Origin of the sequence: Pseudomonas sp. 11/12A (assembly GCF_000800055.1) — a bacterium.
Classification (GTDB): Bacteria; Pseudomonadota; Gammaproteobacteria; order Pseudomonadales; family Pseudomonadaceae; genus Aquipseudomonas; species Aquipseudomonas mohnii.
In genome coordinates this window covers 2675516-2730493 of record NZ_JUGV01000001.1, presented here as the reverse complement: position 1 = coordinate 2730493, position 54978 = coordinate 2675516, and the positions used below count along the sequence as shown (strand labels likewise).

55 protein-coding genes and 1 pseudogene (2 of these 56 only partly in view) are annotated in these 54978 nt (G+C 62.9%); 24 read left to right on the top strand and 32 right to left on the bottom strand.

The annotated features are described in order from the left end of the window. The 10 genes and pseudogenes from GQ39_RS12525 to GQ39_RS33325 form a co-directional block, all read left to right on the top strand. Nucleotides 1–590: the 3' portion of an ABC transporter permease gene (locus tag GQ39_RS12525; RefSeq protein WP_052193571.1), read on the top strand. The gene continues 271 nt to the left of window position 1, outside the view; the window shows 590 of its 861 coding nt (coding positions 272–861); its start codon lies off the left edge, out of view; its stop codon occupies nucleotides 588–590. Further along, nucleotides 587–1393: an ABC transporter permease gene (locus GQ39_RS12520; RefSeq protein ID WP_047530223.1), complete on the top strand. Its 807-nt coding sequence runs from the start codon at nucleotides 587–589 to the stop codon at nucleotides 1391–1393. The genes GQ39_RS12525 and GQ39_RS12520 overlap by 4 nt, the downstream gene beginning before the upstream one ends. After that, nucleotides 1386–2465, top strand: coding sequence for an ABC transporter ATP-binding protein (locus GQ39_RS12515; protein WP_047530221.1), 1080 nt, complete (start codon nucleotides 1386–1388; stop codon nucleotides 2463–2465). Before GQ39_RS12520 ends, GQ39_RS12515 begins: the two co-directional genes overlap by 8 nt. 31 nt (nucleotides 2466–2496) lie before the next feature. Beyond that, entirely contained in the window at nucleotides 2497–3780 is a 1284-nt protein-coding gene (locus GQ39_RS12510; RefSeq protein ID WP_047530220.1) for a nucleotide disphospho-sugar-binding domain-containing protein, read from the top strand. After that, a complete protein-coding gene (locus GQ39_RS12505) occupies nucleotides 3773–4141 on the top strand; it encodes a cupin domain-containing protein (protein WP_047530218.1) in 369 nt (122 codons plus the stop codon). Before GQ39_RS12510 ends, GQ39_RS12505 begins: the two co-directional genes overlap by 8 nt. Nucleotides 4142–4291: 150 nt before the next feature. Continuing rightward, a complete protein-coding gene (locus tag GQ39_RS12500; RefSeq protein WP_047530216.1) occupies nucleotides 4292–4636 on the top strand; it encodes a cupin domain-containing protein in 345 nt (114 codons plus the stop codon). A 5-nt stretch (nucleotides 4637–4641) separates the two neighbouring features. Continuing rightward, nucleotides 4642–5715, top strand: a complete 1074-nt coding sequence (locus tag GQ39_RS12495; RefSeq protein ID WP_047530215.1) for an aminoglycoside phosphotransferase family protein — start codon at nucleotides 4642–4644, stop codon at nucleotides 5713–5715. After that, complete coding sequence (locus GQ39_RS12490) at nucleotides 5696–7204, top strand: aldehyde dehydrogenase family protein (protein WP_047530214.1); 1509 nt, start codon at nucleotides 5696–5698, stop codon at nucleotides 7202–7204. The genes GQ39_RS12495 and GQ39_RS12490 overlap by 20 nt, the downstream gene beginning before the upstream one ends. 28 nt (nucleotides 7205–7232) lie before the next feature. Continuing rightward, a complete protein-coding gene (locus GQ39_RS12485; RefSeq protein WP_047538813.1) occupies nucleotides 7233–7994 on the top strand; it encodes an NTP transferase domain-containing protein in 762 nt (253 codons plus the stop codon). A gap of 2 nt (nucleotides 7995–7996) precedes the next feature. Beyond that, a pseudogene (locus tag GQ39_RS33325) lies at nucleotides 7997–8158 on the top strand (RES domain-containing protein); the annotation flags it as partial. 2 nt (nucleotides 8159–8160) lie between these two features. On the opposite strand, the gene phnE reads toward GQ39_RS33325, so the two are convergent. From phnE to GQ39_RS12450, 7 genes are all read right to left on the bottom strand, one after another. Continuing rightward, on the bottom strand, nucleotides 8161–8928 hold the full coding sequence (phnE, locus tag GQ39_RS12480) for a phosphonate ABC transporter, permease protein PhnE (RefSeq protein ID WP_047530213.1): 768 nt from the start codon (nucleotides 8926–8928) through the stop codon (nucleotides 8161–8163). Further along, on the bottom strand, nucleotides 8925–9752 hold the full coding sequence (locus GQ39_RS12475; RefSeq protein ID WP_047530212.1) for a PhnE/PtxC family ABC transporter permease: 828 nt from the start codon (nucleotides 9750–9752) through the stop codon (nucleotides 8925–8927). The genes phnE and GQ39_RS12475 overlap by 4 nt, the downstream gene beginning before the upstream one ends. After that, on the bottom strand, nucleotides 9746–10543 hold the full coding sequence (locus tag GQ39_RS12470; protein WP_047530211.1) for a phosphonate ABC transporter ATP-binding protein: 798 nt from the start codon (nucleotides 10541–10543) through the stop codon (nucleotides 9746–9748). Before GQ39_RS12470 ends, GQ39_RS12475 begins: the two co-directional genes overlap by 7 nt. Next, a complete protein-coding gene (locus GQ39_RS12465; RefSeq protein ID WP_047530210.1) occupies nucleotides 10540–11391 on the bottom strand; it encodes a putative selenate ABC transporter substrate-binding protein in 852 nt (283 codons plus the stop codon). Before GQ39_RS12465 ends, GQ39_RS12470 begins: the two co-directional genes overlap by 4 nt. A 293-nt stretch (nucleotides 11392–11684) precedes the next feature. Next, nucleotides 11685–12845 (bottom strand): iron-containing alcohol dehydrogenase, encoded by a 1161-nt coding sequence (locus GQ39_RS12460; RefSeq protein ID WP_047530208.1) that lies wholly within the window; start codon nucleotides 12843–12845, stop codon nucleotides 11685–11687. A 3-nt stretch (nucleotides 12846–12848) separates the two neighbouring features. Beyond that, nucleotides 12849–14240 (bottom strand): aldehyde dehydrogenase family protein, encoded by a 1392-nt coding sequence (locus GQ39_RS12455; RefSeq protein WP_047530206.1) that lies wholly within the window; start codon nucleotides 14238–14240, stop codon nucleotides 12849–12851. 7 nt (nucleotides 14241–14247) lie between these two features. Further along, entirely contained in the window at nucleotides 14248–15621 is a 1374-nt protein-coding gene (locus GQ39_RS12450) for a glutamine synthetase family protein (protein ID WP_047530205.1), read from the bottom strand. 234 nt (nucleotides 15622–15855) lie between these two features. Here GQ39_RS12450 and GQ39_RS12445 point away from each other — a divergent pair, with 234 nt between their 5' ends. The 3 genes from GQ39_RS12445 to GQ39_RS12435 all read left to right on the top strand — a co-directional run bounded on the left by GQ39_RS12445 (nucleotide 15856) and on the right by GQ39_RS12435 (nucleotide 18403). Further along, nucleotides 15856–16182, top strand: coding sequence for a carboxymuconolactone decarboxylase family protein (locus GQ39_RS12445; RefSeq protein WP_047538810.1), 327 nt, complete (start codon nucleotides 15856–15858; stop codon nucleotides 16180–16182). 103 nt (nucleotides 16183–16285) lie between these two features. After that, nucleotides 16286–17266, top strand: coding sequence for a GlxA family transcriptional regulator (locus tag GQ39_RS12440; protein ID WP_052193724.1), 981 nt, complete (start codon nucleotides 16286–16288; stop codon nucleotides 17264–17266). 129 nt (nucleotides 17267–17395) lie between these two features. Next, the gene (locus GQ39_RS12435; RefSeq protein ID WP_047538808.1) at nucleotides 17396–18403 is read left to right on the top strand and encodes an Ldh family oxidoreductase; all 1008 of its coding nucleotides are present in this window, start codon (nucleotides 17396–17398) and stop codon (nucleotides 18401–18403) included. 181 nt (nucleotides 18404–18584) lie between these two features. On the opposite strand, the gene GQ39_RS12430 is transcribed toward GQ39_RS12435, so the two are convergent. From GQ39_RS12430 to GQ39_RS12340, 19 genes are all read right to left on the bottom strand, one after another. Next, complete coding sequence (locus GQ39_RS12430; RefSeq protein ID WP_047530201.1) at nucleotides 18585–20165, bottom strand: aldehyde dehydrogenase (NADP(+)); 1581 nt, start codon at nucleotides 20163–20165, stop codon at nucleotides 18585–18587. A gap of 145 nt (nucleotides 20166–20310) precedes the next feature. Next, entirely contained in the window at nucleotides 20311–21705 is a 1395-nt protein-coding gene (gene abaF / locus GQ39_RS12425; RefSeq protein ID WP_047530200.1) for a fosfomycin efflux MFS transporter AbaF, read from the bottom strand. A 73-nt stretch (nucleotides 21706–21778) separates the two neighbouring features. Beyond that, nucleotides 21779–22696 carry a dihydrodipicolinate synthase family protein gene (locus tag GQ39_RS12420; RefSeq protein ID WP_034150208.1) on the bottom strand — a complete coding sequence of 306 codons (918 nt, stop codon included), beginning with the start codon at nucleotides 22694–22696 and terminating at the stop codon, nucleotides 21779–21781. Between the two features lie 163 nt (nucleotides 22697–22859). After that, nucleotides 22860–23888: a trans-3-hydroxy-L-proline dehydratase gene (locus tag GQ39_RS12415; protein ID WP_047530197.1), complete on the bottom strand. Its 1029-nt coding sequence runs from the start codon at nucleotides 23886–23888 to the stop codon at nucleotides 22860–22862. Between the two features lie 187 nt (nucleotides 23889–24075). Further along, the gene (locus GQ39_RS12410; RefSeq protein WP_047530195.1) at nucleotides 24076–24798 is read right to left on the bottom strand and encodes an amino acid ABC transporter ATP-binding protein; all 723 of its coding nucleotides are present in this window, start codon (nucleotides 24796–24798) and stop codon (nucleotides 24076–24078) included. Next, complete coding sequence (locus GQ39_RS12405; RefSeq protein ID WP_047530192.1) at nucleotides 24791–25441, bottom strand: amino acid ABC transporter permease; 651 nt, start codon at nucleotides 25439–25441, stop codon at nucleotides 24791–24793. The genes GQ39_RS12410 and GQ39_RS12405 overlap by 8 nt, the downstream gene beginning before the upstream one ends. 10 nt (nucleotides 25442–25451) lie before the next feature. Further along, nucleotides 25452–26117: an amino acid ABC transporter permease gene (locus GQ39_RS12400; protein ID WP_047530190.1), complete on the bottom strand. Its 666-nt coding sequence runs from the start codon at nucleotides 26115–26117 to the stop codon at nucleotides 25452–25454. Beyond that, nucleotides 26110–27888 carry a cis-3-hydroxy-L-proline dehydratase gene (gene lhpI / locus GQ39_RS12395; RefSeq protein WP_047530188.1) on the bottom strand — a complete coding sequence of 593 codons (1779 nt, stop codon included), beginning with the start codon at nucleotides 27886–27888 and terminating at the stop codon, nucleotides 26110–26112. Before lhpI ends, GQ39_RS12400 begins: the two co-directional genes overlap by 8 nt. A gap of 10 nt (nucleotides 27889–27898) precedes the next feature. Further along, a complete protein-coding gene (locus GQ39_RS12390; RefSeq protein ID WP_047530186.1) occupies nucleotides 27899–28717 on the bottom strand; it encodes an ABC transporter substrate-binding protein in 819 nt (272 codons plus the stop codon). Nucleotides 28718–29148: 431 nt separating this feature from the next. After that, on the bottom strand, nucleotides 29149–29898 hold the full coding sequence (locus tag GQ39_RS12385) for a helix-turn-helix domain-containing protein (RefSeq protein ID WP_047530184.1): 750 nt from the start codon (nucleotides 29896–29898) through the stop codon (nucleotides 29149–29151). Nucleotides 29899–29969: 71 nt separating this feature from the next. Then, entirely contained in the window at nucleotides 29970–31226 is a 1257-nt protein-coding gene (locus GQ39_RS12380; RefSeq protein ID WP_047530183.1) for an NAD(P)/FAD-dependent oxidoreductase, read from the bottom strand. Continuing rightward, nucleotides 31223–31459: a (2Fe-2S)-binding protein gene (locus tag GQ39_RS12375; RefSeq protein WP_047530182.1), complete on the bottom strand. Its 237-nt coding sequence runs from the start codon at nucleotides 31457–31459 to the stop codon at nucleotides 31223–31225. Before GQ39_RS12375 ends, GQ39_RS12380 begins: the two co-directional genes overlap by 4 nt. Further along, entirely contained in the window at nucleotides 31452–32567 is a 1116-nt protein-coding gene (locus GQ39_RS12370) for an NAD(P)/FAD-dependent oxidoreductase (RefSeq protein ID WP_047530181.1), read from the bottom strand. Before GQ39_RS12370 ends, GQ39_RS12375 begins: the two co-directional genes overlap by 8 nt. Then, nucleotides 32564–33496 carry a 4-hydroxyproline epimerase gene (locus GQ39_RS12365; protein ID WP_047530179.1) on the bottom strand — a complete coding sequence of 311 codons (933 nt, stop codon included), beginning with the start codon at nucleotides 33494–33496 and terminating at the stop codon, nucleotides 32564–32566. The genes GQ39_RS12370 and GQ39_RS12365 overlap by 4 nt, the downstream gene beginning before the upstream one ends. A 114-nt stretch (nucleotides 33497–33610) precedes the next feature. Beyond that, nucleotides 33611–34282 (bottom strand): GntR family transcriptional regulator, encoded by a 672-nt coding sequence (locus GQ39_RS12360; protein WP_047530178.1) that lies wholly within the window; start codon nucleotides 34280–34282, stop codon nucleotides 33611–33613. Nucleotides 34283–34435: 153 nt separating this feature from the next. Next, nucleotides 34436–35842 carry an aldehyde dehydrogenase family protein gene (locus GQ39_RS12355; RefSeq protein ID WP_047530176.1) on the bottom strand — a complete coding sequence of 469 codons (1407 nt, stop codon included), beginning with the start codon at nucleotides 35840–35842 and terminating at the stop codon, nucleotides 34436–34438. A 232-nt stretch (nucleotides 35843–36074) separates the two neighbouring features. Further along, entirely contained in the window at nucleotides 36075–36791 is a 717-nt protein-coding gene (locus tag GQ39_RS12350) for a glycosyltransferase family 25 protein (protein WP_052193569.1), read from the bottom strand. Nucleotides 36792–37056: 265 nt separating this feature from the next. Next, nucleotides 37057–37635 (bottom strand): hypothetical protein, encoded by a 579-nt coding sequence (locus GQ39_RS32865; RefSeq protein ID WP_330218080.1) that lies wholly within the window; start codon nucleotides 37633–37635, stop codon nucleotides 37057–37059. Nucleotides 37636–37749: 114 nt separating this feature from the next. Continuing rightward, nucleotides 37750–38667, bottom strand: a complete 918-nt coding sequence (locus GQ39_RS12340) for a LysR family transcriptional regulator (RefSeq protein WP_047530171.1) — start codon at nucleotides 38665–38667, stop codon at nucleotides 37750–37752. A gap of 142 nt (nucleotides 38668–38809) precedes the next feature. Here GQ39_RS12340 and GQ39_RS12335 point away from each other — a divergent pair, with 142 nt between their 5' ends. The 7 genes from GQ39_RS12335 to GQ39_RS12305 all read left to right on the top strand — a co-directional run bounded on the left by GQ39_RS12335 (nucleotide 38810) and on the right by GQ39_RS12305 (nucleotide 45345). Then, nucleotides 38810–39568 carry a 5-oxoprolinase subunit PxpA gene (locus GQ39_RS12335; protein WP_047530169.1) on the top strand — a complete coding sequence of 253 codons (759 nt, stop codon included), beginning with the start codon at nucleotides 38810–38812 and terminating at the stop codon, nucleotides 39566–39568. Nucleotides 39569–39662: 94 nt separating this feature from the next. Then, nucleotides 39663–39908: an acetyl-CoA carboxylase gene (locus GQ39_RS12330; protein WP_047530167.1), complete on the top strand. Its 246-nt coding sequence runs from the start codon at nucleotides 39663–39665 to the stop codon at nucleotides 39906–39908. Between the two features lie 11 nt (nucleotides 39909–39919). Further along, nucleotides 39920–41293 carry an acetyl-CoA carboxylase biotin carboxylase subunit gene (locus GQ39_RS12325; RefSeq protein WP_047530165.1) on the top strand — a complete coding sequence of 458 codons (1374 nt, stop codon included), beginning with the start codon at nucleotides 39920–39922 and terminating at the stop codon, nucleotides 41291–41293. After that, complete coding sequence (locus GQ39_RS12320; protein WP_047530164.1) at nucleotides 41290–42162, top strand: 5-oxoprolinase subunit B family protein; 873 nt, start codon at nucleotides 41290–41292, stop codon at nucleotides 42160–42162. Before GQ39_RS12325 ends, GQ39_RS12320 begins: the two co-directional genes overlap by 4 nt. Continuing rightward, nucleotides 42159–43133, top strand: coding sequence for a biotin-dependent carboxyltransferase family protein (locus GQ39_RS12315; RefSeq protein WP_047530162.1), 975 nt, complete (start codon nucleotides 42159–42161; stop codon nucleotides 43131–43133). The genes GQ39_RS12320 and GQ39_RS12315 overlap by 4 nt, the downstream gene beginning before the upstream one ends. Before the next feature lie 111 nt (nucleotides 43134–43244). Continuing rightward, nucleotides 43245–44567: a purine-cytosine permease family protein gene (locus GQ39_RS12310; RefSeq protein WP_047530160.1), complete on the top strand. Its 1323-nt coding sequence runs from the start codon at nucleotides 43245–43247 to the stop codon at nucleotides 44565–44567. A gap of 190 nt (nucleotides 44568–44757) precedes the next feature. Further along, nucleotides 44758–45345 (top strand): eCIS core domain-containing protein, encoded by a 588-nt coding sequence (locus GQ39_RS12305; RefSeq protein ID WP_047530158.1) that lies wholly within the window; start codon nucleotides 44758–44760, stop codon nucleotides 45343–45345. Nucleotides 45346–45371: 26 nt separating this feature from the next. Here the strand turns inward: GQ39_RS12305 and GQ39_RS12300 are convergent, their stop codons facing one another. Continuing rightward, nucleotides 45372–46178: a helix-turn-helix transcriptional regulator gene (locus tag GQ39_RS12300; RefSeq protein ID WP_047530156.1), complete on the bottom strand. Its 807-nt coding sequence runs from the start codon at nucleotides 46176–46178 to the stop codon at nucleotides 45372–45374. A 96-nt stretch (nucleotides 46179–46274) separates the two neighbouring features. On the opposite strand from GQ39_RS12300, the gene GQ39_RS12295 reads away from it, so the two are divergent. Next, entirely contained in the window at nucleotides 46275–47231 is a 957-nt protein-coding gene (locus tag GQ39_RS12295; protein WP_047530154.1) for a threonine dehydratase, read from the top strand. Between the two features lie 129 nt (nucleotides 47232–47360). Here the strand turns inward: GQ39_RS12295 and GQ39_RS12290 are convergent, their stop codons facing one another. After that, nucleotides 47361–48527 carry a GGDEF domain-containing protein gene (locus tag GQ39_RS12290; protein WP_177329326.1) on the bottom strand — a complete coding sequence of 389 codons (1167 nt, stop codon included), beginning with the start codon at nucleotides 48525–48527 and terminating at the stop codon, nucleotides 47361–47363. A gap of 209 nt (nucleotides 48528–48736) precedes the next feature. Between GQ39_RS12290 and GQ39_RS12285 the strand changes: the two genes are divergently transcribed. Beyond that, on the top strand, nucleotides 48737–49687 hold the full coding sequence (locus tag GQ39_RS12285; RefSeq protein ID WP_047530152.1) for a LysR family transcriptional regulator: 951 nt from the start codon (nucleotides 48737–48739) through the stop codon (nucleotides 49685–49687). On the opposite strand, the gene GQ39_RS12280 is transcribed toward GQ39_RS12285, so the two are convergent. Together GQ39_RS12280 and GQ39_RS12275 are read right to left on the bottom strand one after the other, a co-directional pair. Then, nucleotides 49672–50118: a GlcG/HbpS family heme-binding protein gene (locus GQ39_RS12280; protein WP_047530150.1), complete on the bottom strand. Its 447-nt coding sequence runs from the start codon at nucleotides 50116–50118 to the stop codon at nucleotides 49672–49674. The two genes, GQ39_RS12285 and GQ39_RS12280, sit on opposite strands and share 16 nt — an antisense overlap. A gap of 11 nt (nucleotides 50119–50129) precedes the next feature. Then, nucleotides 50130–51479 carry a metal-dependent hydrolase family protein gene (locus tag GQ39_RS12275; RefSeq protein ID WP_047530148.1) on the bottom strand — a complete coding sequence of 450 codons (1350 nt, stop codon included), beginning with the start codon at nucleotides 51477–51479 and terminating at the stop codon, nucleotides 50130–50132. 261 nt (nucleotides 51480–51740) lie between these two features. On the opposite strand from GQ39_RS12275, the gene GQ39_RS12270 reads away from it, so the two are divergent. After that, the gene (locus GQ39_RS12270; RefSeq protein ID WP_047530147.1) at nucleotides 51741–52127 is read left to right on the top strand and encodes a nuclear transport factor 2 family protein; all 387 of its coding nucleotides are present in this window, start codon (nucleotides 51741–51743) and stop codon (nucleotides 52125–52127) included. Nucleotides 52128–52274: 147 nt separating this feature from the next. On the opposite strand, the gene GQ39_RS12265 is transcribed toward GQ39_RS12270, so the two are convergent. Both GQ39_RS12265 and GQ39_RS12260 read right to left on the bottom strand, forming a co-directional pair. Further along, nucleotides 52275–53432 (bottom strand): alpha/beta hydrolase family protein, encoded by a 1158-nt coding sequence (locus GQ39_RS12265; protein WP_047530145.1) that lies wholly within the window; start codon nucleotides 53430–53432, stop codon nucleotides 52275–52277. A 59-nt stretch (nucleotides 53433–53491) separates the two neighbouring features. Further along, nucleotides 53492–54454: a LysR family transcriptional regulator gene (locus GQ39_RS12260; protein ID WP_047530143.1), complete on the bottom strand. Its 963-nt coding sequence runs from the start codon at nucleotides 54452–54454 to the stop codon at nucleotides 53492–53494. A gap of 277 nt (nucleotides 54455–54731) precedes the next feature. Here GQ39_RS12260 and GQ39_RS12255 point away from each other — a divergent pair, with 277 nt between their 5' ends. After that, a protein-coding gene (locus tag GQ39_RS12255) for a VOC family protein (protein WP_047530141.1) crosses the window boundary here: on the top strand, nucleotides 54732–54978 show its 5' portion. Its footprint extends 695 nt past the window's final position; only the first 247 of its 942 coding nucleotides appear in the window; the start codon lies at nucleotides 54732–54734; the stop codon falls past the right edge of the window.

Here is a 54978-nt window from a genome sequence, read left to right as displayed (position 1 = left end):
ACGCCATTGCCCGTGCGCCACGGCGTCGGCAAGCGGTATTCCTGTTTCTGGTGATGCTGCCGTTCTGGAGCAACTACCTGATCCGTACCTACGCCTGGATCGTCCTGCTCAACCGTGAAGGGCTGATCAACCGCCTGCTGCAACTGTGCGGCTACAGCGGTGAACCCATCAGCCTGCTGTACACCGAAGCGTCGGTGGTGCTGGGGCTGGTCTACAACTACATCCCGTTTGTGATCCTGGCGATTTTCTCCTCCCTGTCGCGGATCAACAACGAACTCTGGGACGCCTCGAAAGACCTCGGTGCTTCGGGCTGGATGACCTTTCGCCGGATCATCCTGCCCCTGAGCGTGCCCGGCATTGCAGCCGGCGCGGTGTTTGTCTTCGTCCTCAGCATCGGCAACTTCATCACCGCCGATTTGCTCGGCGGTAAGCAGGTGCAGATGGTCGGCAACCTGATCTACTCGCAGTTCCTGACCGCGCGGGACTGGCCGTTCGGCGCGGCGCTGAGCTTCTTCCTGATCGCGATCATGCTGGTCCTGTTGTTCATCCAGGCACTGGTGGCCCGTCGTGCCGAAGGAGGCCGCCCATGAGTCGATCACCTTCTGTTGGCGGCAGCGTCCTCAATGCGCATCTGGGTTTGGTCTACGCCTTCCTCTATGTGCCGATCCTGGTGTTGATCCTGCTCTCGTTCAACAAGTCCGGCTTGCCCACCGCCTGGGGCGGGGTGTCCCTGAAGTGGTATGCGGCGCTGGCGCATAACTCGGCGATTTTGTCGGCGGCGCTCAACACCCTGATCGTGGCGCTGTCGGCGACCTTCATTGCCTGTGTGCTCGGCACCTTGCTGGCACTGGGCATCGAGATGCGTCGCAAGGGCGATGACAAGGGGCAGGTGGTCGACACCTTGTTGATGGCGCCGATGATCATCCCCGACATCGTCCTGGCCATCGCGCTGCTGAGCTTCTTCAACTTGCTCAAGGTCGGGCTGGGGCTGCACTCGATCATCATCAGCCACGCGGTGTTCAACATCGCCTTCGTCTGCGCCGTGGTGCGCACGCGGCTCAAGCATTTCGACTATTCGATTCTCGAAGCCTCGATCGACCTCGGCGCGAGCTGGTTCACCACTTTTCGCCGGGTGCTGTTGCCGGCGATTTTTCCCGGCGTGCTGGCCGGTGGTTTGCTCGCGTTCACCCTGTCGGTGGACGAATTCATCATCGCCTTTTTCAACTCCGGTTCCGGCCAGGCCTCGACCACGTTACCGATGCAGATCTACGCCATGATCCGTTTTGGCGTCACCCCGGAAATCAACGCCCTGGCGACGCTGGTGATGCTGGTCAGCATCACTGCGCTGCTGGCTTCGCAGCGTCTCAACAAGGCTCCTCGCACCCATGAATAATTCATCTGCGGTACTGATCCTGGACAAGGTCAGCAAGTCTTATGGCAACGGCCTGGCCGTCGACGAGGTGTCGCTGAACATCCGCGAGAACGAGTTTTTCGCCTTGTTGGGACCGTCCGGCTGCGGCAAGACCACGCTGCTGCGCATGCTCGCCGGTTTCGAGACGCCCAGCGGCGGCTGCATTTATCTGGACGGCAAGGACATCTCGCCGCTGCCGGCCAACAAGCGGCCGTTGAATTTGATGTTCCAGTCCTATGCGCTGTTTCCCAACATGACCGTGCGCAAGAACATTGCCTACGGCCTGGAAATGGAACGTCTGCCGGAAGCGGAAATCCGCCGCCGGGTCGACGAGGTGCTGAGCACCGCGCAACTCGGGGATCTGGCCGAGCGCAAGCCCGATCAGCTGTCCGGTGGCCAGCGTCAACGGGTGGCCTTGGCGCGGGCGCTGGTCAAGCGTCCACGGGTGTTGCTGCTCGATGAGCCGCTGGGCGCACTGGATAAGAAGCTGCGGGAAAAAATGCAGCTGGAGCTCAAGCGTTTGCAACTTGAAAGCGGCATCACCTTCATCATCGTCACCCACGACCAGGAAGAAGCGCTGGTGATGTCCGATCGCATGGCGGTGCTCGACGGCGGCAAGGTCTGCCAGTGCGGCAGCCCGAGCGAACTCTACGAGAACCCCAACAGCCGCTTCGTCGCCAACTTCATCGGCGTCAGCAATCTGTTTGAAGGCGTGCGTTCGGGCGAGCGTTCGGTGCGGGTTAACGGCCAGGAGCTGGTGGTCGAGACCGACGTACCCCTGGTGCCTGGTCAATCGGTGGCCCTGGTGGTGCGTCCGGAACGTTTGCAAGTGCTGACCGAAGAGGGCGGCACTTGCGCCAACCAGGTCAGCGGCAAGATTGTCGAAATCGCTTACCACGGCCTCGACACCAACGTGCATGTGCAGACGGCCCTCAGCGACAAGGCCCTGATCGTTCGCGTGCCGTCGTCGCAATTCGAATTCGCCCGTTTCGCAATCGGAACGACCATCCGCTTGGGCTGGCAGCCTCGCCATGCCCGTGTTTTGACGCGCTGAACAATAAAAGACCAGGCAGGAGTATCTCTCGATGAAACAGAAAGTGATCGCCTTCTTTCCGGAAGCCGCTTATGGCCCGGCGCTGAACTCAGTCGGTATCGCCCAGGCCTGCGAAGCGCTGGGCCATAAGGCGGTGTTCCTCACCGACCCCGGAATGAGCGGCGTGTACGCCGGCTACGGGTTTGAAGAACATATGGTCAACATGTCGGCACCGATGCCCCCCGAAGACATGGCGCGTTACTGGGTCGACTTCATCAACGGCCACATTCCCAACTTCCGCAAGTCGCCGCTGGAGCAGATCGACAACTACGTGAAGGAGTGCTGGGCCGCCATCGTCGAGACCGCCAAGTGGGCGCAAAAGGACCTGCCGGCGGTGCTGGACAAGGTCAAACCCGACTTGATCTGCGTCGACAACGTGATTCTGTTTCCGGCGATCAAGCAATACGGCAAGCCGTGGGTGCGGATCATTTCCTGCTCGGAGAACGAGATCGAAGACCCGGATATCCCGCCGCACCTGTCGGGCATGAGCATCGACGACAAGGCTGGGCATGCGCAATTTCGCCAGCGTTTCGAAGAGGTGGTCGGGCCGATCCACGACGACTTCAACCAGTTCCTGCAAGCCCACGGCGAGCAACCGTATCCGCTGGGGACCTTCTTCGAAGCTTCGCCTTACATGAACCTGCTGCTGTACCCCGACGCGGTCAAGTTCGAGCGCCGCCATCCGCTGCCGGCCGAGCGCTTCCATTACCTGCAAGGCTGTGTGCGGCACGACACCCACTATGAGATTCCAGCGTTCCGCGCCAACAACGACAAGCCGTTGCTCTACGTCAGTTTCGGCAGCCTCGGTTCCGGTGACATCGACTTGCTCAAACGCTTGATCGCGGCCGTGGGCCAGCTCCCGTATCGCGCACTGTTCAATGTCGGCGAGCACCTCGATGAGTACCCGGACCTGCCGGACAACGTGCAAATCTCCAACTGGTTCCCGCAGCCTTCGGTGATTGCCCAGGTCGATGCGGTGATCCACCACGGCGGCAACAACAGCTTCACCGAGTGCCTGTTTTTCGGCAAACCGGCGATCGTCATGTCGTACGTCTGGGACGGTCACGACAACGCCATGCGCGCCGAAGAAAGCGGCCACGGCTTCAAGCTCGACCGTTACCAATGGACCGAAGCGCAATTGGCGGAAAAACTCGCCGCGTGCCTCACCGACGAGGCCATGCGCCAACGCCTGCAGCGCACCAGCGCGCAGATGCAATCACGCAAGGGACCGGCCGATGCGGCCGCCATTCTCGACAAGGTGCTCAACCATGCCTGATCCATCCACCACGGCGGGATTCACGCCGTACCTCGAAGCCGTCAGCACTCGCACCGACCTGGTGGACTGGGGCGTGCAGAGCGACGCCGTCGAAGGTGTCTCACATTCCAGCGGTCGGCTGCTGTTCAAGGGGCCGAACAACAGCCCGGAAACCGGACTGTGGGTCTGCACGCCAGGTCGCTGGCGGCTGGCGATTCCCCGTGACGAGCTGTGCCATTTCATCGCCGGCGCGGCCACGTACCGCCACGACAATGGCGAAGTGATCGAGGTTCGCCCCAACACCCTGGTGCTGTTCCCGGCCGGCTGGACCGGCGAATGCCACGTCCGGGAAACCCTGCGCAACGTTTACATGCTGGCCTGAGCCTGTGACCTCTGTAGGAGCGAGCTTGCTCGCGATGGACGTCAACGATGACAAGGGCTGTCTGGATAAACGTGGTGCCCTGGCGTCCTTCGCGAGCAAGCTCGCTCCTACAGTTGCCAGGCGTTAACCCTTATTTATTGGAGAAGATTTATGACCACCCCGTTTCTGTACAACCCGCTGGAAATCACCGACGTCAAGGATTGGGGCGTGATCCCGACCATGCTCGAAGGCGAGTCCCGTGTCTCTGGCGTGGTGCTGCACAAAGGCCCTGAAGGCCAGTCCGAATGCGGTGTGTGGATCTGCACGCCGGGCAAGTGGTTTTGCCATGTCACCAGCGACGAGTTCTGCCATTTCCTCGAAGGCCGCTGCACCTACGTGCATGAGTCCGGCGAAGTGATCGAGATCAAACCCGATACGGCGGCCTTCTTCCGCAAGGACTGGAAGGGCGTGTGCACCGTCCACGAGACCGTGAAAAAGGTCTACATGATCCGGTGAATGCCATGACAGATGCACCTGCGTCATTGCCCACCCGTGAGCACCAGCGCGCAGCCTTTCTGGCGCGTGCAGGTTACGCGGGGGCGTCGTTGCTCGCGTTGCCGGCCGACGCGTCGAGCCGGCGATATTTTCGCCTGGAAGGGGTCGGTTTGTTGCTGATGGATTCGCCGCCCCACAGCGAGCCGATTGGCCCGTTTGTCCGGGTTGCCCGTCAATTGCACGGGCTCGGATTGTCGGCGCCGGCCTTGTTGCAAGTGGATGAAGAGGCGGGGCTGGCGTTGATCGAGGATTTCGGTCACGACACCTACACCCGGTTGCTGGCGGCCGGGTACCCGGAGCGCGAGTTGTATCGCCTGGCGGTTGATGCGTTGGTGGCCTTGCATGGCTCGGCGCCAGACGCGGAGCTGGCGGCCTACGACGCCCGGCAATTGAGCGACGAGTGCGCGTTGTTCATCGACTGGTATGCGCCGTTGTTGATCGGCAAGGAGGCGGCGCAGGCTTTGCGCGAGTCGTATCTGCAGCAGTTTGCCGATGCCTTCGCCGATGTCGCGCAACGTCGCGAAGCGCTGGTACTGCGCGACTTTCACGTCGACAACCTGATGCTGCTGCAAGGCCGCGAAGGCGTCGCGGCCTGTGGCCTGCTGGACTTCCAGGATGCGCTGGTGGGCGCTGCGGCGTACGACTTGATGTCGCTGCTCGAAGACGCTCGCCGCGACATGTCCGAAGGACTGCGTGTGGCGTTGCTCAGCCATTACCTGGTGCAGCGCCCGGAACTCGACGCCCCGCGTTTTCTTGAAGATTACCGGCGACTGGCCGCCCAGCGTCACGCCAAGGTGCTGGGGATTTTCGTGCGCCTGGCCGGACGCGATGGCAAGCACGGCTACCTGGCTCACCTGCCGCGTACCCTCGGTCTGTTTGTTCGAGCGCTGAACGCCGAAGCCCTGGCGCCGCTGCGCGAGTGGCTCGACCGGCACTTGCCGGGCTGGCGCGAACCTTTGCCCGCCGCGACCCTGGCGGCTCTGCGCGAAACCCCTTATCGATTGGTTCAAGGATCCTCCCATGGCCACGTTCAACACTGACACCGCCTCACGCTTCATCAACGCCGAATACCTGCCACTGACCAGCGCGCGGGTGCGCCAGGTGCTGGACCCGGCGACCCTGCAACCGGTCGGGCAGGTTGGCCTGTGCGACGAAACCGATGTGCAGGCGGCCATCGATGCCGCAACCGCCGCGCAAAAACACTGGCGCCTGGTCGATGCGAAAAGCCGCGCCGCACGCCTGCATCAACTGGCCAATGCGATTGAGCAGGACGTCGCCTGCAACCGTGAAGTCGCCCGCTTGATGACCCTGGAAATGGGCAAGCCGTTTCCCGAGGCCATGGGTGAGCTGGCCAACTGCGCGCCGATCTTTCGCTATTACGCGGAAATGGCCCGGGACGATGCGGGCAAGGTCGCCGGCACCACGCAGATCGGTTCTTTCCAGCATGTGCGCTACGAGCCCTACGGTGTCAGCGTGCACATCATGCCGTTCAATTTTCCGATCCTGCTGATGTGCTGGACGGTCGCTGCCTCGCTGGCGGCGGGCAACGCCTGCATCGTCAAGCCGGCGGAAGCCACGACCTTGTGCACCCTCAAGTTCATGGAGCATTTCACCTCACTGCTGCCGGGGCTGATGTCTTGCGTGCCGGGCGATGCCGCCACCGCGCAGTTACTGGTGAAGTCAGCGCAGACCCACGCCGTGGCCTTTACCGGCAGCGTCGCCGCTGGCCAGGCGGTTGCAGTGGCGTGCGCGCAGCAGATGAAACCCTGTGTGATCGAGGCCGGGGGCAGCGACCCGTTGATCGTTTCCCGACACGCGCCGCTGGAGGTGGCCGCTGCGGGCGCCGTGACCGCCGCGTTCCATCTGAGCGGACAGATCTGCACCTCGGCGGAACGCTTCTACGTGGTCGATGAGATCCACGACGCGTTTGTCGCGAAGTTTGCCGAGCGTACCCGCGCCTTGCGCATCGGCCATGGCCTGGAGCGTACGGAAATCGGGCCGATGGTCAGCGAGGCGGCGCGCAACAAAGTCATGCGCCTGGTCGACGACGCCCTGGCCAAGGGCGCGACGCTGGTTTGTGGCGGGCGTATACCGCCACAGCACAGCGTCGGCTGGTTCTATGAACCGACCATTCTGACCGGCGTCACCGGTGACATGGCGATCCTTAAGGAGGAGTGTTTTGGCCCGGTGGCGGCGATCTGTCGTGTCAACGATTTCGACGAAGCCGTGCGCTTGGCCAACGACTCGCCGTTTGGCCTGGGTGCTTCGTTGTTCACCACCGACCTTGCCGAAGCGATGGAGGCCGCCGATCGCCTGGAGTCGGGGATGGTCTGGGTCAACAACCCGTTGATCGACAACGACGCGCTGCCGTTTGGTGGCTGGAAGATGTCCGGCCTGGGGCGCGAGCTGGGACGCCAGGGACTGGAAGCGTTCCGCCGCTCGAAAATGGTCATCATCGATCACCAGCCCAAGATCCAGGACTGGTGGTATCCGTATGCCGACGATGTGTTCTATCGCGATCCGGCGTGAGGCGTTGACGCATTGGGGGGGATTTGTCATGACGGACAACGTTGGCTGGCCGACCCTGGCGGTGATTCTCGCCGCCGGGCAGGGCACTCGCATGCGGTCGCCGCTGCCGAAGGTCATGCACGCGGTGGGCGATCGACCGCTGCTCGGCCATGTGCTGGCGGCGGTCGAGGCCGCCGGCATCGAGCAGGTGGCAGTGGTGCTCGGTGCGGGTGGGCCTGTCGTGGCCGACTACCTGCGACAGGCGGCACCGACCGCGCGGCTGTTTACTCAGCATGAACAGTTGGGTACCGCCCACGCACTGCTCGCCGCCCGTGGAGCCTTGCAGGCCCACGAGCAGGGCTGTGTGTTGGTGCTGTTCGGAGACTCACCGCTGATCAGTGCGCAGACGCTTTCGCGGTTGCGTCAGGCCTTGATCGATGGCGCGGCGGTGGCAGTCGCCGGGTTTTACACCGATCAGCCTGGACCCTACGGACGCTTGCTGGTGGAGGACGGCCATTTGCGGGCTATCCGCGAGGCCAAGGACGCCAGTGCAGAGGAGTTGCAAGTCAGCTTCTGCAACGGCGGGGTCATGGGCCTGCGCGCCGACAGCTGTCTCTGGCTGCTGGAACGCATCGGCAAGCAAAACGCCCAGGGCGAGTATTACCTGACCGATGTCGTGACCGTGGCCAACGGTGCCGGTTTGCCGGTGACGGCGGTGGAAGTGGAGGAGGACGATGTGCGCGGGGTCAATGACCGCGAACAATTGCTCGCCGCCGAACGGATTTACCGGCAGCGCCAGGCAAACCTGTAGGCGCGGGCGGTCCAGGCCTTCGTTGCAACTCCGTGCGGATGCCGGGCAGTCATTGCCGGGCGCTGGTGACCCCGAGGCCGGTGTTATCGATTATCCAGACCGCCCAATACGAGACGGTCTGGAACCGGCCAATCACCAGCGTCAGCAAAATCAGCGAAGCCTGAACTCAGGCCTTGACCCAGCGTTGGCGACTCCAGCTGCTCAGCGAATCGACGGCGAACACCAGCGACAGCATGGCCAGAATCACCGTGCTGGCCTGTGCTTCCTGGAACAGGCTGAGGCTGACATACAGCATCTGGCCCAACCCGCCCGCACCGACGAAACCCAGCACACTGGCCATGCGGATATTGTTCTCCCAGCGGTACAGGATGTAGGCCAGCAGTTGCGGCAGCAGATTGGGCAGGGTGCCGTAACAGAACGCCCACAGCGCATTGCCGCCTTGCAGGCGAATCGCTTCGGCCGGTTGTGGCGGGGTGTTTTCCAGGGCCTCGGCGAACAGGCGACCGAGCACGCCGGTGGTGTGCAGCGCCAACGCCAGGGTCCCGGCGTTCGGGCCGAGCCCGGCGGCCAGCACCATCAGCGCCGCCCATACCAGCTCCGGCACCGCGCGCAGGGCATTGAGCAGCAGGCGCGAAGCGCTTTTGAACGGCCAGCCGAAGCGCCCGGCGGCGGGCAATGCCAACAGCAGGCCGAACACCGCCGCGAGCAGGGTGCCCAAGGCTGACATGGCGATGGTTTCCAGGGCGCCACGGCCGATGGCTTGCAGATGACCCGCGCTCAGGTCCGGGCTGAGAAATCGCTGCGCGTAGGTGGCCATCTGTTTCAGATTGCCGCTGGCGCCCAATTCGCCGAGGTCGATGCCCAGGTAGCTGAATGAAGCGACGATGGCGGCGCCGATGCCCAGGAGCAGCGCCAGATTGATCAAGCGATTCATGCCAGCCTCCAGCGCAGCAGGCGACTGAGTTGATCGGCAAGCAGGACCAGCACGAGGAACGTCAGCAACAGGCTGGCGACTTCACCGCTGGCGAACATGCGCAGCGACAGATCCATCTGCTGGCCCAGGCCACCGGCCCCGACGAAACCCATCACCACCGAGGCGCGAATCGCGCATTCCCAGCGATACACCGTGTACGACAGCAACTCCGCCGCGACATTGGGCAAGATCCCGTAGGCAAACGCCGCGAGCCGGCCACTGCCCGCTTGCAGCAACGCGTGGGCCGGGCGCTGGTCGACCGACTCGAAAATCTCCGCGTAGACCTTGCCCAGCATGCCGCTGTAGGTGATGGCGATGGCCAGCACCCCAGCCGTGGGGCCAAGGCCGACGGCACGCACGAACAACAGGGCCCAGACGATTTCCGGCACGCTGCGCAGGAAGATCAATAAGCCGCGCACCGGCCAGCGCAGCAATTGAGCCCAGGGGCTCGGGCGTCCGGCACGGGACGCCGCCGACAGCGACAGCGCCCGACTGGCCAGCAGGCTGGCGGGGACGGCCAACAACAAGGCCAGGGCCAAGCCCGCCGTGGCGATGGCCAGGGTCTGTAAGGTCGCTTGCACTAATAGCTCAAGGAATTCTTCGCCGTGGGCCGGAGGCCAGAAGGCGGAGACGAAACGGCCTATCTCGCTCTGACTGTCACCCGCCAGCAGCACGCTCAGGTCCAGCTCGCTGAAGTGGATGCCCGGCCACAACAGGGCAATCGCCAGCAGGCTGAGCAGCAGGCGCGGCCCGGCGGCGGGGTCGCGGTTGTCACGCGTCAGCATCGGGGTATCTGCACGCTCAAGGGCGGCGGAGCAACCGGGGAGACTTGCAGTTGCTCGTTGGCGTAGAGCTTGTCGAGCAGATCGCGGTCGACCTGGCTGGCCGGCAGGTCGAACAGGATCTGTCCGTCGCGCAAGCCGATGATCCGCGAAAAGTGCGCCAGCGCCAGTTCCACCGCATGCAGGCTGGCGACCAGGGTGACGTTGTGTTCGCGGGCATGACGGCAGAGGACCGACAGCGTGTGCTCGGCCAGCACCGGGTCCATGGCCGACACCGGCTCATCGGCCAGCAGCACCTCGGGTGCTTGATACAGCACGCGGGCGATGCCCACGCGCTGCAACTGACCACCGGACAATTGCTGGCATTGCGTGAACAATTTGTCGCTCAGGTCCAGCCGGGTCAACGCCGCGCGAGCGCCGGGAATGTCCAGTGGATGCACCAGGTTCAGCAGGCTTTTGCCCAGGCCCCACTGACCGATCTTCCCGGCCAGTACCGCCGTGACCACGCGTTGGCGGGGCGGCAGCGGGGGCGCTTGATGCACCAGGCCGATGCGCGCACGCAGGCGCTGACGCTGCCGGGCCGACAGCTGCCAGGCCCGTTCGCCCAGCACTTGCAATTCGCCACTGCTGGGTCGCAGCGCGGTGGCCAGCAGGTTGAGCAGGCTCGACTTGCCGGCGCCGGACGGGCCGATGATAGCCACCTGTTCGTTGGCGCCGATGTGCAGGTCCAGGCCCCGCAAGGCATGGACGCCGTTGCTGTGGGTCAGGCTGACGCCACTCAAGTGCAATGTCATTTGAGCAGGTCGGCGGCGCGTGCGGCTTCCTCGATGCCCTTGTAGTTTTCGGGCTTGGTTTCGATGAAGCGGCTGGCGGCTTGCAGATCGAGAATCTCCTTGTCCGCCGGTTTCGCCGGGTCGAGGGCGAGGAAGGCGGCCTTGATCTTCGCTGCGAGGGCCGGGTCGAGGGTTCCGCGCACGGTCCAGTTGTAATCGAAGTAGGCCGGGGTGGTGGCAAACACCCTGACCTTGGTGGTGTCGACCTTGCCGGCGGCCACCAGTTTTTCCCAGACGCTGGCGTTCAACACCCCGGCATCGACCTTGCCGGCCTGGACCCAGGCTACCGTGGCGTCATGGGCGCCGGAGTAGCCGACGCGGCTGAAATACGTTTCCGGCTTGATGCCATCCTTGAGCATGAAATAGCGCGGCATCAGGCTGCCCGAGGTCGAAGACACCGAACCAAAGGCAAAGCTCTTGCCCTTGAGATCGGCCAGGGATTTGACGGCCGGGTCGGCGGTGATGAATTTGCTGGTGAACTGGGCGTCCTGCTCACGCTGTACCAGTGGTATTGCGTTGCCGGTTTTCAGGCGCGCCTGCACAAACGTAAAGCCACCGAGCCAGGCCAGATCGATGCGGTCGGTGGCCAGCGCCTCGACCACCGCCGGATAGTCGCTGACCGGCACGAACTCGACCTTCATCCCCAGTTTTTGCTCCAGATAGGCACCCAAAGGCTTGAACTTGCGCAGCAGTTCGGTCGGGGCTTCGTCAGGAATCGCGCTGACTTTCAAGGTGTCGGCAGCGTGGGCCAGCAGGGTGCAGACAGACAGGGTCAAGCCGACGGCCAATGCCAGGGTACGTTTGAGCATGGAGGTTCTCCGGTGCATTAACGGAAGAATGACAATGCGCCCGCTGCCAGTGGATTGCTGCTGGGCGCTTTGTGAGGGTAGACGAAACCTTCAGGTGATCGCATTGAAGTTCGCAAAAAACGCAGAGCCAGCTCCTACTGGGGATCGCTGCCGGTCGCGGGTTTCGTGGTCATTGAAATCAGACTGTAGGAGCGAGCCCGCTCGCGATGGCCTCAAGGGCGCCGCGTTTATCCAGAAAGCACGCGTCATCGTTAACGCCCATCGTCGGAACGCCGCCCGGAGCCGGCTCGCTCCTACAGACGGCCGTGGAACGCCGCGTCGAAAATTTCCGCCGCGCCGGCCCGGGTCATCGGCAGCGGGTTGCCGCCGGCCGATGGATCGACAACGGCCATGTCCGCGATCAGGTCGGCTTGTTTATCGTCCACCCCCAGCTCAAACAGGGTGTGGGGCACGCCGATGTCCTTGCGCAATTTGAGGACGAAGGCCAGAAAACTGTCGAAGCCCGGCGAGGGCAAACGCAAATAAGCGGCCAGACGGGTGATGCGCTCTTCAATGGCCGGGCGATTGAATTTCAGCACGTAGGGCATCAGGGTGGCGTTAGTCATGCCGTGATGGGTGTCGTACAACGCACCAATCGGATGGGCGAGTGCATGCATGCCGCCCAGGCCTTTCTGGAAGGCGGTGGCCCCCATCGCTGCGGCCGCGAGCATTTGCCCGCGCGCGTCGAGGTCCGAAGGGGTGTGCACGGCCCTCACCAGTGCGTTGGTCACCAGGCGCATGCCTTCGACCGCGATGCCATCGGCCATGGGGTGGAATCCCGGCGCACAGTACGCCTCCAGACAGTGCGCCAAGGCATCCATGCCGGTACCGGCGGTGACTTTGGCCGGCATGCCGACGGTCATGGCCGGGTCACTGATGACCACGCGGGGCATCATTTTCGGATGGAAGATGATCCGTTTGGTGTGGCTTGCTTCGTCGATGATCACCGCCGCACGGCCCACTTCAGAACCCGTACCCGCTGTGGTCGGCACCGCGATGATCGGGGCGATGCGGCTTTCATCGGCGCGGGTCCAGTAGTCGCCGATGTCTTCGAAATCCCAGACCGGGCGGGTCTGGCCGCTCATGAACGCAATGAGCTTGCCCATGTCCAGGCCGCTGCCACCGCCGAAGGCGATCACACCGTCGTGTTTGCCGGCGCGCCAGGCGTCGAGCCCGCCGGCCAGGTTGGCTTCGACCGGGTTGGGCTTGAGGTCGCAGAACAGCGCCACAGCGAGGCCGTCGGCGCGCAGGGCATCGAGGGTCGCCGTGGTGATCGGGGCTCGCGCCAGGCCACTGTCGGTCACCAGCAGCGGTCGCAGGATCCCCTGGCTGCGGCAGACCTCGGCCAGCTCGGCGATGCGGCCGACACCAAAGCGAATGCTCGTGGGGTAGTTCCAGTTTCCGGTCAGGCTCATGGTTCAGATCTCGTGGCGCAGATGGAAGGATTTGGCGCGGGTCAGGTGTTCGTAGCCCATCCGCGACAGGGTCACGCCGCGCCCGCTGTTCTTCACCCCGGTCCAGGCCAGGGCCGGGTCCAGGTAATCGCAGCGATTCATGAACAGGGTGCCGGTGTCGACTTCGTTGCCCAGGCGTTCGGCGGCGGCGAGGTCCTGGGTCCAGATTGAGGCGCTGAGCCCGAACTCGCTGTCGTTCATCAAAGCGATCGCCTCGTCGTCGCCGGTCACCGGCATGATGCCGACCACCGGACCAAAGCTTTCATCGCGCATGACGGACATGTTATGGGTGACATCGACCAGCACCTGCGGCGCGAGGTAAGCGCTGCCCGGTACGTCGGCGGCAAAAGCCAGTGGATCGATCAGCGCCCTGGCGCCCTGGGCCAGGGCCTCGGCGATTTGGGCTCGCACGAAGACCGCCGCGCCAGGCGTCACCAGCGGACCGAGGGTGGTGGCCGGGTCCAGTGGATTGCCGAGCACGTACTGGCGGGTCAGTTCGACGAAGCGCTCGACAAAGGCCGGGTAGATTGTTTGATCGACATAGATGCGCTCCACGGCGCAGCAGCTTTGCCCGGAGTTGAAGAAGCTGCCGTCCACCAGGTTTTCTGCCGCCTGTTCGAGATCGGCGTCTGCCCGCACGTAGGCAGGGTCCTTGCCGCCAAGTTCCAGGCCCATGCCGAGGAAGCGTCCCGTGGCCGCGCTTTCCATGGCCCGGCCGGCTTCCACCGATCCGGTGAAATTAACCTGCTGCACCTGCCCGCTGGCAATGATCGCGGTGGTCTGGCCATGATCGAGCAACAGGTTCTGGAACAGCCCTGGCGGCAAGTGGGCGCGACCCATGGCGGCGGCAAACCGTTCGCCCACCAGCAGGGTTTGCGAAGCGTGTTTGAGGATGACGGCGTTGCCGGCCATCAACGCCGGGATAATCGTGTTGACGGCGGTGAGGTAGGGGTAATTCCAGGGCGCGATCACCAGTACCGTGCCCAGTGGTTCACGTTTGATCAACCGGCGAAAACCGGCGATGGGCGCGGGTTCAACCGCTGCCAGGGCCTCTGGGGCAATGGCGATCATGTAGCGCGCGCGCTCTTCGAAACCCCGCAGCTCACCCGCGCCGAAGCGCACTGGCCGGCCCATTTGCCAGGCCAGCTCCGGGACGATCTCGTCTCTCATGGCCAGCATCGCGTCCACCGCCGCGCTGCAAAAAGCCGCGCGTTCGCTCAGTGGTCGGCGTTTCCATTGCGCCTGGGCGGCGCTGGCATCCGCCAGGGCCTGTTCGATCTGTGCCGCATCGGCATACTGGCGCTCGGCGTAAACCCGGCCATCGACCGGTGAGATCAGTTGAATCGTCGAAGGCATGTCGGTCTCAATAGCGCTCGAAGCCGCGCTGCAATTCCCAATCGGTAACCCGCCGGTCGTACTCTTTCTGTTCCCATTCGGCGGTGTGCACGTAGTGATCGATCACTTCATCACCGAAGGCTTCGCGCAACATGCTTGAGCCCTGGAGGGCGGCACTGGCCTCGCGCAAGGTCTTGGAGACTTCGGGCAGTTGCTCGTCGAGATAGGCGTCACCCTCGAAGGGTGGGGCGAGGTCGAGCTTCTCGTCGATCCCCGCCAGCCCGGCCGCGATCAACGCGGCGAAGGCCAGGTAGGGGTTGAGATCGGCGCCGCCAATGCGGCATTCGATGCGGATGGATTTGCTGCCCTCGGCGCACAGGCGAAAGCCTGCGGTGCGGTTGTCGCGGCTCCACACCGCGCGGGTCGGTGCGAAGGTGCCGGCCTGAAAGCGCTTGTAGGAGTTGATGTAGGGCGCAAGAAAACAGGTGATGTCGTTGGCGTATTTGAGCTGCCCGGCCACCCAGGCGCGCATCAGTTTCGACATGCCGAACTCGGCCTTGGCATCGTAGAAAAGAGGTTTCCTGGCGTTCTTGTCCCACAGCGAATTGTGGATGTGGCTACTGGAGCCGGCGGCGTCATAGCGCCACTTGGCCATGAACGTGATCGCCTTGCCTTGCAGTTGCGCGATCTCCTTGCAGGCATGCTTGATGATGACGTGATGGTCGGCCATGGTCATGGCATCGGCGTATCGGATGTTGATTTCTTCCTGGCCCGGTCCCCATTCGCCCTTGGAGTTCTCCACGGGAATGCCGGACGCCTGCAGGTGCTTGCGAATCGCCCGCAGCACCGGCTCTTCGCGGGTGGTCTGCAGGATGTTGTAGTCCTCGATGTAGTGTCCGGCGGTTTTCGGCTTGTGGTAGTTGCGCTTGTGGATGGCTTCGTAGCTTTCGTCGAACAGGTAGAACTCCAGCTCCGAGGCGAACATTCCGGTGTAGCCGCGCTCACGCAGGCGCTCGACCTGCTTTTTCAGGATCGCCCGGGGGCTGTGCGGCAGGTCCCGTCGATGGTGATGGTCGAGCACATCGCAGAGCACCAGCGCCGTGCATTCAAGCCAGGGCACCCGACGCAGGGTGCTCATGTCGGGCTTTAGCACGAAGTCGCCGTAGCCTTTGCTCCAGCTGGCGGCGGCATAACCGGGCACCGGCTCCATGTCGATGTCGTCGGCGAGCAGGTAATTGCAGCAGTGGGTTTCTTCATGGCCGCTGTCGATGAAAAACTCGACCTGGAATCGTTTGCCGACCAGTCGACCCTGCATGTCGACCATGCACACCAGGACGGTGTCGATTTCGCCGGAAGCGGCAGCACGCTTGAGTTCGTCAAAACTGAGGAGAGGCTCGGTCATCACGGCAAGTCCTGCGCAAATGGTGTTGGGCCTGTCTGAATCAGCTGTTGCAGACGCTCTCCAGAAAAACCCAAAACCTGCAGATGCGAGCATCGTGAGCAATAAGCTGCACTAAGCTTAGCCTACTGTTGCTTTTCGCAAGTTTCGCTGATCGAAGCCTTTATGAGTCTGCTGAACACTGCCGGGAACGGACCCATCGGTGCAGGCCGGCACGGGCTCGCGAGGAGAAAAGAGATGGCAAAGAAGAAAGAGCACAACACCTACCGACACCTCAAGCAGCAATACCCGCAGTACCTGGACGCCGTGGAGGCATTGGGCGCGGCCGTGCGTGAGGCGGGGCCGCTGGAGGAAAAAGTGGTCCAGTTGGTCCAGCTTGGCGCGGCGGCGGCCATCCATTCCGAAGGCGCCGTCCACAGTCATGCCCGGCGGGCAGCGCAAGCGGGGGCAACGCCGGAGGAAATCCGCCATGCACTGATCGCATTGACCAGCACGATCGGTTTCCCTACTGTCGTGGCCGCCCTCAGTTGGGCGCAAGATGTCTTGGGGGAGGAGGCACCCTAGTCTCAACTGTCTGGCATCGCGTTTTACCAATACATTCAAGGCAAGGTCGTAACGTAACGGAGTGGGTCGGGCATTGATCGAACGACGGCAATTCAGCGGAGGCATGAAGGGGAAAAACCTTCGTTATCTCAATGAGCACACAGGCGACCAGCGAACGGTTCGAACAGGATTCCTGCTGCTCGAACATTTCTCGCTGCCGGCGTTTACCCAGGCGCTGGACACCTTTGTCACGGCGAATCTTCTACGCCCGGAGGCGTTTTCTTCGCGAACCTTTGGCCTGAACGAAGGCGAGGTCGTCAGCGATCTGGGACTGGTGATTCGCCCCGATGCCAGACTCGACTGTTCGCAGATCAAGGTGCTGGATCTGCTGGTCATTTGCGGTGGCTATCGGACGGAACTCAAGGCCAGTGAGGGTTTTATCAACCTGCTGAGAACCGCAGCAGAGCAGGGTGTCAGTCTGGCCGGGTTGTGGAATGGTGCGTGGTTCCTCGGCAAGGCCGGTTTGCTCGACGGTTACCGCTGCGCCATTCACCCCGAACATCGTCCGGCGCTCGCGGAGTTCTGCAAGGCGACGCAAGTCAGCAGCGAGCCTTACATCATCGATCGTGACCGGCTCTCGGCGTCCAGCCCTTCCGGGGCATTCCACATGGCGCTGGACTGGATCAAGGGTCTGCACGACAAAGCGCTGGTCGAGGGTATCGAGGACATCCTGGCTTTCGAAGAGTCTCGCTACCGGCGTATCAAGCCCACTGAAAATATCTGCGTGAGTGCGCCCTTGCGCGAGGTGGTGAAGTTGATGGACGCCAACCTTGAGGAGCCTCTGGAGCTGGAGCAACTGGCGGTCTATGCAGGCCGTTCCCGTCGACAACTGGAACGCTTGTTCCGGGAGCAGTTGGGCACGACGCCGCAACGCTACTACATGGAGCTGCGGATCACTGAAGCGCGCCGGCTGCTCCAGCACACCGAGCTGTCCCAGGTCGATGTGCTGGTGGCCTGTGGCTTTGTTTCACCCAGTCATTTCAGCAAGTGCTACAGCGCGTACTTCGGTTACCGGCCATCGAAGGAAAAGCGACTCGTCAAATGACCCTCATCGATGGTCAGGGCGACCGTCCAGAATTGCCCTGTGCCGATTTCGTCATCCCTTGTGCCCAAACCCATCAAGCCAGCTCGCCTTGAACAGACCACCCTGAACGGTCTGTTCAAGGAGATGACCATGATCCAACTGAGCCTGATCGAAGCCCGTGAGTTGGCCGAATCGATCCTGTTGCACAACGGTTTTAATCTGGCCCATGCGCAAGCGGTGGCGGCGACGGTGATCGCCGGCGAGCGAGATGGCTGCGCCTCCCATGGTTTGTACCGGATTCTGGGGTGCGTGAATTCCCTGCGGGCCGGCAAGGTGTCGGCCACGGCCGAGCCGCAGGTGATCGACCAGGCACCGTCGATCGTGCGGGTGGATGCGGGGGGTGGATTCTCGCAGTTGGCGTTCAAGGCGGGGTTGCCGTTGCTGGCACAGAAAACCCGAGCCAATGGTATTGCCGCACTGGCGATCAACCACTGCGTGCATTTTTCCGCGCTGTGGGTGGAGATCGAGCAACTGACCGCAGAGGGGCTGGTCGCGCTGGCGTGCAACCCGAGCCATGCCTGGGTAGCGCCGGCCGGGGGACGTCTGCCGGTGTTCGGCACCAATCCCATTGCCTTCGGCTGGCCTCGGGCGGGACAGGACCCTTTCGTGTTCGACTTTGCCACCAGCGCCATCGCCCGGGGCGACATCGAACTGCACCGCCGCGCCGGCAAAGCGATCCCCGAAGGCTGGGGCGTGGACGCGCAGGGACAGCCGACGACCGATGCCAACGTGGTGCTCGACAGCGGTGCGATGCTGACGTTTGGCGGGTACAAGGGCTCGGCGCTGGCGGCCATGGTCGAGCTGATCGCCGGGCCGTTGATCGGCGACCTGACCAGCGCTGAATCGCTGGCTTACGACGCCGGCAGCAAGTCTTCGCCGTACCATGGCGAACTCATCATCGCACTGGATCCCCGACGCTTTCTGGGCGACTCGGCGCCGGTACATCTGGCCAGGGCCGAATCGTTGTTTCAGGGCATTGAAGGACAGGGCGCACGTTTGCCGTCGCAGCGCCGTTATGCGGCGCGGGCGCGCAGCCTGGTGGAAGGGGTGCAGATTCCCGAAGCGCTGTACAACGACCTGAAGGCCCTGCTGGCCTGATTGCTGACCTGCAGAAGTCGCCCACAACATTCCGGGGCGGCAGATCAACTTGTAGGAGCCAGCCTGCTGGCGAAGGACTCAAGGGTGCCGCGTTTATTCAGGCAGTACGCGTTTTCGGTAGCGACCTTCGCTGCGATGCGGCGCCCCGACAAGCCAGCTCCTACAGGTTTTTTGGGGTTTTTCAGATTGGGTCGCGGTGGCTATGGCCGTCGACCAGCCGGGCTATGCCCAGCGGGTTGGCGTTTTTTAGGGCATCGGGTAGCAGCGCATCCGGGCAGTTCTGGTAGCACACCGGGCGCAGGAAACGCTCGATGGCCAGGCTGCCGACCGAGGTGCCACGGGCATCGGAGGTGGCCGGGTAGGGACCGCCATGCACCATCGCGTCACAGACTTCGACGCCGGTGGGGTAGCCGTTGAACAACACCCGGCCAACCTTTTGTTCCAGCAGCCCCAGCAACTGCCCATGCTCCTGCAGATCCTCTGCCTCGCCTATCAGGGTCGCGGTGAGTTGCCCGTGCAAACAGTTCAGGGCCTGTTGCAGCTGAGCCTCGTCGGCCACTTCGACCAGAAGGGTGGTCGGGCCGAACACTTCTTCCTGCAGCAGCGGATCACCCCGCAGCAACAGGCTGACATCGGCCTTGAACAGTTGCGGTCGCGCCTGATTGCCCTGTTGGTCATGACCGGCCAGGTGCGTCACCCCTGAATGGTTGAGCAAGGCCTGCACACCTTTCTCATAGCTGCCGAGGGTGCCGGCATTGAGCATGGTTTGCGCCGGTTGCCCGGCCATCAGGGTCGCGAGCCGTGCGCTGAACGCGCTGAAGTGCGGGGAGCGAATACCGATCACCAGCCCCGGATTGGTACAGAACTGACCGCAGCCCTGGACCACCGAAGCGACCAGTTCGCCGGCAATGGTTTCGCCGCGCAGGCGCAGGGCTTCGGGCAATACCACCACCGGGTTGATGCTGCTCATTTCGGCGAACACCGGAATCGGTTGTGGCCGCGCCGCCGCCATGTCGCATAACGCACGGCCGCCCTTGAGCGAACCGGTGAAGCCGACTGCCTGAATCGCCGGATGCTTGACCAGCGCTTCACCAACGCCGGCCCCGTAGATCATGTTGAACACGCCTTTGGGCATACCGGTCTGCTCGGCGGCGCGGATGATCGCATCGGCGACGATGTCGGCGGTCGCCATGTGGCCGCTGTGGGCCTTGAACACCACCGGGCACCCGGCGGCCAGGGCGGCTGCGGTATCGCCGCCGGCCGTGGAGAAGGCCAGCGGGAAATTGCTCGCGCCGAACACCGCGACCGGACCGACGCCGATCCGGTACTGACGCAGGTCGACCCGTGGCAACGGTTGACGGTCGGGCAGGGCGCGGTCGATGCGCGCACCGTAGAAATCGCCGCGACGCAGGACCTGGGCGAACAGGCGCATCTGGCCACTGGTGCGTGCGCGCTCACCCTGAATGCGTGCGCTCGGCAACGCGGTTTCGCGAGTGACCAGGGTGATGAAACGTTCATCCAGTGCATCCAGTTGCGTGGCAATGGCGTCGAGGAAATCCGCCCGGCGCGCTGCCGGCAGGTTGCGAAAGGCCGGGTAAGCGAACGCGGCGGCCTGGGCGGCGGCGTCCACTTCCTCCGCCGTGGCTTGCATGAACGAGTAGGGCAGCGCTTCGCCCGTGCTGGCGTCACGGCTGTGCAAGGCGATGCTGCCAGCGGCACTGCGCGCACCGCCGATGTAGTTGTGGCCGAGGATCCCGGACATTGAGTACTCCTGTCGCAAATGAGGAATGGAACCCTTGTAGGAGCGAGCTTGCTCGCGATGGACGTCAACGATTACGCGTACTTTCTGAATTAACGCGTTGTCCCTATGTTCTTCGCGAGCGGGCTCGCTCCTACAGGTAAAAAGCTCAAGCCAGCGAATCAGCCCGACGCGGGGTCGTCGAGGCCGGGTCCAGCGCGGCGATGCGCGCCGCCGACTCGGCATCCACCGAGCGCAGCGACTTGCCACGGGTCTCGCGGGTCAGGCCGACGGCGACAATGGAGATCAGTGCGGCGCCAACCAGGTACCAGGCGATCGGTGTCGAGCTGTGGTACTTGTTGAGCAGGGTGATGGCGATCAGCGGAGCCAGGGAGCCGGCGAAGATCGGCGCCACCTGGTAGCACAGCGACAACGCGGTGTAGCGCACGTGCGTCGGGAACATCTCGGCCATCAGCGCCGAGTACGGTGCGTAGGTCATCGACTCGATGGCCAGGCCCAGGGTGATGGCCGCCATGATCAGCCAGTTGTTGCCGGTGTCCATCATCGGGAAGCCGACGAAGCCCCAGAAAGCGGTCAGCACCGCGCCGACCAGGTACACCGGTTTGCGCCCGACCAGGTCCGACAGGTAGCCCATCAGCGGAATCAGGAAGAAGTGCAACAGGTGAGCGCCGAACATCAGCAACAGGATTTCCGAGGTGTCCTTGTGCACCACCAGCTTCAGGTAGGTGATCGAGAACGTCACCACGGTGTAGTAGAGGATGTTTTCGGCGAACCGCGCGCCGATGCCCACCAGCACCGAACGCCAGTGGTGGCGCAGCACTTCCACCACCCCCAGTTGTTGCTGGCGGGTCTGTGCCTGGCGGGCCTGGGCTTCCTTGAAGATCGGGGCGTCATCGACACTGGTGCGAATCCAGTAGCCGATCAGCACCACCACCGCCGAGAACCAGAACGCCACGCGCCAGCCCCAGGCGAGGAATTGCTGCTCCGACAGGTTCGATGACAACAGCAGCAGGGCGACCGTGGCCACCAGGTTGCCGGCGGGTACACCGGCTTGCGGCCAACTGGCCCAGAACCCACGGCGGTTATCCGGGCAGTGTTCCGACACCAGCAGAATCGCACCGCCCCATTCACCGCCAAAGGCGAAGCCCTGGATCAGGCGCAGCAGCACCAGCAACACCGGCGCGGCATAGCCGATCTGGTCGAAACCGGGCAGGCAGCCCATCAGGAACGTGGTGATGCCGACCACCACCAGGCTCAGTTGCAGCAGGCGCTTGCGGCCGAACTTGTCACCGTAGTGACCGAACACCAGGCCACCCAGCGGTCGGGCGAGAAAGCCCACGGCATAGAGGGCGAAGGCGGCAATGATGCCGTCGATGGGGCTGTCGGTCTGGCGGAAGAACAACTGGCCGAACACCAGTGCCGAAGCCGTCCCGTAGAGAAAGAATTCATACCACTCGGCGACAGTGCCGGCCATGGCCGCGGCCACGACGCGCTTGAGTCCCGAGGGTGTGGTTGCGCTTTGAATGTGTTGAGCGTTGGACATGATGACGTTCCCTGTAGAGGCGCAAAAAACAGGCAGCCGGGCCGGACCCGCAGAGGGCCCGCCCGGCAATCACTCAGAGACCGACGTCCGGCAACTGCGGACGGTTGGCCAGGGCCTTGGCCATGATCTGCTCGACGAACACCCGATCGGCTTCCGGCAGGGCCAGGCGTGGCGGACGGGTCAGGGCGCTGCCGCGACCGGCGATGGCTTCACACAGCTTGATGCACTGCACCAGGTCGGCACGGGCATCGAGGTGCAGGATCGGCATCAGCCATTCGTAGATCGGCATGGCTTCGGCAAAGCGCCCGGCCTTGGCCAGGCGGAAGATGGTTTCGCCTTCTTTGGGGAACACGTTGGACATGCCCGACACCCAGCCCTCGGCACCGACGGCGATGCTTTCCAGCACCACGTCATCGAGACCGGCGAACAGCACGAAACGGTCACCGACTTCGTTGCGCACGTCGATGAAACGACGGGTATCGCCAGACGAATCCTTGAAGCACACCACGTTGTCGCAGTCGGCCAGGGAAATCAGGATGTCCGGGGTGACGTCGTTTTTGTAGATCGGCGGGTTGTTGTAGACCATCAATGGCACGTCGGCGTTTTTCGCCACGTAGCGGTAGTGCTCGGCGGTCTCGAACGGCTTGGAACCGTAGACCAGCGCCGGCATCAGCATCACACCGTCGACGCCGACCTTGCGCACGGCATTGGCGACCTTGGCCGCTTGCACGCTGGTGAATTCGGCGACGCCGCAGATCACCGGTACGCGACCGCGGGAAGCGTCCACGGCCACTTCAGTCACGGCGATTTTCTCTTCGGCGGTCAGCGAGGTGTTTTCACCGACCGAACCGCAGACCACCAGGCCTGAAACACCGTCACGGATGACGTTGGAAATCACCTGGTGGGTTTTATCCAGGTTGATGGTGAAGTCATCGTTGAATTGAGTGGTCACTGCGGGGAAGACGCCACTCCAGTTGATTCGCTTGCTCATTGTTGCCTCCGGTTCGTTAAAGTATTTCGTATACGATATTTAAAGTGAAAGATTTCGGCTAGTGCTTTTTTCATTCAATTGATGGTTTTTTCAGCCGTTGGTCTGGTGAAGACCCCTTTGGCGAGGGAGCAAGGTCCCTCGCCACAAAGGCTTTGCATTGATATCAAGCACCGGGCCAGGTATCCGAAAGGCGATAGCCCTGTGGCCAAGGATCGCTTGGATCGAGCAACAGTTGGTGGGTGCCGGTGATCCAGGCTCGCCCGGAAATACACGGATAAATGGCAGCACGGCCGGCCACTTCGGTCAGCGAATCAATGCGGCAGTGGAACTCGGAACCGATGATCGAACGCCCGATAAAGCGTTCGCCCACCTGCATCAAGCCCTTGGCCTGCATCACCGCCATGCGTGCCGAGCAACCGGTGCCGGTGGGCGAGCGGTCGATTTTGCCCGGTTGAATGACCACCGCGTTGGCACCGGTGGCGATGCCATTTTCATGGACGATGGGCGCGGCGATCTGGCAGAACGAGATGTGCGACCAATCGGGGTTAAGCGGATGAACGAAGCCCAATTGTTCGTTGGCAGCACGGGTGATTTTCAGCCCGACCGCCACCAGGTCGGCGGCCTCGTCCGGGCGGATGGAAAAGCCCAGGCCCTTGGCATCGGCGATCACGAAACTGTCGCCACCGTAAGCCGTATCGACCTGTAGCGAACCGATACCCTCGACTTCGATCCAGGCATCCAGGCGATCGGCGAAGGAAGGCACATTCTTGATTTCCACCCGTTCGACCTTGCCGTCACGGCAGTCGGCTACGGCCTCGATCAATCCACCGGGGGCTTCCAGCACCAGACGGGTTTGCGGTTCGGTCATCGGCAGGATGCCGCTGTCGAGCAACACCGTGGCCACGCACAACGAATTTGAACCGGACATCGGCGGCGTGTCGGCCGGCTCCATGATGATCCAGGCCATCTGCGCCCGCGGGTCCTTGGCCGGCACCAGCAGGTTGACGTGACGAAATACCCCGCCGCGCGGTTCGTTGAGCACGAAGTTGCGCAGGGTTTCATCCCTGGCGATCCAGCGCGACTGCTCCCACACGGTGGCGCCAGGGGGCGGGGCGACGCCGCCGACAATCACATCGCCGACCTCGCCTTCGGCGTGGCAGCTGACGACATGGATGACTTTTGATGAACGCATGCTTTGCTCCTTGTTGTGCCTGTGTGGACCTGCCGTGATCGCTGTACACCGCGAACCCTGTAGGAGCCAGCCTGCTGGCGATGCTCTCAAGGGCGCCGCGTTTATCCAGACCACCCGGGTCATCGACCATCGCTGCGATGCGGCGACCCGACAGGCCAGCTCCTACAGGGGGGGTGAGGGCCACCGGTTACTTCACTGATTTGAGAAACGCCGCAGTCTCCGCATGCACCGGATTGCCAATGACCTGGTCGGGCGAGCCGATCTCGTGCACCAGGCCATTGCGAAAGAACGCCACGCGGTCGGACACGTCGCGGGCAAAGCGGATCTCGTGGGTCACCAGGACCATGGTCATGCCGTCTTCGGCGAGCATGCGCATGGTGTCCAGCACCTCGCCCACCAATTGCGGGTCGAGGGCCGAGGTGGCTTCGTCGAACAGCATGTAGTCCGGCGACATCGCCAGGGCACGGGCGATGGCCATGCGTTGCTGCTGACCGCCGGACAGCTTGCCGGGGAAGGTCTTGAGCTTGTCGCCCAGCCCGACATGGGTCAGTTGCTTGACTGCCAGTTCTTCAGCTTCGGCCTTGCTTTTGCCCAGTACCTTGCGCGGCGCCAGCATGACGTTTTCCAGCACGGTCAAATGCGGGAAGGCGTTCCATTGCTGGAACACGATGCCGATTTTCTGCCGCAGGCGGTTGAGGTCGGTGGCACTGTGATGGACCTCGACACCGTCGACGCGGATGTTGCCTTTCTGGATCGGTTCCAGGCCGTTGATGCACATCAGCAGGGTCGATTTGCCGGAGCCGGAGCCGCCGATGATCGACACCACCTCGCCCTTGTTCACCGTGAGGTTCACGCCCTTGACCACTTCGAGGTTGCCGAAGGATTTATGTACGTTGTCGATCTCAATCATTTTCTTGCCACCTTCTTTCCAGACGAGCGCCGAGGCGGGCGACCACCAGGCTCATGACGTAGTAGATAAGGCCCGCGATGCACAGCACCAGCAGCGGTTCCTGGATGCGGGTCACGATGGTTTGCGAAGCGCGCAGCAGTTCGACGATGCCGATCCACATCACCAGCGCGGTGTCTTTCATGACCCCGAGCACCAGGTTCAGCCAGCCGGGGAAGGCCACCCGCGTGGCCATCGGCAGGACTATCCAGCGCAGGTCCTGGAGAAAACTCAGGCCCAGGGAACGACTGGCCCGGCGCACCGTGAACGGCACGGCCAACACGCCGCCGCGCACGATCTCGGTGAAGTACGCGGCGGTGTAGACGCCCAGCACGATGCAGCCGACGCTGAAGGCGCTGATGTTCAGGCCGACGATGCTTTTGAGTGAGTTGAACAGCACGAACTGGATCAGCAACGGCACGCTGCGAAACACATCCAGCACCCAGGCCAGCGGCAGGCTGGCCCTTGGCAACAGCGCGCGCAAAAGGCCGAACAGCAGGCCGGCCAGGGAGCCGAGGATGATCGACCAGAACGTCAACTGCAGGGTGACCCAGGCCCCGTTAAGCAGGAACAGCAGGTCATTCGAGGAAAAATCGGTGGCAAACATGGACAGCTCCTCAGTAACGGAACAACCGCCAGGCCATCAGCCGGGCTGTCGCGACGATCGCCTTGGCAATCGCGTAATACAGCACCGCCGCGATGGCGAAGTACTCGAAGGTGCGGAAGGTTTTGACGTTGTATTCCTGGGTCACGCCGGTCAGGTCATTGTTCAGCCCGACGATCACCCCCAGCGACGTCATCAGCACCGCCCAGACCATCTGATTGGTCAGCGGGTAGAAGACGATGCGCAGCAGCTGCGGAACGATGATCATGCGGTAGGTCTGGAAGGCGCTCATGCCCAGGGACCGTGCGGCACGCACCTGTGTGTGGGGCACGGCCTTGAGCCCGCCGCGAAAGTTTTCCGCCAGGTAGCCTGCGTTGTTGAAAGTGATCCCGGCCAGCAACGCGAGCCAGGAACTGACATGCAAGCCCAGTGACCCGAGGCCGAAGTACAGGACGTAGATCTGGAACAGCGAGGGGGTGTTGCGGGCAATCGATACCCAGCCATTGCCGATGCCGCGCAACAGCGGATGCCTGGCTTCGCGCATGACCGTCAGGGCCAGGGCGATCAGCACGCCGAAGATCATCGACAGGGCGGCGGTCTCGAAGGTGACCACGGCGCCGGCGAGCATATCGGGCAGGGCGCGCAGGGCCGAGCGCCATTGGAAGGTGTAATCAAACATGCGCGGGGCTCTCCAGTTGGGCAGCAGGTTGCAGCCAGGCCGGCAGTCGCCCGCTGGCCGTGGCACTGCACGCGGCATCGACGCATTCGGCCAGGCTGGCGAAATGCACCTTGCGCCCCACCAGGCCCGGGGCGTAATGGGCGTACTTGCCGGAGTTGGTCATCAGGGTGGTCGCGGTCGGCGGAATCACCGGCTCGCCGAGCATGCACCAGCAAGTGTCGGTGACCAGGGTGGCACCGAAGGCCTCGATCACCGCGATATGCCCGGCCTCGCGCGCCTGTTCCAGTACCGCGCGCCCGCAGGTGATGGCGAGCACCACGTCCGGGTGCTTGTGCCGACCCCGGCACAGCCGCGCCAGGTGAGCGAACTCGCCAAGGGAAAAATGCGGGTTGCCCAGCGACACCACATCCACCCGCGGGTCACGGGCGCTGTTGAGCGCGCGCCAACTGATCATCAGGTCCTGCAGGCGGATTTTTTCCACGGGAATGCGTGTGCCGGCTTCCAGCACCTGTGCCGGGTCGATGGCCTCCGGGGTGACCCCGGCGATATGAAACAGCGGCGCCGCCGAGGTGGTGGCGAAAGCCGCACCGAAGGCTTTCAGATCGTCCAGGCCCGGCTTGCGCTTTTCCAGGCCCAGCACCAGCGGCACGCGGCTGCCGGCCAATGCGCCGATGTGATAACCGAGCAGCGGGTAAAAGGCATCGTCCAGATCATCAAGGGCGGGCAACTCGATCTGCAACCGCGCCTTGCGTTGCGCGTCCAGATGGCAGCCGATCAACGGGGCGCGGCCGGTCAGGGCGATGCAGATGTCGAGGTAGTCCGGATACTTCAGGGTACGCGCGCCCAGCACGCTGTTGGCGTAGACCACCGCATTGGATTCGGCCCAGACAATCTGCTCGCCCGCCTTGGGCGCGCTGTCGAGCAAGTACGGCGCACAGGTGTAGCTGAGCTGTGCGCCCATCGCCATGTAGGCATCGCCCAGGGCACTGGCGGGTTCGCCGAGGGCCGGGTCGACGCCCAGCTCGCGCCAACGGCGCTGGTCCACGGAGATCGAATTGAGGGTGGTGGGCACCCGGACTTTCGCCCCCCATTGCACCAGTTGCCGGGCAAAGCGCAGGCTCGCCGGTCCCGTGTAGATGCAGCCATCGATGTGCGCCTGGGTGACATCCACCAGGCGGCGCGCACCTTGCAGTTCGGCCATGCGCAGGACGATCTGCATGGCCACCTGGGCGGCTTTGCCCAACTCGCCGTCGAGCAGGGCCTGATCGTGTTCGGTGAGTTCGATGGAGGTGTGTGTTGCGTCTTTCTGCAGCGGGCTGTCGATGGCCTGCCAGGCATCGCCCGGTGGCTGATCGAACACGCTGACCTCGGTGTTTTCGACCCGGGCGAAGGCCCCGCCGCGCAAGGCGGCAAAGGCCTCCTGGCCGATGCACAGCACCGGCAAGGAACGCTCGAAAATGGTCTGAGCCACCAGCACGCCCAGGGTCAGGATCTCGTCGGGTTCGGCCAGCACCAGTGCCGCCGGTGCATGGCCGTTGCTGATCAGCTCCATCAACACACTGCTGCCGGTGCACGAGCCACGGCCGCTGGGAATCGCCAGCACACAACCGGCCAGGTATTCGCCGCTGAGGGGGTGATGGCGATCGATGACCTCGCCAGTGGCGGAATCCACTCCGCCCCAGAAACTCAGGCCGACATCGGCGAACAACAGGGCGCCTTGAGCAGCGCCCGCGACCAGGCTGCGACCGGTCAGAAAAGTGGACCTGGGCATACCGGGCACCTTAGTAGTAGACCTGTGGCACGGTCAGGTTGGTCGGCGCGATATCGGTGCCGACCCATTTGACGAACAGCTCCTTGTATCGACCGGTGCGCACTTGCTGGTTGACGAACAGGTTGAGGTAGTTGAGCAGGCCATACTCGTTGCGCTTGGCGCCGAGGGACACGTAGTCGATGACGTAGGGGGCGTTCCCGGCGACTTTGAGGTTTTTGTATTTACCCGACTTGAGCGTGGCAGCGGCGACGGTGTTGGTGACCACGGTCGCGTCGATGTGGCCCTGGGCGACGGCCAGCAAGGTGTCGTTCTGCGACTGGTAAGCACGGAAACTGCCGGTGCCCCAGTTCTTCACATCTTTCTCCAGGGCGATGGCCTCATAGGTGCCGCTGGTATTGCCCACCGCTTTGCCCTTGAGGTCGTCAAAGCCATTGATGCCGGTATCGTCGCGGGTAAGCACCACCATCTGGAACGCGAAGTACGGCACGGTGAGGCCGACGGTCTTGGCGCGTTCGAGGGTGTCGGAGGTGGAGGCAACGATCACATCGGCGCGCCCCGAGACCAGCGCCGGGATGCGGTCAGGGAACGGTGTCTCGACCACTTCTGCCTCGACCCCGAGGATCTTCGCCAGGTCATGGCAGTAGTCCACGTCGAAGCCGGCCGGGTTGTTGCCCGCATCGCGGAAGCCCATGGGCGGGAAGTCCAGGGTGACGGCACAGCGCAGCTTGCCCGAGCCGATGATGTCATCGAGCTTGTCGGCCTGTGCGGTGGCGATGAAGGAGGTACTGAGAACAGCGCTGAGGGCTACGGCAAATGCGGGGTTTTTCATAGAGGCCTCGTTGGGTTAAGTGCTGTTGAATATCGTATTGGGGATTTCGTATACGATATTAACAATAGCAATCAATGTGCCTGTTTCCAGTTACAGTCGTGAAATTGTTTTTGGGCCTTGGGTTAGAGGTGTTTCAGGGGCGTTGTGACTGGAAGGGTTGCGCCGTTGCCGCGCTGGGCGGTGTTACATATGGGAGCATCGGTTGCGCTGACGCCCCGTTAAGAAACATGGGAGTACATATCCGTTTCTGCGGTAACGGGTGCTGGCGGTTTCGCCCTTACGGCGAGTCACTTGGAAAAGCCCCAAGTAACCAAGGGCAGAGCGCTTTGGTTACTTTCGCGCGCTTCGAAAGTGACTCGCCGTAAGGGCGGAACCAAAAGTCGCCATCACCGAAGAAACGGACCTGCCCACGGCCCCAACCCCGAAACCCTCTAACCCCGATCGCCCCGATACTGACTCGGCGACAAACGGGTCAGCGCCCGAAACTGCCGGCTGAACGCACTGTGGTCGGTATACCCACAACGCAAGGCAATCTCGGTGATCGGCAGGTCGGTGTGCAGCAACAACCGCGATCCCTCTTCCAGGCGCGCCTTGTGAATCATCTGCCGTGGCGTGAGCTGGAACACCCGCTTGCAATGACGCTCCAGCTGCGCCACGGAATAGCCGGCGATGGCGGTCAGTTCGGCGAGGCTGATGGGTTGGGCGAAGTGATTGCGGATGTGCAAATCCACCGCCGCCAGTTTCTGATAAGCCGGATGATTGGACTGCGGCGATTGCAGGTCGCGGGAGATACCGGCCAGGCCGACGATGTGGCCCTGCGCATCGTACAGCGCGAGTTTGTGGGTCAGGCACCAGATCGGCTGGTTGCCGAAATACAGGTGCAGTTCCAGTTGATCGGCCAGCACCCGGCCGCTGGAGAGCACGCGTCGATCCTGTTCGGTGTACAGCGGACCGAAGTGCTCCGGGAAGACCATGTCGGCGGTGCGTCCCAGCAGATCCTCGCTGTGTTTGAAACCGCAGCGCCGGGCCAGGGTCTGGTTGACGAAGGCGTAACGGGCCTCGCGATCCTTGATGAAAAACACCACATCGGACAGGGTGTCGAGCAGCGGCGCGATCGGCTGGAGACTGTTCAGCAGCGTTGGTAAATCGCAGGGCTTGAAGGTGGTGAGCGAGGGGTACATGGCGTTGGGGGCCTGATGGCGACCCCCGGGATCATAGTGGCTCGGCCGCGTGGCCGAAACCCCTGGCGCAGTCATGAGGCTGGCGGGGTATCGTCCAGGGACATCAAGGTCTCGATGCGCGCCGGGCTGAACGGCGGGCGCGGCGTAGAGGGTGGCCAGCCAAACAGATGCTGTACCGCGCCGCCACACACACGCCCCTGGCAGGCGCCCATGCCACAGCGGCTGGCCAGCTTGGCCGCGCGCCAATCGGTGTGCCCGGCCAATGCCCCATGGGGCACGTCTTCGCAGCGGCAGACCAGGGTGTCGGGACGGGCCAGCGACTTGAGTCGCGGGTCGAGGGCGAATGCCCGGTTCAGCGCTTTGGCGAACCTCTGCCAGCGTGCCCGGTGTGGCCACAATTGTCGGGCCGCTTCGACATCACCCATGGCGGCGTGGCCGGCAATCGCACCTTCGACCAAGGCCAGTTCACTGCCGCCGAAGCCGGTGCATTCACCCGCCGCGTAGTGATCGACGCGGCTGGCTTGCCAGGCATCCACCGCCAGCGCTTGGCCTTCGAGGGCATAACCCAGGGCCTGACCCAATTGAATGTTCGGGATCAGACCAAAACCACAGGCCAGCCGATCACACGCCAGTTCAACGATCTTGCCTTGCTGGCTCAGGCGCACAGCTTCGAGTCGGTCGCTGCCAAGGGCTGCCAGCACGTGGGTGCCGGTTCGGTAGTGGCGGTCGAACAGCGTGAACGACTGCAGCAGTTTGTTGGGCCAGCGCGGCAGTCGCGCCGCGAAACCGGCCACGGCCTTGAGCGAGGCTTGTTCGGCGATGCACTGCAGGTTGGCCCCGTGCTTTTTCGCGGTGGCGGCACTGGCCAGTAACAGCGGCCCGCTACCGGCGATCACCACGCGCTGATCCTGCACCGGCAACCCGGCCTTGATCAGCGCCTGCAAACCACCGGCCCCGGTGACCCCCGGCAGTGTCCAGCCGGGGAAGGGCAGCAGCAATTCGCGGGCGCCGGTGCACAGAATCAGTTTGTCGTAGCTGATCAGCCAGCCGTGCTCGTCGTCTTCGACCAGCAGTTGTTTCGGACCGGGATTGGCGATCACCCGGGTGCTGGCGTGATGGCGGATGTTACGGTGGGACTGCACACGCTCGCGCATCCGGCGGGCCTGGATTGGCACGCTGGCCTGTGGACCGTCGCGCCAGATTTGCCCGCCCGCCAGCGGATTGTCGTCGAGCATCACAATGCGGGCACCACTGGGTGCGGCGGCCAATGCAGCGGCCATGCCGGCGGGACCGGCACCGACGATCAACAGATCGGCATATTCATTCATGGGCGTGTCTCCACCTGCATGCCGTCACGGCAGAGGGTCTGGCAGGCCAGGCGCCGTCGACCGTCGATGGTCACCCGACATTCCTGGCAGATGCCCATGCCGCACAGCGGTGCGCGGCGTTGACCACTGACCGAAGTGCGTGTGCAGCCGTCGCCGCCCAACGCCAGGGCCGCGGCGACACTGGTGCCCTCGGCGACTCTCAGGGCACGGCCGTCGAGCATCAATTCAGGCATGGGCGGGTTCTCCGAGGAAACGCTGGGGCAGATAGGGGTGTGCGGCCAGTGGCGGGCTTTCGTTGAACAGTTGCGCGACCAGCAAATCGGCAGTGCCGGGGGCTGTGGTCACCCCCAGGCCTTCATGACCGACCGCCAGCCACAAGCCCTGGCGTTGTGGATGTTGGCCCACCAGCGGCAGGCCATCCGGACTGGCAGCGCGAAAACCGGTCCAGGCGCGGATGCCATTGAGTCGCGCCAACCCCGGCATGTATTGGGCCGCGCGCTTGAGCATTTTCGCCAGCATCCAGCCTTCGACCTGCGGATCGGTGGTGCCGAACTGCCGCGAGGCGCCGATGAACAATTGCCCGGTCGGACGCGGCTGGATGTTGCAGGCCGTCGAGGGGCCCTTGGCGTTATGGGCGCTGGTGACGTAACCCAGTTCCACCAGGGTGTGGGTGACCGTGGCGGGGTAGCGGTCAGTGATCAACAAGTGGCCTTTTTTCGGCTCGATGGGCAGCTCCGGGCACAGTTCATTGGCCTGGATGCCGTTGGCCAGCACCACGGCTTCGGCACTCAGCCACTGACCGTCATCAAGCCGCACCCGATTGCCATCGACCTCGATGACCCGCGCCCGGCGCTGGTGGATGTTCGGCGTGTCGAGCATCCAGTTGGCCGTCGCGGGCGCGTACAGAATGCCGTCGCCGTTGATCAGCAGACCCCCTTCAAGGCCTTCGTGCAGTTCCGGCTCACGCTGGCGCAAGGCCTTGGCGCCGACCAGCTCACAGGCCACGCCATGGGCTTGCAGGTTCAGGTATTTACTGTGGGCCACCGCCATCTCTTCGGCGTTGGCCGCCAGCCACAGAGTGCCGTTGCTGCGGTACGCACAGCCCTCGGGCAAGTCTGCTGCCTGATCGCGCCAGCGCTGCAGGGAATAATTGCTCAGGGCCAGCTCCGCCGGGTTGTCGTCGAGCACCAGCAGATGGCCCATGCCCGCCGCCGTCGCGCCATGCAGGCCGGCGTCGAGCACCAGTACCTGCAAGCCACGCCGCGCCAGTGCCTGGGCGCAGGCCGCGCCGATGATGCCGGCGCCGATCACGATCACATCGGCCGCATGGCTGCGATTCACGGGCGGATGCCCCAGGCGAACGGGTCGTCCTGCTCGATGATCAGGCTGGCCTCGGCACTGATGAAGGCGCGGCCTCGAATGGTCGGCACGATGCGCTCGCCTTGCCACTCGAAAGAGCCTTCGAACTCGCTGCCGATGACACTCGCCTGGCGCCAGATCTGTCCGGGCTGCAACTTGTCGTCGGCCGCCAGGCACGCCAGTTTGGCGCTGGTGCCGGTGCCACAGGGTGAACGGTCGTAGGCCTTGCCGGGGCAGAGCACGAAGTTGCGGCTGTCCGCGTGATCGTCAGCGGCGAACAGTTCGACATGGTCGATCAGGCCGCCGTCTTCGCCACGAATGCCCTGGTCTTGCAGCGCTTGTTGAACGGCGTAGGTGTAAGCGGTCAGGGCATCAAGGTTGTCGCCAGCCACCCGCAGCCCGTGATCGGCGATCAGGAAAAACCAGTTGCCGCCCCAGGCGATGTCGCCGGTCACCTGGCCGATGCCCGGTACCTGTACTTGCAGCGCCTTGCGATAACGGTAGGCCGGAACGTTGCGCACACTCACCGAATGATCGTCGTGCAGGGTCGCCTGCACCGTGCCTACCGGCGTCTCGATGCTGTGCACGCCGGGGCCGATTTTGCCCAGGTGGGCCAGTGAGGCGACGAGGCCGATGGTGCCGTGGCCGCACATGCCCAGATAACCGCTGTTATTGAAGAAAATCACGCCGGCACAGGCGCTGGGGTCCACGGGTTCGCAGAGCAGGGCGCCCACCAGCACGTCACTGCCCCGTGGCTCCAGCACACAGGCCGCACGCCACTGGTCGTGCTGTTCGGCCAGGCGTTGGCGCCGTTCAGCCATGCTGCCGGTGCCCAGATCAGGAAAGCCGGCGGTCACCAGGCGGGTGGGTTCGCCGCCGGTGTGGGAGTCGATCACGGAGATGCGTTTCATCGGAGGGCCACGTCCATTCGGTTGGGTGACCGAAAGAGTGGCCCGTACAGCGGGGTGCCGGCTTGATGGATTTAACCGATGCCGATGACGAAATCAGCACAGTCATCGCTGCGGTCAGTGAGCGTGGGGCAGGTGCTTGAACAGGGTCTCGCAGACTCCGGCGATGTGTTCGTCCAGCAGCTTCACCGCCAGGTCGACATCGCCTGCACGGCACGCCGCGAGGATCTCGCGGTGCTCGTGATCGGCGCGCTCCTTGCCCGCCGACAGGCTCATCTGCATGCGCAGGTAACGCTCCAGTTTGTCGTTGACCGAACGGATCAGGCTGACCAGGAATGGCCGTTGCGCCGGTTCATAGAGGCAGGCGTGCAGTTCCCAGTTGAGCTCGGCCCAGCGCCCCACGTCGTCCTCGCCGATAAACTCCTGGCAGATACGCTCGGCGCGGGCGAAGGTTTCTTCGGTCATGTTGGGGATCGCCAGGCGCAGCACCTTGTCTTCGAGCAACATGCGCACTTCGAACATCTGCGCCAGTTCCGCGTCGGAAATGCGCGTGACCATCGCCCCGCGATTGCGCTGGAACATCACCAGCCCTTCGGCCTCCAACCGCTTGAGCGCCTCGCGCACCGGAATCTTGCTGACGTTGAACTGGCGGGCAATGTCGTCCTGGCGAATCGGCTCATCCTCGGCAAAATGCCCGGCGACGATCGCGTCCCGCAGATGACGGGTGATGATTTCCGACGTCGAAGGCGTATTGCCAAGGTCGGGAGCGTTGAATTTGGGTAGGTTCACGGCGGCGGTCGTTCGGAGTGAGAGATAGCGACAGGGTATACGAAATTCGTTCGCTGATCTTGCCTGGCGGCGACGGGCTCCCGCCTGCAAGCGTCCCGCAGGTCCGCCCGGGAATGGGCGGACCAGACGCAATCCTGGGCCGACGAGACTCGATCAGCCGCGAACCGCCCGGGAGCGCCAGACCATCATCTTTTCGATCTGCATCTCTTTCATGGTGTGTGGAATGCCTCCCACGCCATGCCCCGACAGGCGCGCTCCGGCGAACGGCATCCAGTCGACGCGGAACAGCGTGTTCTCATTGACCATCACCGCCGTGGCGTCGAGGTCCTGATAGCACTGCATGGCGGTGTCCAGATCGCGGGTGAAGACTGCGGCCTGGAAGGCATAGGGCAGGGCGTTGGCCAGTTGGATCGCGTCGGCCAGATCGTCATAGGCGTAAACCGCCACCACCGGGCCGAACACTTCCTTTTGCATCACATTGGAGTCGATGGGCGGGTTGAGCAGCACGGTCGGCGCATAGCCGTTGTAGTCCAGAACGCGACCGCCCGAGATCAAACGGGCCCCGCCGGCGACGGCTGCATTGACCCATTGGTCCACGCGACGCACTTCACGTTCGGCGATCAGCGGGCCGACATCGGTACGGATATCGGTCGGATCACCGACCACCATGGCATCGCCCAACTGGCCCAGGCGGACGGCGACCTGTTCGGCGATGCTGCGATGGCAGAAGATCCGTTGCACGCTCACGCAGGCTTGCCCGGCGTGCCAGAAACCGCCACGAGCGATGCGCGGCAGGGCGTCATCGAGATCGGCGTCCGCTGCGAGGATCACCGGCGCCACGCCACCATGCTCCAGCGCGCAGCGAGTGCCGGGTGCCAGGGTCGAGCGCAACATCCAGCCGACTGCCGCCGAGCCGATGAAACTGAAGAAACCCACCCGCGGATCGGAGACCAGTCGGCCGGTGACGGCGTTATCGGTCGGTAGCACCATCTGCGCCCAGCCAGTCGGCAGGCCGGCCTCGGCCAGGATTTGCAGGAGCGTGCGGCAACTGAGCGGGGTGTTGGCCGCCGGCTTGACGATCACCGGGGCACTGACGGCGATGGCGGGCACCACCTGATGCACGATCAGATTGAACGGATGGTTGAACGCCGATACGGCTGCGACCACACCGATGGGTTCGTATTGGGTGAAGGCCACACGGTTCTGCGAAGTCGCGTTCAATCCCATCGGAATCACGTGACCGCCCTCGGTGCGCAGCACCTCGATGCAGTTCAGGATGCCGTCGATGCCACGCTCGACTTCGGTGATCGAGTCCTTCAGCGGCTTGCCGCCTTCGCTGGCCGCCTGGGTCGCGATCTCCAGCTTGCGCGCGGCGATCAGTTCGGCCGACCGCTGCAGGATTTCAATGCGTTGAGGCTTGGACAACCACTGGCTGCGGTCGCGAAAAATCCCGTGGGCGACACTCAGTGCCTGTTCGACATCCGCCTCGGTGGACACCGCCACCTGGCCGACGACGGCGCCATTGTAAGGGGCGTGCACAGTCAGGGTTTGTACGGACATGGGGCTTACCTCGTGGGGGACAAAAAGGCAGTCGACCTGCCTGATTACGATTCGGGCCGACGGTCTGTCAGCCTTTGGCGCCACGGTAATCCTGAATGAGTGTTTGCAAAAATGAATAATCGAGAGGGGGTTGTTCAGTTTTAGAGAAAACCTGTCTCCCACCCCCCACCAGTGCCTTGCGCGTCTTTATGAATGGTTCAAGGGGCCAGCGCTTTGCTGAAGAAAGAGCACTCTATCGAGTCCTTCTCAGGTTTCTGGCCTTCAACTTCCTGAGCATGCCGATGACCGGCCGCAGCACAGACACCCTGTCAAAGAAGGACAGTTCATGCAGGTCTGTGCGCGAGGGTCTTTGATAGCCGAGATTGGCGGTGAAGTAGTAAGCCCGAATGGCGTTGTTCTGATGGATAAGGGTATTGAGGGCCGCGTCATAGTGCATCGGACCGCCGTCAGGGTGTCCTGGCGGTCGCTCCAGAATCTGCAATAAAAAATCCCTCAATGTGCCGAAGCATTTGCCGTTCACGGCGTAGAAATGGGCCAAGTGTATGGGTTGGTCGACCACATTCCAGGTGGGCATGCTTGAGTCTGTTTCAACCGGATGCCCAAAATAGATGATGTCCCAGTCCATGCCATCCAGCGCCTCGATGGCCTGTTTTCCATACTGGGAAATGCGTCTGGAAAACTGTATGTCGTCCTCCAGGATCAGGATGTTTTTCAAATCCAGGCGCATGGCCTCTTCGAGCACCCCCAGGTGACTCAAAAAGCAGCCTCTGACCCCGACGCTCGGGAAGCCTTCTCCCTCGGTAGGTGTAACAGCCTTGAAAAAGCCTACTTTTTCATCATCTATGTGAAAGCCGTTGCGAGCGAATTCTTCTTCCGTTTCGAGACGGCGATCCTTCCTCGACGCGATATTGATGATTCTTGCTCGATCAAAATAGTCGATCACATTCATCTGTCAGGTCCTTGGGGCAGACAATCAGGGCGGCTGGATGGGGAACCGGCAGAATTGCTGGCGATTTTGACCGTTTCTCTATCGACACCGGGCTGCAGTATAGGCGGCATTTCCCGATGGGTTCGGGTTTCGTGAACCGGCGTGCCGCGACCGCGAGAGGGCTCGGCGGCAGCGGGTTCCGTGCGCATTTGGGGCCTGCGCCCGATCCGGATCGAGGCTATTGCTCGAGACGGCCGTTGGGGTCGCGAAAAACCGCTGGCCCTGCTCAGAATCCCAGGTAGCTGAAGCACACGAGTGCCAGCGCCAAGGCAATACCCAGCGCCGTTGCGGCTTTTTTCGATGGGTTGAACCGGGGCAGGGTTTCGTTCAATGGCAGTAAGCCGGGATTCGAACAGGCGTTGAGGTCATGGCGGCGAGGCCGGAGGGTCTGGTAGGTGTAGCGCAAACCCAGCAGCACGAAAAGGGCCAGCAGGCTGAAGGCAAGCCAGCGAGCCATTGTCGGTTTGACAAGGGTAGCGGCACCCTCGTGTTCACAGATCGCGCTATTGAATTCCAGGACACTGATTTGCTGGGGCGCCGTCGGGGACAGCTTTTTGTCGCCGTTGATCGCTGCCAGTTGCGTCAGGTCCAGGTCCTGATATTTCCAGAGCGTTGACGATCCTTCACGGCAGTAGGTGAACGAGACAGGGTTTGAGGCTCTGATAACACAAGCGTCGTTGATCCCGATTTTTTTCAGGGTTTCAGTCGCTGACCTTGTGAAGTCCAGGTCGAGCACGGGAACGATCCCGTTGGCGCAAGCCGCGAACGAAACCAACAGGCTCCCCATGGCGCAGATGGATGACATTTTCAAAGTCGGAGCTCCCTGGGTTTCGGGTGGCTTTTTGTTATGGGTGCGGAGCCTGGCTGCAACCTGCCTTCGATGAAGTCTAGACGTTAACTTTTGAATGCTTGCTGCTTTTTATCGACGTGCAGAGAGCTGTTGTGGCGCCAGAAAAGCGTCGTGGAAGTAGTTACGAAAGGCCTGCATCGCCGGGCTGAATTCCCGTTCTCGATGCCAGGCCAGGCCGACGCTCATGGGCGTGACCTTGTCGGTGACGGTCAGGGTTTCGATGCGCTTGCCCTCCAGCGACCAGGGGCGGTGCACCAGGTCCGAGAGGATCGCCACGCCGCTGCCATTGGCGACCATGCTGCGCACCGCTTCCACCGAACTGGTCCGCACCCGCACGTTCGGCTGCTGGTGGGCATGTTCCCAGTAACGCATGGCGCTTTGTTCGGCCTCGTCGACGGTCAGCAGGATGTAAGGTTCCTTCGCCACGTCGGTAAGGCTGACAGCCGAGCGTTCGCACAAGGGATGGTGGCTGGGCAGCCATAGCCGGCGCTCGGAATTGAAGAGGATCTCCGAAACGATGTCCGGGTGAGTCAGGTTCGCGGTGAGCACCACCGCCATGTCGAAGCGGCCCTCCAGAAGGCCTTGCTCGATGGCCGTGCGCTCCTGTTCGTGGACTTCGATGGCCACGTCCGGATGCCAATGCTCAAGCCGTTGCAGGTGGTGCGGCAGGAAGTAGCCGATCACCGTGTAGCTCGCCGCTAACCGCAACAGGCCGCTGGCGCGGACGTCCGGCAGCGGGCTGTTCAACGCGTCATCGACGCTGCGCAAAATCACGTAGGCCCGGTTGAGAAAATGTCGCCCGGCATCGGTCAGGCTCATGCCTTGGGCCGAGCGCTGGAACAACAGCGTGCCGAGAATTCCCTCCAGTTCCTTGATCGCGGTGGTCACCGCCGACTGGGAAATATTCAAATGAATCGCCGCCTGGGAGATCTGTCCGATCTCGGCGGTGGCGACGAAGTAGCGGACCTGGCGCAGGGTCAGTGACATGGGCACTCCGGATGACGGGGTATCTGATTTTCAGAGCTATCTGTTTTTCAGAAGATGGGCCCTCTGATAATAGATCTTCCCAAGGGGGTGGCCGGAATTTAACTTGGCTTGCATGAAGTCACAAGCGTCAGGAGCAAGCGTCATGCAAGCAGTAGATTTCAACTCGGACATGGGCGAAGGCTTCGGCCCTTGGACCATCGGCGATGGCGTCGACAACGAACTGATGGCGTTCATCAGCTCGGCCAACGTCGCCACCGGTTTCCATGCCGGCGACCCCGGCACCATGCGCCGCACGGTCGAACGGGCCAAGGCCCTGGGTGTGGCGGTCGGTGCGCACCCGGGCTTTCGCGATCTGGTCGGGTTTGGTCGCCGGCACATCAACGCTCCGGCCCAGGAACTGGTCGACGACATGCTTTACCAATTGGGCGCCCTGCGTGAACTCGCCCGGGTTCATGGCGTGGCACTGCAACACATCAAGCCCCACGGCGCGCTGTACATGCACCTGGCCCGGGACGAGCAAGCCGCGCGTTTGCTGGTGGAAAACCTCCAGCGCCTGGAGCCCGAGTTGCTGCTGTATTGCATGCCTGACTCGGTGATCTGGCGCGTCGCCAAGGAACTCGGCCAACCGGTGATTCGCGAGTTCTATGCCGACCGTGAGTACGACCTCAGCGGCTCCATCGTCTTTACCCGCAACGTACGCGCCTACGACCCTGCCCAGGTGGCCGCACGGGTGCTGCGTGCCTGCCAGGAAGGCGTGGTGCGCACAGTAGAAGGTGAAGACCTGGCGATCGAATTCGATTCCATCTGCCTGCACAGCGACACCCCCGGTGCGCTGGCGTTGGTCGAAGCCACCCGCAACGCGCTCGATACCGCCGGGATCAAGGTTCGCGCGCCGCGCTGAATCAGCACGAATCATCGGGCACACAGACGCCCGGGATTGAATAACGATTCATTTTTTTGCCTGCCTTTCTACAACTATTCCAAGAGGAACAGACATGGCCGAACACGCTGTCATCACCCCATTGCCAGGGACCTTCTATCGCAAAGCCACGCCTGAATCGGCGAACTACGTCGAGGTTGGCGCGCAGGTCAGCGCCGACACGGTGATTGGCCTGATCGAGGTCATGAAGCAGTTTTCCGAACTGACCGCCGGGACGGCCGGTCGCCTCAGCGCATTCCTGGTCGAAGACGGTGATCCGGTGGAGCCGGGTCAGGTTGTCGCAACGCTCGACGACGAGTGAGGGGCGCGATCATGACTCAAGGCATTCGTAAATTACTGATCGCCAACCGGGGCGAAATCGCCGTGCGGATTATCCGCGCCGCCAAGGAGCTGGGGATTCCCACCGTTGCCGCGTGCAGCGAAGCGGATGTCGATTCCCAGGCGGCGCGCATGGCCGACGAGGTGCATATTCTCGGCCCGGCCCGCGCTGACAAGAGTTACCTGAACGTCGAGGCATTGCTCGGCGCCTTGAAAGCCACGGGCGCCAATGCAGTCCATCCCGGTTATGGCTTCCTCTCGGAAAATGCCGACTTCGCCGAGGCGGTGCTGGGGGCCGGGGCCATTTTCGTCGGCCCGAGCCCGGAGACGATCCGGCGCATGGGTGACAAGGCTGAAGCCCGGCGCACCGCTCAGGAAGCGGGCGTGCCCGTGGTGCCCGGTTCGCCCGGTGAACTGTTCGATGTCGAATCGGCGCTCAAGGCTGCTGAAGCCGTGGGCTTTCCGCTGCTGATCAAGGCCTCGGCCGGCGGTGGCGGACGGGGTATTCGCCTGGCGGAAAACGCCGGACAACTGGCCGAAGAGTTCCCCCGGTCCCAGCGCGAAGCCCAGGCGGCGTTCGGCAACGGCGCGGTGTACCTGGAGCGCTTCATCAGCCGGGCACGGCATATCGAAGTGCAGGTGTTGGGCGACGGTCAGCACGCGGTGCATTTGTTCGAGCGCGAGTGTTCGTTGCAACGTCGCCGGCAGAAGATTTTCGAGGAAGCGCCATCGCCGGCCCTCAACCCGCAGCAACGCGAGACACTCTGCGCCAGCGCCGTGCGCCTCACCGAGTCCCTGGGCTACAAGGGCGCGGGGACCCTGGAGTACCTGTATGACGACGCTACCGGCGAGTTTTTCTTTATCGAGATGAACACGCGGATTCAGGTGGAGCATCCGGTCAGCGAGTTGATTACCGGCATCGATCTGGTTCAGGCGATGTTGCGCATTGCCGGCGGCGAACCGCTGGGCCTCAGGCAAAGCGATATCCGGCTCAATGGCGCGGCGCTGCAAATGCGCCTGAATGCCGAAGACCCGGCACGGGATTTCTTCCCCAGCCCGGGCCTGGTCGAGTCCCTGGTCTGGCCGCAAGGCGAGGGCGTTCGGGTCGACAGCCATCTCTATCAAGGCTACCGCGTGCCGCCTTACTATGACTCGCTGTTGGCCAAGCTGATCGTCCATGGTCGCGACCGTGCCGAGGCCCTGGCCCGTGCCCGCATCGCCGTGGAGCAGACCACGCTCACCGGCATGGCCAGCACCTTGTCGTTGCACCGTGATTTGTTGGAGCAGCCCTGGCTGCACAGCGCCGACTTCCATACCGGCACCCTGGAAACCTGGCTGGCCGAGCGCCGCAGTGGAGGTCAAGCATGAGCACTGCAATCCGCTACAGTTTTGGCGCTGATGAGCATCTGTTTGCTGAAGTCAGCGACAGCATGTCCCTTGAGGCATTCTTCAAGGGCATGGCGGTCACCCGTGCGGTGGAGCGTCTGGCGCTGGATGGCGTGCTCGATGTGTGCCTGGCCAATGCCTCGTTCCAGATTCGTTTCGACCCGGACCGCATCGCGCCACACACCTTGCTCGAAGCCGTGCAGGGAGCCGAGGCCGAGGCGGTCGCCGAACGCACTTTGCAGACCCGGATCATCGAAATCCCGGTGCTCTATAACGATCCCTGGACCCACGAAACCCTGATGCGCTTTCGCGACCGTCACCAGGACCCGAGCGCGACGGACCTGGAGTACGCCGCGCGGATCAACGGCCTGGCGGACGTCGAGGCCTTCATCGCCGCCCACAGTGGTTCGCCATGGTTTGTCTCGATGGTCGGTTTCGTCGCCGGCTTGCCGTTCATGTTCCAGATGGTCGAGCGCGAGCGTCAGTTGCAAGTGCCCAAGTACCTGCGACCGCGCACCGACACGCCGAAGTTGACTCTGGGGCATGGCGGTTGCTTTGGCTGCATCTACTCGGTACGCGGTGCCGGCGGCTACCAGATGTTCGGCGTCACGCCGGCACCGATCTACGACCCGCAGCAGAACCTGGCGTACCTGAAGGAGCACATGGTGTTCTTCCGTCCGGGCGACATCGTGCAGTTCAAGCCGATGGACCGTGAGGCCTATGACCAGGCAGTGGCCGACGTGGAAGGCGGGCGCTTCGACCTGCGGATCCGTCCAGTGGAGTTTTCCCTGGATGCCTTTCTGGCCGATCCCGTCGGCTATCCCAAGTCGCTGCAGGAGGTGCTGGCATGATCAAGGTACTCAAACCCGGCCTCGCCACGTCGGTACAGGACCTGGGGCGCGAAGGTTACTACCACCTGGGCATTCCACCCTCCGGCGCACTCGACCAATACGCGTTGAGCGCGGCCAACCAGTTGGTCGGCAACCCGGCCGGGGCCGCGGCGCTTGAATGCACCTTGCTGGGCCCGGAGCTGGAATTCCAGCAAGACGCCCTGGTGGCGGTGTGCGGTGCGCACATGGCGCCGAAGGTCGATGGCGTGGAGATGCATCACGACACGGCGTTCTCGGTGAAGGCCGGGCAAACGTTGCGCTTCGATTTTCCCAAGGCCGGCGCGCGTGCCTATCTGGCGGTGGCCGGCGGCATCGACGTACCGCTGGTGCTCGGCAGTCGCTCGACTTACGCCTTGGGCGCGCTTGGCGGTTTCCAAGGGCGGCGCCTGATGGCCGGTGACGAATTGCCCGTGGGGATTGCCAGTGGCAAGAGCCACGCCGGGGCCAGTCTACCCATGGCGCTACGGCAGTCGCTGGGGGGCGAAATCACCCTGCGCGTCGTACCGGGGCTGTACTACGAGCGCTTGACGCCAGCGGCGGCGGACAGCTTTTTCGCCGAAGCCTGGACCGTCGGCTCCGAAGCGGACCGCATCGGCTATCGCTTCAAGGGCGGCAGTGCGCTGACCTTCCAGCCGCGCGAGCAACCCTTCGGCGCCGGCTCCGATCCCTCGAACATCGTCGACAGTTGCTACCCGATCGGTTCGATCCAGGTGCCGGCCGGGCTCGAACCCATCGTGTTGCACCGCGATGCGGTGTCCGGTGGCGGCTACGCGATGATTGGCACCGTGATCAGCGCCGACCTCGACTTGATCGGCCAGATGCAGCCCAACCAGAAGGCCCGTTTCAAAGCGGTCACCCTGGAAGAAGCACTGGAAGCACGACGTTCCTATAAGAAAAAACTCAGCTGCCTGAGCAAGCTGTTCCCTTCCTGATTCTGCCCGCCGCACGGCGCGGGTCATGCCAAACGGTAAGCCAACGCCGCACTTCGGTGCGGTGGCGGCTGCCCGCGCTTCAACCTTTGACTGGTTCTGGAGTTCACGCATATGGCTGCTTTATCGCAATCGAGTCAAACCGGGCAAGACCCGGCCAATCACCCCGTTCCCGCCGACGCACGCATGGGCCGACTGTCCCTGACCATGGCGTGGTGGGCGGTCTGCAGTGCAATGTTCTACATCGTGGTCGGCGCGTCGCTGGCGTTGTCGTACGGCGCCCGCAATGCGCTGATCGGCATGGTGCTGTCGGTGATCAGCTACGGCCTGGTCAACACGGTGCTCAGTCGTTTCGCCATCCGCAGCGGTTTGTCGGTGGCCTTGTTTTCACGGCTGTTGTTCGGCAGCACCGGGGCGTGCCTGGCGACCTTGATCTTCTTCTCGACGGCCATTTATTACGCGGTGTTCGAAGGCTCGGTGATCGCCGTGGCGCTCAATCACCTGTACCCGCAGCTGGTGTTCCCGCTGGCGGCATTGCTGGTGGTGCTGTACAGCGTGCCGATGATCCTGGGCAGCGTGCAGCACTGGCTGGACAAGCTCAACGGCGTGTTGTTGCCGGTGTACCTGGGGGGCTTGCTGGTGGCGGTGGGGCTGTCGATCAGTCGTTATGGCTACCAGCCGCAATGGCTGGATTTCGGCCCGGCAACCCCCAGCGCGTTCGGTTGGTGGGACTGCTTCGTCGCCTACATGGGCGTTTGGGTGCTGATGCTGTTCACCTTCGACTACGCCCGTTTCGGCAAACCCGAGGACGCCGAATACCACGGCCGCTGGAACTTCGGCATGCCGTTCTACGCGGTGACCTTTCTGCTCAACGGCGCGGCGGGGATCTATCTGGTCAGCAGCATTCCCCATGAAGGCGCGCTGAACGAAGTGTCGGTGGTCATGGCGATCCTGCAACTGATGGGGCTGTGGGGATTGTTGTTCGTCTGGGCCACGCAAACCCGGATCAACACCGCCAACTACTACCTGGCGACGATGAACATGCAGGCGTTCTTTGCGCGTTTTGGCGTGCGCGGTTCGTACCTGGCGTGGGCGCTGGCGGTCGGGGTGATCGTGTATGGCCTGATGCTCGCCGATGTGTTTGCCTACCTGCTCAAGGCCCTGGCTTATCAAGGCATTTTCGTCGTGGCCTGGGTCGGCGTGGCGTTGGCGCAGATACGCTGCGGCCGCAGTGACGTGGCGTCGCTCGAACGGGTAACAGCGTTCAATTCGGCGGGCTTGGGCGCCTGGTTTGGGGCCACGGCATTGGGACTGGCGCTGATGTTTTCCGGCCCTGGCTTGAGCAGCTTTTCCGCACCCTCAACCGTGATCGTGGCGTTCGCCTTGCAGGCGGGGCTGTCCCGTCGTAGCCGGTTGCGGTTGCAATTGGCAGAGTAAGGCTGGCTGGCCCGTCGCTTGGCGATCAGCGAAAAAAGAAAGCGTTGGATCACCGGGCCGCTGCCGGGGTGTCGATGACCCTGGCAGCGGCTTTTGCACGAGCAGGAGCGGGTCAACTACGCTGAAGCTGCGCGGGGCAGTCATCGATGGCGACTCACTGCTTGCGTTGCGTCCGTCCCTGGAGCACCCGATGCCACCCATCATCCCGCGCCTGCTGGCGCTGTTGCTGCTTTGTCTGACGTTTGAAACGGCAGCCCAGGCCGACGCCTGCCCGGCTGGCGAAAAACAAGTGTGTCTGGACGGCTGCATCTGCCTGCCGGGACAGTTGCTCGGCACCTTGCCTGAAGACATCCATCAGGTCGCGGCACCCGCCCTGGCGCTGTGGCTGACCCAAGCGCGCGCTGAAGCCGCCGTTGACGTCCAGTCGATTCCAGCGCATATCCGGGAGCAACTGTTGCGCTGGTACGACCCTGGTGTCCTCGATGCCGCGCGCTACAAAGTCAGTGACAACGGCCAGTTCAGCACCGCCACTGCCATGCTGCAAAACCCCGATGTGGGGGCCGTGACGCTCATCGACATCATTCTGTTCCGGGATGCCCAATCCGCCGAACAGAACCTCGCGCTCTGGGCTCACGAGCTGAAGCATGTGCAGCAGTTTCAGCAATGGGGGGTAGACGGATTTGCCCAGCGCTATACACAAGATTTCAATGCGGTGGAGGCGCCGGCTTATGCCATACAGGCTGAGGTCAGGCGATCGGCACGGGAAGGGGCTGACTGAAGAGACGCGAAGCCCGTCGAGGGGCGCTATCGGCGCAACTGTACCGGACTCACGCCAAGGCGCTGCCTGAACGTGGTCGTCATGTGCGCCTGGGAGTTGAAGCCACAGGTGTGGGCGATTTCTGCCAGTGTCGCGGTCGAGTCGCGCATCAGGGCGCGGGCCTTGGCCAGGCGCCGGTCGATCAGGTAACTGTGCGGGCTTTTGCCCGCTGCGTGCTTGAAGGCTCGAATGAAATAGCCTTCGGACAATCCCAACAGGTCCGCCATCGCCTGCACACCCAGCGGACCGTCGAGACCGGCGTCAATAAACTCGTCGAGCAATCGCCTCCGGCTGGCGGTGATGGCGCCCAGGGCGGGCGTCGACCCTGCCTGGTGATCGCTTGTCCGTTCAGCCAGGGCGAGTGCCCAGGCTTCCCAGTCATCCTCAACCGAAGCCTGTAACAACGCCGCGCGCATTCGCAGCGCCAGGGTCATGGCCTGTTGATCGATGCGATTGTTGAAGGCGCGGTCCCCCACCAACGGCAGGCCATCAGTGCGCATGACCCGCAGGTATTCACCGCCCTTGGGGGACTCGGACAAGACGTCACAACCGGCGGGGACAAAGGCCAGGCCATTGGGCATGGCGTCGAAGGGCAAAACCCGGTCGCTGCCGATCGCGTGCAGGCCTCGCTGGCTGTCGAAGGCAAAGCCGATCGCTGATTGGGTGGCCACGTATCGGGTCGCATAAGCGGCGCCGGGCAGCAGCTCGATCGCCCAGGGCCCGGCCTCGACACGACGGGTCGGCTCAGAGGGGGGCGGGGACGCAGGGCGGTTTCGTTGGCTCATGCCCACCATAGTAATGAACAGGGGGCGCAAAAGTCAGGTCAGTTTTCTGAAAGCCGGGGTGATCAAGCCCTGTCTAGACTGGGCAAAACCTCAGGGAGACCCCTCATGCACAGAATGACTCGCGACGATATCGAACAGGCGGCACGCCACGTGTACCAGGTCATGCCGGCCACTGCCCAGTACGCATGGCCCTTGCTGGCCGAGCGCCTGGGTTGCACGGTGTGGGTCAAGCATGAAAATCACACGCCGACCGGTGCGTTCAAGGTGCGTGGCGGCATTACCTTCATGCACTGGCTCAAGCGTACGCACCCTGACGTGCGGGGGATCGTCAGCGCGACCCGCGGCAACCATGGCCAGAGCCTGGCGCTGGCGGCCAGCGCGTCGGGTTTTCGGGCGTTGATTGTCGTGCCGCAAGGTAATTCGCTGGAGAAGAACAACGCGATGCGCGGCTTTGGCGGCGAAGTGGTGGAGTACGGCCGCGATTTTGACGAGGCCCGCGAAGAGGCCGCGCGCCTGGCGCAAGCGCATGGCCTGTACCTGGTGCCGCCGTTCCATGCCGAGTTGGTCAAGGGCGTGGCCACTTATGCGCTGGAGCTGTTCAAGGCCGCACCGGATCTGGATACGGTCTACGTGCCGATTGGCTGTGGCTCGGGGATCTGCGGGGTGATCGCCGCCCGTGACGCGTTGGGCCTGAACACCCGGGTGGTGGGGGTGGTGTCCACCGAGGCCGCGGCGGCCAAATTATCCTTTGAAGCGGGAGAAATCCTCGAAACCGCCACGGCCAATACCTTCGCTGATGGTCTGGCCGTGCGTAAACCGGTGCCCGCGGCATTTGATATCTACGGCGCGGCGGCGGCGCGAATCGTCTCGGTCAACGACGATGAGATTGCCGAGGCCATGCGCGTGTATTACACCGATACCCACAACCTCGCCGAAGGCGCCGGCGCGGCGGCCCTGGCGGCGCTGATGCAGGAGCGTGAAGCGATGGCGGAAAAAAAGGTCGGCGTGATTCTGTCGGGCGGGAATGTTGATCGTTCGGTGTATGCCAGGGTGATTGGGTGAAAAAAGGGCTCAATATCTGTAGGAGCCAGCCTGCTGGCGATGATCGTTAACGGCAACGCGTATGAACGGGTTAAACGCGGAATATTTTAGATCATCGCTGGCAAGCCCGCTCCGGACGTACGCGTACAATCACGGGCTCGTGACCTGTAGGGTTCGATCCACCAGGCGGATGCTGTCGCGTCCGCCACGCTTGGACTCGTAGAGCGCCGCATCGCCCTGTTCGATCAAGGCCGCCAGGCTGGAGGGCGGGTGGTCGAACAGGTCGGCGCCGATGCTCAGGGTCACCGCTTCCGGCGTGGCGAAGGTTTGTGAGGCCGTGCTGTGAAAGCGGTCGCGCAGGGTGTTGCCCAATTCCACGATGCGCTCATTCGAAGCGTTGTTCAGCACGATGACGAACTCGTCGCCGCCCAGCCGGGCCGCCAGTGCCCCCTCCGGCAGTAGCGTACGGATCATCTCGCTCAGGGCGATGAGCAGGCGGTCGCCTGCGGTGTGGCCGTAGAGGTCGTTGACCAGTTTGAAGTTGTCGATATCGATCAACAGCAGGGCACCGGGGCGAGCGCTCGAGACTTCAGCCAACAGGCGTGGTGCCCGTACTTCCAGGGCGCGGCGGTTGTACAGGGCGGTCAACGGATCGCGTTCGGCCAGCCGGGCAATCCGTTCCTCCCGCCGGTGGCGTTCGGTCCCGGTCATCGAGAGGGCGATCAGCATGATCGCCATGGCGCCTTCGACCAGCGAGATCTGAATGATTTCGCCCCGCAAGGCCGCCAGATCGATCAGCGTGCCCGGAATACCCGCCGATACGGCCTTGGCCAGATAAAACAGCCCATGGATCAACAGCACAAAGCGCAGCTGTGCCGCGCCCACGCTCAATGACTTGCCATGGGGACGCAGGAGGAAACTGGCCCAAAGCGTCGGCAGCGCCACCAGCAACGAATTGGCCACCAGCATGATCTTCGACCACGAGGGGGCATCCGGCAGCGCCAGCAGCGCAAACCAGGCGACGACGATCAGCCACCAGGCGCGAGACAGGCGTATACGGGTGAAGCGCGCGACGCCCAGCAGGAAAAGCCAGTGGGCCAGGACCAGCAGGCCATTGGCAAACCAGATGCCAATTAACACAAGGCCACTCATGCGCAGCAAGGCGAGCGTCGACCCCACGGTGATCGTGGCGAAGCCCGCGCTCCAGAACAGCAGCGAAGATTCACGGATGCTGCGCCACTCGACCGCCAGATACAGGGCGGCGGCCGCCGCGAGGGCGATCGAGAGTGTCAACATTGTGGAAGGGTCGAGCGCCATAGCCTTGTGGCCTGCTGATTTGCGGTGAAGGGGGCGATTGTAAGCGTTTGGGAGAAATTTTCAGAGAGTAGCGTCCCGGCTCCGCACAACGGCGCAAGCGGGTATCTCGATTGGCGATGTCTGGCAACGAATCATGCGATTGGTGCAACCTGGACCCGGCGCGTTAAGGTTGCAACGTGCCTTCGACAATCGACCTGTAACGGGAACCCATGCGGTATCGACGTCTTGACCTTAACCTGCTGGTTGCCCTGGATGTCTTGCTCAGCGAATGCAGTGTCAGCCGGGCTGCGGAACGTTTGTGCCTGGGCCAGTCGGCAACCAGCTCGGCGCTCGGCCGTTTGCGTGAGCATTTCAATGATCCGTTACTGGTTCAGGTCGGGCGGCGCCTGGAACCCACTGCATTAGGGTTGGAGCTGCTGCCCAAAGTGCGCGCGGCGCTGGCACTGACCCGGGAGATTGTCGATGCCCCGGTCAACTTTGACCCGGCCAGTTGTACGCGGCACTTCACTCTAGTGGCCTCCGATTACGTGGCGGACGTGCTGCTGCCGGCGGTCAGTCTTGAACTGGCACGCATCGCGCCCGGCGTGCGCCTGAGCCTGCGGGACCTGCCGGTGCCGCGTGACGGCGATGTAGTCAGCGAAGCCCTCGATTACCGGCGCAGTGATTGTGTGATCGTGCCTCAACGCCGGTTGAACCCGGCTTACCCCCATTTGCCTTTAATGAGTGACCAGCTTTGCTGCATCGTCTGCGCGCGTCAGGCGCAGTTCGCCGACGGCCTGAGCCTGGCCAGCTATTGCGAGGCGCAGCACGTGGTGCGTGAGTTTGCCGATGGCCAGAATCTGGCGATGGACGCGGTGCACCTGCACGAGCTGGGTATTCAACGGCGAGTGGCGGTGGCCCTGGAAAGCTTCGTGCTGATGCCGGAATTTATCGTCGGCACCGGGCGGATCGCTACCGTGTTTCGCCGCCAGGCCCGGCGTTTTGCTGAGCGTTATGCGTTGCGTATCCACCCCGCACCTCTGGCCTTTCCCGACGCCGTGCAAGTGTTGCAATGGCACCCCTATCAAGAGCGCGATCCGGCCATGCTGTGGTTTCGCGGCCTGTTGCTGGCGCAGGCCGCGCGGCTTGATCAAGACCAGATGGATCAGCCTGCGGGCTGATCCCCGTGATCCGCCACCAGCCCGGCCTCATCGATTGCCCGCAAGGCGCACAGTTCGTCATTGTCCGACGTGTCGCCGCTGATGCCGATCGCGCCGAGAATTCGCCCCTCAGCATTACGAATCAGGACACCGCCGGCTACGGGAATGACTTCACCGCCGGTCAGGCTGTTTATGGCGTCGAAAAATGCCGGCATCGCTTGCGCGCGTCGCGCCAGCTCCCGCCCGCCAAACCCCATGCCCAGGCATCCGCGTGCCTTGCCGGTGGCGATTTGCGGACGAAGGAAACTGGCGTGCTCGTCGCGCAGGACCGCCAGCGGATGACCGGCGGCGTCCAGTACGGCGACCGCCAGGGGCTTTAACCCGGTTTCCCGGGCGTAGCCGATGGCGCTGCTGGCAAGCTGGGTGGCGGTGAGCAAATCGAGTAGCTGCATGGCGACGGTCCTCATAGGGCCCACTTGCCCAGTTGGGCAACGCGGTCGCGGGTATAAAGGTCGGTCCATTTCAGCGAGTTGAAATCGGACACTTGCTTGGGGTTGTAGGGGCTGCGGTCCATGCGCACCGACTGGCCAGCCTTGTACACGGCCTTGAGGCGCGAGCGGTCCTGCAGAATGCGGATGTCATGCAAGGGCGAACCGTCGAGCAAAAGGAAGTCTGCCTGCTTGCCCACTTCAAGGCTGCCGAGGGTCTCACCCCGTGGCATGCAGCGCGCGCCGACCGCGGTCGCGGCGTACAGCGCTTCTGCCGCCGTGAAGCCCAGGCGGGTGACCAACAGTTCCAGTTCACGGGCGTGCCACTCGCCGTAGGGCGTCACGGCGAAACCGCTGTCACTGCCACAGGCGAACGGCACACCGGCGGCCTTGGCACGCTTGAGCACCGCCGAGCCGACTTCCAGGGTGCGAGCGCAGTAGCCGGCGTATCCGGTGCTGATAGCCGGGTCGTGAGGCTGGCAGAAGTCCACGGTGTTTTGCGGGAAGGTCATGGTCGGCGCGAGGATGCTGCCGGCGTCGAGCAAGGCTTCGATGCACGCGTCGTCCATATAGAAGGCATGGAACACCAGATCAACCCCGGCGCGCGCGGCGTACATCACGGCTTCGCGACCATAGGCGTGGGTGGCCACTTTGCAGCCCAGGCGATGGGCTTCTTCGACCATCTCGCGGGTTTCATCGGCGGTGAAGGCAGCGATGATTTCGCCGTTCGGGTGGCGGTGGGTGCCGTCCATGGCGATCTTGATCAGGTCAACGCCGTCCTTGGCCTGTTTGCGGATTTCCGCCAGTGCGTCACTGCGGCTGGTGACCAGTTGCGCGGTGAAATATTCCGGGGAGCCGACCCGGCTCGGGAACCAGTCGTTGAGACTCTGTCGATTGGTGATCACCCGGCTGCTGGCAGCAATGCGCGGCCCCTCGAACAAACCGGCGGCAATGGCATTGCGTACCGCGATACTGAGCTGACCGCTGTCGCCGGGGCAGACCATGCTGGTGACGCCCGCCGCCAGCACGTGTTGCGCGAAGAACATGCCGCGCAATGCGCGGAATTCGTCGCTGGTCCAAAGATCGATGTCTTCTTCGCTTTGCGCGTTGCCGAAAGCCAGGTGGGTGTGCACATCCACCAGCCCCGGCATGACGAAGTTGTCGCCCGCATCCACCTGGGTATCCCCCGGCTGCGGCTGGGGCGCGGACGCCGTCGGGCCAACGTAACGGAGCACGCCGTTTTCAACGACCAGCGTTTGCTGCTGGCGTGTTTCCAGGCCGGTGCCGTCGAACAGTGTCTGGCATTTCAGGTGCAGGGCGGTCATGGTGTATTCGCTTTGGCTGTTGTAATGCGAAACGAGGCTAGGGCGTGGACATGGGGCTCACCAGCAGATTGCATCGATGGCTGGGAATTGATGGCGTCAATAGTTGTCGCCAGCGCTTTGAAATCAGGGACGTTGGGGCGATGAACGAGCCGTCGGATGGAGTATCGCAAGTGCGGATGGGTGGCATCGTGATCGACGATTTTTACCCTCGGGAGCGAGCATCTATGGTGCGCGCTCATCTCCCCACGCAGAGCAATCGATATGCCCAACGCCACTGTAAAAAAGCAACTGCTGGATCTGGAACAGGAACGTCGCCGCGCCTTGGTCGAAGAGGATTACCCGCGCGTCGCCGCATTGTTTGCCGACGACCTGGTGTATGTGCACACCACGGGCCTGGTGCAAGGCAAGGCGGACTATCTGGAGTACGCAAAAAACGCCGTACAGTATCTGGACATTGAACGGGGCGAGTTGCTGGTCCGCTTCTACGGCGATCACCTGGCGGTCATGACCGGTACGCAATGCAATACGTTACGCAAGCGCGGCGGCGACCAGTCGATGCGCGGTGACGGGTTTGCCACGCAGGTCTGGACGCTCGGTGACAAGGGCTGGCAGATCAGCTCGTTCCACGGCACCCGAGCCCCCAACTGACCTCGACTTCCCGTCAATGCGAAACGCCGGAGAACCCCCAGGGTTGTCCGGCGTTTTGCTGTGTTGTACATGGATCGCTGGCTTGTCAGCGAAAGCGGTCGGTCTGCCAACATCAATGTTGAATGTGCCGACGCCTTCGCTGGCACGTCAGGCGGTATGGCCACCCAGGTTTTCGGCGACCCAGTCGGCGATGTATTGCCCGGCGTTGATGCTGTTATCGAAGCTGGAATGCTGCACGCCGCCTTCGCGCTCGGTGAAGATCTTCAGCTCGCGTTTCGGGCTGTTGACCAGTTGCTCGTAGGTGCGTTGCGCCCATTTCAGTGGGATCTGCGAATCCTTTTCGCCGTGGGTCACCAGGAATGGCACCTTGATGCGATCGAGCACGCCGTCCAGATGAACGTTTTCGGCGATGGTCATGAATTCCTCGACATCCTTCGCCCCCCATACCCAGCACACGTGAGACCAGTAGTGCGGCACAGGGAAGCTGCCTTCCTTTTCCAGTCGACGCTTTTGCACATCGCGCCAGTCGTGGTTGGCGCCCCATACCACACCGCAAGCGAAACGCGGCTCAAAGGCCACTGCGCGGGGGCAGTAGTAACCGCCCAGTGAAACCCCTTCCATGCCAATACGTTTGTGGTCCACATCGTGGCGGGTTTCCAGCCAGTCGACCACGCGGCTGGCCCAGTGCTCACTGTCGTAACGGGCAATCAGATTGTGCAGGCGCAGCGCTTCGCCCGTGCCGGGCTGGTCGATAATCAGCGATGACACGCCACGCCTGGCCAGCCAGGCGGGCAGGCCGACGCGGTATTTCATCTCTTTGGTGGAGTCCAGGCCATTGACCTGCACCAGCAGCGGTGCCGGGCCGTTCACACCTTCGGCGCGGACCAGCAGGCCGGAAATGTGCTTGCCTTCGTAGGGGATTTCAACCCGCTCGCAGTTTTCGCGGGACAGCTCGATGCCGCGTTTGAAGGTCTGCAGAAAACGCTGGTACAGCTCGGTGCGGCCTGCAGCACCATGGGCTTGCAGGCGTTCACACGTGAGGTAATAGGTCGCGGCACGGTTGTACTTTTCACCGGCGGACAACAGCCGGCCATTACCTTCGTCTTCTTCGGCCAGGCCGCAAAGTTTGTCGGCCATCTTCGACCAGGTTTCGCGGAACGCCTGGGTCCCGGCGGCATCAGGTTGTTTGGCGGCTTCTTGCAGAGGCGCGCACATCTCTTCGATTTCGCCCATGCGGGCACCCATCTCGATGGCCAGGTCGACCGAGAGATTCCACACATAGTTGGTTGGGAAATAGCGGAACATGATTATTGTTGTCCTTGTGTTTGCCTTGAAGTGTGCAAGGCACGTTAAGGACGACCCGGCTATTTGGCCAATCGTGACTCTGGATGGGAGGTATCGCGAGCGGCGATATGATCCTGTTCCAGGTGCTGGATGAACTCACTGATGCGCTCTCGCAGCCAGCGGTGCATCGGGTCGCCGTCCACGCTGCGGTGCCAGAGCATGAACTCGCGCATCACCGGAATCCTGACCGGCGGCGGCAAGATGCGCAGTGGCAGGTACTCTGCGTACAGGCGCGCCAGACGCTGGTGCATGGTGGCGATGCGCTGAGTGCCGACCACCAGTTGTGGCAGGGTGTTGAAGTCGTTGGTGATGACTTCCAGTCGCCGGTTGAAGCCGTACTGGTTCATGAACCACTCTTCGATGCTCATGTGCCGTGTGCGACCGAAGCCGACCGAGACATGGCCCATGTCCATGTATTGCTCAAGGGTCAGGCTGTCGCCGACCAGAGTATTGCCTTGCCATACCACGCAGACGTGTTCTTCCTCGAAGAGTAACTGGGAGGGATGACCTTCGATGATGTAGCGCTCAGGCACGATCATCAGATCGACCTCGCCGCGAATCAGCAGCTCACCGGAATTGTCGCCAGGGCCGAGCATCTCGAAGGTGATGTTCGGTGCTTCCTGGTGAATCTTCTGAATCACCTGGGCAAACAGCACGCTGATCAGGTAATCCGAGGTCACCAGGCGGAAATGCCGCTTGCTGGTCGTGGGGGCGAACACCGGTTTGGCGGTAATCGAGGACTTGATCGTCAGCAGCACTTCGCGCACCGGGTGGACCAGTTCCAGGGCAAAGGGGGTCGGCTGCATTTTACGCCCGACCTGCACCAGCAATTCGTCTTCGAAATAGGTTCGCAGGCGTCCCAAAACCCCGCTGGTGGCGGACTGCGTCATGTGCAGGCGTTCAGCGGCGCGGGTGATGTTCTGCTCCTCGAGCAACACATCGAGGGCGACCAGCAGGTTCAAATCCAGGTGATTGAAACGCATCAGGCAGGTCCGTCTTTGTATTTATTTTCGCGATACATTCGGATGAATACATCGCCGCGTCAACCCCGCCCATGCAGCGTCATCCCCTGCAATCAGGTATCGCGTTTGCCGATAGGTCGCATCCCGACACGCGATTAGTCAGCTGCCAAAGCGCACGTCAATCTTCGCCGCAGTCGGGCTTCTTGCCGACACCACCACCGGGTTCCCAGCGTCGCCGACGGGCTTTTCGATTCGGCCGCCGTGGTCTCCGGATTTTAATTTCAATGGAGTGGTAGCCATGAACATCATTGGCCTTGATGCCCTGATCTTTGGCGTCGATGACATTCAAGCCTGTACGGACTGTCTGCGTGACTACGGCCTCGCGCCCGTTGCCGTCGACGACAATGGCGGGCGTTTTGAAGCGTTGGACGGCACTGCCGTGATCATTCGCCGTGCGGACGATCCGAGCCTGCCTGTCGCTATCGGCCCGGCCCCGTCGATTCGCGAAACCATCTACGGCGTCGCCGGCCCGGCGGATCTGGATG

What these genes read in the sequence shown, in the direction of transcription:
- GQ39_RS12520 (WP_047530223.1), top strand. Translation starts at nt 587, where the DNA reads ATGAGTCGATCACCTTCTGTTGGCGGCAGCGTCCTCAATGCGCATCTG.
- GQ39_RS12515 (WP_047530221.1), top strand. Translation starts at nt 1,386, where the DNA reads ATGAATAATTCATCTGCGGTACTGATCCTGGACAAGGTCAGCAAGTCT.
- GQ39_RS12510 (WP_047530220.1), top strand. Translation starts at nt 2,497, where the DNA reads ATGAAACAGAAAGTGATCGCCTTCTTTCCGGAAGCCGCTTATGGCCCG.
- GQ39_RS12505 (WP_047530218.1), top strand. Translation starts at nt 3,773, where the DNA reads ATGCCTGATCCATCCACCACGGCGGGATTCACGCCGTACCTCGAAGCC.
- GQ39_RS12500 (WP_047530216.1), top strand. Translation starts at nt 4,292, where the DNA reads ATGACCACCCCGTTTCTGTACAACCCGCTGGAAATCACCGACGTCAAG.
- GQ39_RS12495 (WP_047530215.1), top strand. Translation starts at nt 4,642, where the DNA reads ATGACAGATGCACCTGCGTCATTGCCCACCCGTGAGCACCAGCGCGCA.
- GQ39_RS12490 (WP_047530214.1), top strand. Translation starts at nt 5,696, where the DNA reads ATGGCCACGTTCAACACTGACACCGCCTCACGCTTCATCAACGCCGAA.
- GQ39_RS12485 (WP_047538813.1), top strand. Translation starts at nt 7,233, where the DNA reads ATGACGGACAACGTTGGCTGGCCGACCCTGGCGGTGATTCTCGCCGCC.
- phnE (WP_047530213.1), bottom strand. Translation starts at nt 8,928, where the DNA reads ATGAATCGCTTGATCAATCTGGCGCTGCTCCTGGGCATCGGCGCCGCC.
- GQ39_RS12475 (WP_047530212.1), bottom strand. Translation starts at nt 9,752, where the DNA reads ATGCTGACGCGTGACAACCGCGACCCCGCCGCCGGGCCGCGCCTGCTG.
- GQ39_RS12470 (WP_047530211.1), bottom strand. Translation starts at nt 10,543, where the DNA reads ATGACATTGCACTTGAGTGGCGTCAGCCTGACCCACAGCAACGGCGTC.
- GQ39_RS12465 (WP_047530210.1), bottom strand. Translation starts at nt 11,391, where the DNA reads ATGCTCAAACGTACCCTGGCATTGGCCGTCGGCTTGACCCTGTCTGTC.
- GQ39_RS12460 (WP_047530208.1), bottom strand. Translation starts at nt 12,845, where the DNA reads ATGAGCCTGACCGGAAACTGGAACTACCCCACGAGCATTCGCTTTGGT.
- GQ39_RS12455 (WP_047530206.1), bottom strand. Translation starts at nt 14,240, where the DNA reads ATGCCTTCGACGATTCAACTGATCTCACCGGTCGATGGCCGGGTTTAC.
- GQ39_RS12450 (WP_047530205.1), bottom strand. Translation starts at nt 15,621, where the DNA reads ATGACCGAGCCTCTCCTCAGTTTTGACGAACTCAAGCGTGCTGCCGCT.
- GQ39_RS12445 (WP_047538810.1), top strand. Translation starts at nt 15,856, where the DNA reads ATGGCAAAGAAGAAAGAGCACAACACCTACCGACACCTCAAGCAGCAA.
- GQ39_RS12440 (WP_052193724.1), top strand. Translation starts at nt 16,286, where the DNA reads ATGAAGGGGAAAAACCTTCGTTATCTCAATGAGCACACAGGCGACCAG.
- GQ39_RS12435 (WP_047538808.1), top strand. Translation starts at nt 17,396, where the DNA reads ATGATCCAACTGAGCCTGATCGAAGCCCGTGAGTTGGCCGAATCGATC.
- GQ39_RS12430 (WP_047530201.1), bottom strand. Translation starts at nt 20,165, where the DNA reads ATGTCCGGGATCCTCGGCCACAACTACATCGGCGGTGCGCGCAGTGCC.
- abaF (WP_047530200.1), bottom strand. Translation starts at nt 21,705, where the DNA reads ATGTCCAACGCTCAACACATTCAAAGCGCAACCACACCCTCGGGACTC.
- GQ39_RS12420 (WP_034150208.1), bottom strand. Translation starts at nt 22,696, where the DNA reads ATGAGCAAGCGAATCAACTGGAGTGGCGTCTTCCCCGCAGTGACCACT.
- GQ39_RS12415 (WP_047530197.1), bottom strand. Translation starts at nt 23,888, where the DNA reads ATGCGTTCATCAAAAGTCATCCATGTCGTCAGCTGCCACGCCGAAGGC.
- GQ39_RS12410 (WP_047530195.1), bottom strand. Translation starts at nt 24,798, where the DNA reads ATGATTGAGATCGACAACGTACATAAATCCTTCGGCAACCTCGAAGTG.
- GQ39_RS12405 (WP_047530192.1), bottom strand. Translation starts at nt 25,441, where the DNA reads ATGTTTGCCACCGATTTTTCCTCGAATGACCTGCTGTTCCTGCTTAAC.
- GQ39_RS12400 (WP_047530190.1), bottom strand. Translation starts at nt 26,117, where the DNA reads ATGTTTGATTACACCTTCCAATGGCGCTCGGCCCTGCGCGCCCTGCCC.
- lhpI (WP_047530188.1), bottom strand. Translation starts at nt 27,888, where the DNA reads ATGCCCAGGTCCACTTTTCTGACCGGTCGCAGCCTGGTCGCGGGCGCT.
- GQ39_RS12390 (WP_047530186.1), bottom strand. Translation starts at nt 28,717, where the DNA reads ATGAAAAACCCCGCATTTGCCGTAGCCCTCAGCGCTGTTCTCAGTACC.
- GQ39_RS12385 (WP_047530184.1), bottom strand. Translation starts at nt 29,898, where the DNA reads ATGTACCCCTCGCTCACCACCTTCAAGCCCTGCGATTTACCAACGCTG.
- GQ39_RS12380 (WP_047530183.1), bottom strand. Translation starts at nt 31,226, where the DNA reads ATGAATGAATATGCCGATCTGTTGATCGTCGGTGCCGGTCCCGCCGGC.
- GQ39_RS12375 (WP_047530182.1), bottom strand. Translation starts at nt 31,459, where the DNA reads ATGCCTGAATTGATGCTCGACGGCCGTGCCCTGAGAGTCGCCGAGGGC.
- GQ39_RS12365 (WP_047530179.1), bottom strand. Translation starts at nt 33,496, where the DNA reads ATGAAACGCATCTCCGTGATCGACTCCCACACCGGCGGCGAACCCACC.
- GQ39_RS12355 (WP_047530176.1), bottom strand. Translation starts at nt 35,842, where the DNA reads ATGTCCGTACAAACCCTGACTGTGCACGCCCCTTACAATGGCGCCGTC.
- GQ39_RS12350 (WP_052193569.1), bottom strand. Translation starts at nt 36,791, where the DNA reads ATGAATGTGATCGACTATTTTGATCGAGCAAGAATCATCAATATCGCG.
- GQ39_RS32865 (WP_330218080.1), bottom strand. Translation starts at nt 37,635, where the DNA reads ATGTCATCCATCTGCGCCATGGGGAGCCTGTTGGTTTCGTTCGCGGCT.
- GQ39_RS12340 (WP_047530171.1), bottom strand. Translation starts at nt 38,667, where the DNA reads ATGTCACTGACCCTGCGCCAGGTCCGCTACTTCGTCGCCACCGCCGAG.
- GQ39_RS12335 (WP_047530169.1), top strand. Translation starts at nt 38,810, where the DNA reads ATGCAAGCAGTAGATTTCAACTCGGACATGGGCGAAGGCTTCGGCCCT.
- GQ39_RS12330 (WP_047530167.1), top strand. Translation starts at nt 39,663, where the DNA reads ATGGCCGAACACGCTGTCATCACCCCATTGCCAGGGACCTTCTATCGC.
- GQ39_RS12325 (WP_047530165.1), top strand. Translation starts at nt 39,920, where the DNA reads ATGACTCAAGGCATTCGTAAATTACTGATCGCCAACCGGGGCGAAATC.
- GQ39_RS12320 (WP_047530164.1), top strand. Translation starts at nt 41,290, where the DNA reads ATGAGCACTGCAATCCGCTACAGTTTTGGCGCTGATGAGCATCTGTTT.
- GQ39_RS12315 (WP_047530162.1), top strand. Translation starts at nt 42,159, where the DNA reads ATGATCAAGGTACTCAAACCCGGCCTCGCCACGTCGGTACAGGACCTG.
- GQ39_RS12310 (WP_047530160.1), top strand. Translation starts at nt 43,245, where the DNA reads ATGGCTGCTTTATCGCAATCGAGTCAAACCGGGCAAGACCCGGCCAAT.
- GQ39_RS12305 (WP_047530158.1), top strand. Translation starts at nt 44,758, where the DNA reads ATGCCACCCATCATCCCGCGCCTGCTGGCGCTGTTGCTGCTTTGTCTG.
- GQ39_RS12300 (WP_047530156.1), bottom strand. Translation starts at nt 46,178, where the DNA reads ATGGTGGGCATGAGCCAACGAAACCGCCCTGCGTCCCCGCCCCCCTCT.
- GQ39_RS12295 (WP_047530154.1), top strand. Translation starts at nt 46,275, where the DNA reads ATGCACAGAATGACTCGCGACGATATCGAACAGGCGGCACGCCACGTG.
- GQ39_RS12290 (WP_177329326.1), bottom strand. Translation starts at nt 48,527, where the DNA reads ATGGCGCTCGACCCTTCCACAATGTTGACACTCTCGATCGCCCTCGCG.
- GQ39_RS12285 (WP_047530152.1), top strand. Translation starts at nt 48,737, where the DNA reads ATGCGGTATCGACGTCTTGACCTTAACCTGCTGGTTGCCCTGGATGTC.
- GQ39_RS12280 (WP_047530150.1), bottom strand. Translation starts at nt 50,118, where the DNA reads ATGCAGCTACTCGATTTGCTCACCGCCACCCAGCTTGCCAGCAGCGCC.
- GQ39_RS12275 (WP_047530148.1), bottom strand. Translation starts at nt 51,479, where the DNA reads ATGACCGCCCTGCACCTGAAATGCCAGACACTGTTCGACGGCACCGGC.
- GQ39_RS12270 (WP_047530147.1), top strand. Translation starts at nt 51,741, where the DNA reads ATGCCCAACGCCACTGTAAAAAAGCAACTGCTGGATCTGGAACAGGAA.
- GQ39_RS12265 (WP_047530145.1), bottom strand. Translation starts at nt 53,432, where the DNA reads ATGTTCCGCTATTTCCCAACCAACTATGTGTGGAATCTCTCGGTCGAC.
- GQ39_RS12260 (WP_047530143.1), bottom strand. Translation starts at nt 54,454, where the DNA reads ATGCGTTTCAATCACCTGGATTTGAACCTGCTGGTCGCCCTCGATGTG.